Here is a 57,671-nt window from a genome sequence, read left to right as displayed (position 1 = left end):
GTATCGGAGCCGGTGCTATCCAAGCGGACCGGTAACAACATCGTAACGATGATCATACCGCTCATGAAGGACGGGAAGCAGTACGGATATATGGGCTCGACGCTTCCGATTAACGAGGTACAGAAGAAAGTATCAGACCAATCTTTCGGCGAAACCGGCTATGCTTTCTTGTTGAGTCGTACCGGAACGTTCATGTGGCATCCGTCCGAGGAGCTCGTCCTGCAAACAAAGGTTCAGGATGTCGATGCGGAGCTGACGAAAGCTTATGAAAAGGTGAGCCAAGGCCAGCCGGGAGAATTCCAATATTCACTGGACGGAACGGCTTATACGGCAGCCTATGCTCCGTCCGAATTGAATTGGGGCGTATTCGTTACGGCGCCAAGCAAGGAGCTGAACGCTCCGATCTCCAAACTGTCGGTAACGCTCGTTGCCATCTCGGCAGGGGCGCTGCTTGTATCCATCGCTGCGGCATATTGGGTGACGTCGCAGATTGTACAGCCGATCCGTAAGCTGAATGCGGCCGTGAAGGAAGTCGCCGCAGGAGATTTGACGAAGACGATTCAAGTGAAGGGCAAGGACGAGGTTGCGGTTCTCTCCGGCGATTTCAACCAGACGGTGTCCCATCTGAAGCATCTGGTCGATGGAGTGAACGATTCATCCAAGCAGGTACTGACCGTAACCGAGGTTGTCTCGGGCGGCGTCGATACGGCGATGAACAGCGTCGATCGGATTGGAACGTCCATTCGCCAAATTGCAAGCGGTGCGAACGCCCATGCTGCAAGCTCTTCCGAGATCGCCGTATCGATGAGCGATATGGCCAGCGGCATCGTGAAGATCGCGGAAACCTCATCCATGGTGTCCGAGGCTGCGCAGGAAGCGGCAACGCAAGCGGAGAGCGGCTCTGTCGTCGTTGAGCAGGCCGTGAAGCAGATCGGCAACATCGGCGAGGGGACATCCAAGGTCGGAACCGCCATCGAGCGTTTGAACGAACGGTCTTCGGAAATCGAGCAGATTTTGAGCTTTATTACGGAGGTCACTTCCCGCATCCGCCTGCTGTCGCTCAACGCTTCGATTGAAGCGGCAAGAGCAGGGGAGCATGGCCGAGGCTTTGCAGTCGTCGCAGAAGAAGTGAAGAAGCTGGCCGGGCAATCGGAAGCGTCCACCGATCAGATTGCGAAGCTGATCACCGAAATTCGGGAGGATACGCTGAATGCGGTCGAAGTGATGGACGTCAGCCGTAAGGATGTACAGGAAGGCATCGCGCTTATTGAAGAGGTTCGCGAGAAGTTCGATAACATCCTGTATGCGACCCGGAACGTGGCTGATCATATTCTCGAGGTTTCGGCGGCTTCCGAAGAGATGTCGGCAGGCTCCGAGCAGGTCAGCGCTTCCATTGAAGAGCTGAAATCGATCGCCGACCATACGTCCAGCGATGCGAAGAATGTGGCAGACGCTGTGGAAGAGCAGATCGTGACGATCAAGGAGATTTCAAACTCTGTGAAGCAGCTTGAGAGCGTAGCCGAGGAGCTCAGCAAAGAATTGGCCAAATTCAAATTGTAATCTCCCCGGGCTGCTTGAAAGGGGGGATGCCTGTAGGAAAGCGTTAAGAGAGCTGCAGCAGCAAACTGGGGTACGAGGCAAGCAGGCACGAAAGCAGAAGCAAGAATGCAGAAGCACGAAAGCAGAAAAGCACGAAAGCAGAAGCAGGAATGCAGATGCGAGAATGCAGTAAGTATGCAGATGCAAGTATGCAAGAAAGCAGAAGTAACGTAGGCAAGTAAGCAGAAGCAAGCTATGCAAGAAGGCAAGGATTACAACAAGAAGAAAACTGGAGGAATTGAAACCATGGCTAAGAATTGGAAAAAGGTATTACTGGCAGGGGTAGTCAGCTTATCCCTCGTAGCAACAGGCTTCGCGGCAAATGAGGTTCTGAGAACACCGGACGTTTCCGCAAAGTCCGCTTCATCCCAAGCACCGGGACAGCTTAAGAAGCAAGCGGAATCCCAATTGGATGAAATTATTGAAAGAGGTTATATTCGGGTAGGCATGACCGGAGACTACAAGCCGTTTACATATTTGAATCCGGAGACCAAACAGTACGAAGGCTACGACGTTGACGCGATGAAAGAGCTTGGCAAAGATCTTGGCGTAGACGTTCAGTTCGTGAATACGACTTGGTCCACGATGATGAAGGATCTTCAAGACGATAAATTCGATATCGCTGTAGGCGGTGTGACTCGTAACACAGCCAGACAAAAAACAGCATACGTTTCCCAAGGCTACATCTCCTTCGGCAAAGCGCCACTGATCCGCGCTGAAGACAAGGACAAATACTTGACGATTGAAGACATCAATAAGCCTTCCGTACGCATTGGCGTTAACCCAGGCGGCACGAACGAAGTGTTCGTGCGCGAGCATCTGAAGAATGCGAACGTAACCGTTGTTCCTAACAACCTGGACATCCCGCATCTGGTTGCGGACGGCACGTATGACGTAATGATCACCGATACGATCGAAGCGATCACTTATGCCAAAGCTGACTCCAGATTGTACGCTGCACTGACAGATAAGCCTTTCACCAACAGCGAGAAGGGCTATATGATTCCTCGCGGCGACTTCGAGTACGCAAGCTACCTGGAAATGTGGATCGATGAAATGAAGCTGCAAGGCAAATTCGACGAGATCCACAAAAAATGGCTGGAGTAGGATCTAACCTCACCAATGTATAACATGCACCAATATCTGCCGGCAGAACAGGACGAAACTCCTGATCTGCCGGTATTTTTTTGCGTTCGTCCGCTCGATCCGCATGACCAGTCGCCCCCCTTGCGCCGTTTAGCAACCAAGCGATAAGGGTAGTAAATAGACATGGGGTACAAAGCAAGCGTACCTGCATACAGCATCAGGATTTGAAATGGAGGGCGGACGATGAAGTTTGGAAAAGGGTTGGCGGCAAGCGTAAGCATCCTGTTGATATGCATGCTCACGGCTTGCGGCGGCAATGACACATCCGGGCGCGTGCAGATTGAATTTTTCCAGAACAAGCCTGAAGCCAAGGGCTCCTTTGATGCATTGATCCAGAAGTTTAACGAATCCCAATCCGACATTACGGTCGTTCAAGTCAATCCGCCGGATGCGGAGACCGTCTTGAAGACGCGGGTCGTCAAGGACGATATTCCCGACATCGTCGGCATGGGGGCAACCGATACATATTCGCTGCTCGCCCAGAGCGGCATTTTCATGGATATGACCGGCAGTCCGCTGCTGAGCCGGATAGACGAAACCTACGTGCAAATGCTGAAGGATGTTTCCGGCATGGAGGAAGTCATCGGCATTCCATATTCCACGAACGCCAACGGCGTGATGTACAACAAGGAGATTTTCAGCAAGCTGGGCCTTTCCGTTCCGCGCACCTGGGACGAGCTGTTGGCCACCGCGAAGAAGGCAAAGGACGGGGGAACGATCCCGTTCTACTTCACATACAAGGACGATTGGCAGACGGTGCTTCCGTTCAACGCCTTGGCCTCCAATCTGGAAGGCATCGAGTTTTATTTGGACCGCAGGGAAGGGAAGGTCACGTTCGCGGACCGATACCGTGAGATTGCGGAGAAGCAGCTGGAGCTGATGGAGTATGGGCATGGGGACAACTTCGGCAAAAACTACGCCGACGGCAACCGCGCCTTCGCCAGAGGCGAGTCGGCCATGTACATTCAGGGGACTTGGGCGATCTCCGAAATCCGGAAGGCCAATCCCGAGGCGCCGATCGGCTTCTTTCCGCTGCCAACCGGCGACGATCCGGAATCGAACAAACTGATCTCGGGTGTGGATACCTTGCTGGCGGTCGCCGAAGACTCCAAGCATAAGGAGGAGGCATTGCGGTTCATCGAATTTTTGCTTGAGCCGGAGAACAGCAAGCAGTACATCTCGGAGCAGACGCTGTTCTCAACCGTGCAGGGCGTTACGCAGGACGATCCGGCCGTGTCTGAGCTCTTGCCTTATCTGAAGCGCGGGCAAGTGGTCGATTTTGCCGACCACTACATTCCGGCTGCCGTTCAATTGAACTCCATTATCCAGTCCTTTCTTCAAAATCGGGATATCGACGCCTATCTGAAGAAGCTGGATACGGAATGGGACAAGGTTGCGGACAGGCGCTAGACGTCGAGGAACAGGCAGCCCTGACCAACGCCATCCCAATGAACAATGAGGAGGATTTCAAGCATGAACAAGCGGCTTATGCCTTACTATTTGATGACCGTACCGGCAGTTGTGCTGTTCTTCATATTTCTGACCCTGCCTGCGCTGCAGGGCGTGTATTATTCCTTCACGAACTGGAACGGATTCGGCGACCATTACGATTTCATCGGACTCAAAAACTACGTGAACCTGTTCAAAGACGGCAATGTCGGCAATGCTTATTGGTTCACGTTCAAGTTCGCGGTCGTGGTCACGATTCTGATCAATATTCTCAGTCTCTTGATCGCCATGGGACTGAACGCAAAGATCAAGGCGAGGAATTTTTTCCGGGGCATCTACTTTCTGCCGAACATTCTCAGCGTCCTGATCGTCGGCTATATCTTCAACTATTTATTCTCGAACGTCTTTACGATATGGGGGCAGAACCTCGGCATTGGCTGGCTCTCGACCAACCTATTGGGGAGCGAGCAGCACGCCTGGATCGGCATCGTCATCGTAGCGGTGTGGCAGGGCGTCGCCTATAATACGATTTTGTATCTAGCCGGGCTGCAGACGATTCCAGGCACGTTGTATGAAGCCTCGAACCTGGACGGCGCGAGCCGCTGGCAGGAATTCTGGAAGATCACCTTCCCGCTGATCGCCCCCTTCTTCACGATCAACATGGTGCTGGCGATGAAGAACTCCTTGATGGTGTTCGACCAGATCGTGGCGCTGACGAACGGCGGCCCCGGACGTGCAACGCAGTCCATCTCGCACCTTATCTATACGGGAGGCTTCGAGGGCGGCGAGTTCGCGTATCAATCGGCCAATTCGGTCATTTACTTTATTCTGATCGCGGCCGTATCTATTGCGCAAATCCGGTTTTTACAGCGAAGGGAGGCGGAGATGTAATGCGGACCAGAACCAATTGGCCGGTCATGATCCTCATCGCCTTGGGCACCGTGCTGATCCTGTTTCCGTTATACATGACGGTTACGATAGCGCTCAAATCGCCCCAGGATATGCTGGCATCGGTGTTCGGCCTGCCGAAGGAGCTTCATTTCGAGAATTTCGCCAATGCGATCGCCATGACAAACTTCTTCAACGCGCTGGGCAACAGCGCCATGGTAACGACCGCAACGGTCGTCCTGACGCTGCTTACGAATTCGCTTGTGGCCTATGCGATTGCGCGTAACATGAACCGGAGGTTTTTCAAGGGGCTCTACTTTTACTTCATCAGCGCGATGTTCATTCCGTTTCCGATTATTATGCTGCCGCTGGTGAAATTGACGGCCGGCTTGAACATGACCAATCTGGTGGGACTGACGATCCTGCATACCGTGTATGCGCTCGCGTTCAACGTGTTTGTCTATGTCGGCTACATCAAGTCCATTCCGGTTGCTCTTGAAGAAGCAGCCCGGGTTGACGGGACGTCTACGTGGGGGACCTTCTGGAGGATCATCTTCCCGATTATGGCGCCGATCAATGCAACGGTGGGCATCCTGATCTGCTTGTCCACCTACAACGACTTCCTGCTCCCGCTCATCATCATCAGCGACACGGATTCCTATACGCTGCCGCTGGTGCAGTACATTTTCCAAGGGCAGTTCAATACCGAATTCAATCTGGCCTTTGCTTCGTACCTGATGGCCATGCTGCCGATGATCATCATTTATCTGTTCGCCCAGAAATGGATCATTAACGGTATTACGCAGGGAGCGGTCAAGTAGACGGAGAGACGAGCTATAGAAAAAAATATGCTGTATGCAAAGAAGCTGTACGCCCTCGCGCTAAGTGGTTCATGCGCGGCGTACAGCTTTTGTTCGGTTAATCGATGGAAAGCTTGTTTCGAGATCCGGCTGCCGGACGATGTCCCGGTCCGGTGTTTCCCGTCAGAGATCGGCTTGAGCGGCCGCCTTGTCCGTATTCTATAACCCCAGCATGATGCGCTTGGCCGAATCCGGATCGCGCGCGACCTCGCTGCGGCTGTTGAAAATCATCGTCGACCGGTCGTTCCGGTCGTACTGTGGCCAAGGCAGTGACGGCGTGTCCGGAGATCCGGTGCGGGCGAATGCGGCCCAGGCATCCTGCATCCGCTCTGCGAGCGTCTGCGTGTCCCGGTCAACTTCAACGCCTATGTTGCGGAACAGGCGTACCGTGTTGAACACGAACGGGATTTCCAAAGCATGCATCGCTTTGCCGAGAACCGGATGCTCCGGGAGCGTCCAATCGAACCGGTACATCCAGACCGGAGCCTGCCCGCTGTGAGCTGCCGCGAATTGAACGGCAGAGCGCCAGAAATAGAGGTCGGTCATGATTTGGGCATGGCCATCAATGGTGTAAGGATATTGCTTCGTAAAGGCTCCCGCGTTTTGAATCCCGGTCATCGCTTCAACCGCATGCACCAGATGCTCCTCCTTGATCAGCGGCGAGTTAGGCCGGAAGAACAAAGCTCCCTCCTCGAGATTCGTCCCGATGAGCAGCGGCACGGATGCGGCTGACCCGGCCTGCACCGCCTGCAGCGGCTCTAGCGGCAGCGTGCCCGGCTCGACGACAGGCTGGAAGATCATGTTCACGCCGGGCCCGATCCGCTTCTTCAGTCGTTCCCCGGCCTCGAAAATCTGCTCCGCAGTCATGGCCTCCAGCTGCTCCAGCCCATCGGCGGTTACGCCAAGCTCCTGGAGCAGGCCGTCGGCAATCTGCTGCGCCTGTCCCGCAGGCAGCGCCTGCGAAGCTCCGCTCTGCATGATCGCTTGATGAAACAGCCCTTTGGCTGCCGGCATGGCGAGCAGCGCGGCAATGCTCATGCTGCCAGCCGACTCGCCGAAGACGGTAACCCGGTCAGGGTCCCCGCCGAATGCGGCGATATTGTCCTTAACCCACGTCAGCGCCGCAATTTGGTCCAGCAGACCGACATTGGAAGAGAGGGCTTCGTGAAAAGGGCTGAGATGGACAAAGCCGAACGCCCCCAGCCGGTAATTGATCGTGACCAGTATGACGTTTCCCCGCGTAGCGAAGGAATGGCCGTCATAAGTCGGCAGGCTGCCCGAGCCCGTTACAAATGCGCCGCCGTGAATCCATACCATGACCGGCAGCGGCTCCCCGGCTTGATGCCCGGGTGCCCATACATTCAGGTACAGGCAATCCTCGGACATCGTCTTCGTAACCGCACCGGTCATCATGCTGGAGGAGGATTCCACGGGCTGCGGGCACATTGGAGAGAACCGGTGTGCATCCAGAATCCCTTCCCAGGCTGCCGGCGGTACGGGAGGGCGGAAGCGAAGTTTGCCGATCGGCGGCTGTGCATAGGGGATGCCTCTCCATATGCGTACACCGTTCTCCAAACGGCCCTCAATTCGTCCATACTTGGTTGATACAATGGGATTCGTCATATTTTTCTCTACACCCTTTCTCTCTTTCTTGTATCGGTAATTGTGTCTAAACAGGAAGGATCCGGCAAGCGGCGCTTGAATCCGGAAAGCAGGAACGAGAAAAGCACGACGTGCATGGTTACGTCCCGCCTCTTGCCCTGGATCGCAAATTATGTGTTTATGAAAGCTTCTATATACACTTTACCAAGTTAACGAACCGGTTTCAAAAAATGACATAATCCGTCCCTATAGAGCAGGAATGCGAAGAACGTTGAAGAATGTTATGTAGGGCAGCAACATTTTTCGAAAGAGGGGCCACCTTTCCGGACCGGCAATTGCGGTGCAGGGAGATCATATTCAAGGACAATGGAGGTAATTTAACGTGAACATAGCGATCATAGGCTGTGGAACGATGGGAATGGCTTACGCGGGCAATCTGGCAGCGATGCCTGGAGTCAAGGTTACGGGTGTCGTAGACATAAACGCCGGGCGGGCGGAGAAGGCTGCAGCCGTGACCGGTGCGAAGGCATATACGGATGTCGAATCGCTTCTTCAGCAGGAAGAATTGGAGACGGTTGCAATCTGCTTGCCGACCTATTTGCATAAACCATATACTCTGAAGCTGGCGGAGAAGGGGATCCATATCATCTGCGAAAAACCGGCCGCGCTTACGCTCGAGGATGCGCTTGAAATGAAGGCTGCATGCGAGAAGCACGGCGTCCGTTTATTCATCGGGCATGTCGTGCGCTTCTTCCCGAATTATGCAGATGCTTACCGTCAGGCGCATTCGGGCGTGATCGGAACGGCGAAGATGGCCCACTTCAAGCGATACGGCTCCTATCCGAAGGGGATGGACGGCTGGTACAGCAATCATGATCAAAGCGGCGGCGTCATCCTGGATTTAATGATCCATGACATTGATTTTGCCTGCTGGCTGTTCGGGGAAGTGGAGTCCGTCTTCGCTTCCGTAATCAAACGGGAAGAGCCTGAGATGGAATACGCCCAGATTACGCTTCGATTCAAAAACAGCGCAATTGCGAACCTAACCGGATATTGGGGCTATCCCGGACCGTTTACAACCCAGTTTGAAATCGCGGGAGACCAGGGGATCATCCGGTTTGACAGCAATCAGGTGCAGTCGCTGGATATCAAGCTTGCCGCCGGGCCGTCGGGAGAATCGGCAGCCGTCCAGGTTCCTTCAAGCCCCAGCCTCCATGATCCGTATTATGATGAAGTGCAGCATTTCATCAAGTGCATTCAAGACGGCAGCGAGCCAAGGGTCAGCGCGGCGGATGCCTGCTATGCGGTAGAAGTCGCTTTGGCGGCGGAACGTTCGGCCCAGACCGGACAGCCTGTGATTATGGGAGGGAATGCATCATGAACAAGATTAAAGTCGGATTTATCAGCTTTGCCCATATGCATGCGGTCAGCTATTTGAATTCCATGCAGAAACGGGAGGATGTCGAGGTGGTCGGCATTGCCGATGAGAATGCGGAGCGGGTGCGCCCTTACTCGGTAGAGCGGGGCATTCCGTATTATGCGAATTACGATGAGCTTTTGGCGCAGGATTTGGATGCCGTCGTCATCTGTTCGGAGAATGCCCGTCATGCGGAGATCACGAAGCGGGCGGCTGCTGCGGGCAAGCATGTCCTCTGCGAGAAGCCGCTGGGGCTGTCCGAATCCGAAATGCTGGATATGATTCAGACCTGCAAGGACAACGGCGTGCAGCTGATGACGGCTTTCCCGTGCCGGTTCATTACGTCGGTCCGGCAGGCGAAGGAAGCGATCGACGCCGGTCAGATCGGCGAGATCCTGGCGATGAAGGGAACCAACCGGGGCACCATGCCGGGAGGATGGTTTATCGAGCGCGAGCATTCCGGCGGCGGAGCGGTGCTGGACCATACCGTCCACGTGATGGATTTGATGCACTGGTTTACCGGCAGCGTCGCGGAGGAAGTGTACGCCCACGCCGAAACGCTGTTTCATGAAACCGATATTGACGATGCCGGCATGGTCCATGTCAAATTTGCAAACGGCGTTGTGGCTGTTCTTGATCCAAGCTGGTCCCGAAACCGGACCTTCCCGACCTGGGGGGATGTCACGCTGGAGATCATCGGTACCAAGGGCGTGATTAACATCGATTCGTTCGCCCAGAAGAACGATGTGTACAGCGATATTACAGGCAAAGCCGCCTGGAGCTTCTGGGGGGACGATATGGATGAAGGGCTGGTTAACAGCTTCGTGGACAGCATTCGGGACGGCAAGCCGGTTGCGATTTCCGGTGAAGACGGATATTATTCGGCGCGGGTGGCGCTGGCGGCGTATGCATCGGCAAGCTCGAAACAAAAGGTCCGCCTGAAGTAAGGGGATTTCCCTGCATCTTCCGGTACATTAATCTGAAGGTCCAGCAAGATCTGTTCCAGGACTGCCTCGGTGGCAAATAGGCGAGTCAACTGGCTGGTTTTAGCTGCATACCGCACCGCATACCCTAAAAGTTCGAAGAAAGGCCTCTTTGATTGAAGAGGTCTTTCTTTTTTGGCAAAAAAGATCAAAAATGACGTCGCCCGTTTTGTTATCCTTAGGGGCAAAGGAGGGCCCGCCTTGAACACGAAACAGATCATCCAAAAAAGCATTGCGTATATGGAGCAGCATCTGGAGCAGCCGCTGACGCTGACGGATATCGCCTCGTATGCCGGATTTTCGCCGCACCATTTTCACAGATTGTTCCGGCGAGAGGTCGGCTTGAACATTGCGGACTATTTGAGAAGACGCCGGCTGGCTTTGGCAGGGCAGCTATTGCTCCATACCGAAACGCCGATCATCGATATTTCGCTGCACTGCCACTTTGAAAGCCAGGAGTCTTTTACGAGAGCGTTTAAAAAAATGTACGGCATCCCGCCCGGACGCTACCGGAAAATCTTCTCGCTCCACGCGCAAAGCTCAATCCAAGCCAAGGGAGATGTTAGCATGAATCAACAAGCAAGCAATCCATCCGCTCTGAAGGGCTGGTTCCTGAGCGGAAGCCACCCGCAGGATTATGAAATGGGAGTCGATCGGACCGTCGTGCATCAAGGAAGCGCATCCGGCTATTTACGCGCCCTGACGCCGATGGATCCCGGCGCTTTCGCCACGATGATGCAGCAGTTCAAAGCCGACAAATACAGGGGGAAGCGGATGAGATTCTCCGGCTTCGTCAAAACCGACAACGTCGCCGAGTATTGCGGCTTGTGGATGCGTATCGACAACCACGCCGAGGACGTGCTCCAGTTCGATAACATGCACGACCGCCGCATCGCCGGGAGCACGAATTGGAACCATTACGCCATCGTGCTGGACGTGCCGGAGGAGAGCGCCACGATCTCGATTGGCGTGCTCTTGATGGGAGCGGGCAAGGTGTGGGTGGACAGCTTCCGATTCGAAGAAGTGGACCTGAGTGTTCCAACCACCCATTTAGACGTACATTATGAGCTGTTGGACGAACCGTCCAACCTGTCATTTGAAGAGTAGGGAGATCGCGCCCATTGGCGCCAGCGAACCGGATCATGGGCACCGCGAAAATCGGGGGACTGACAAAATGCCCTTAATCACCGTTGAGGAAAAGGAGAGCAGCCATGAAAGTCATTACATTATGCGGGTCGACCAGGTTCAAGCCTCAATTCCGGGAGGCTGAGGCGGCCCTGACGTTGGGCGGGCATATCGTGCTCAGCGTCGGTTTTTTCGAGCAGAGCGACGGCATCGACATCACGCCGGAGCAGGAGGCAAGGCTTAAGGAGCTGCACTTCCGCAAAATCGACATGTCGGACGAGATCTACGTCATCGATGTGAACGGTTATATCGGGGAGAGCACCCGGGGCGAGATCGCATACGCAAGCTCGCGTGGGAAAGCGGTGCGCTACTATTCCAAAGAGCCGCTGGCTGGGCCGGAGGGCTGACGATAGTGATAGTTGAAGCCGTTAAGGGTACCCCGGAGGGCGAAGGAGTGCAGTCGGGACGGTAAGCGGAGCTTGAGAGAGGAAGCGGACCTGGGTGAGGATCATATCTGCTATAGGCGGAACGATCCTCACTATACCCCTGAGACAATAAAAAGGAGGACAAGACACGAGATCTTGCCTCCTTTTTTATTTCGACCCGCCTATTGCCTATTGCCTATTGCCTATTGCCTGCACTTGGAGTTGTAACTTCCCTGCAGCAGCATGCATGCTTTAACGCTGCGGCTTTATTGCTTGTCTTGCAGCATGCGGACCAGGATCACGACGGCTTCTGCCCGCGTGGCGGTGCTGGACGGCTCAAACCGGTTATTGGAGCGGCCTTCGATGACTCCTAGCTGCTCCGCATATCTAACATAACCTTTGGCCCAAGCCGGGATTTCAGCATCGTCCTTGAACGAAGTCGCTGCATTGGCAGCAGATAGACCCTGGCCTCGAATCAGCATGGTGATCAATTCCGCCCGGCTGATCTTTTTGTTCGGGCGCAGCATATCATCGTTGTAGCCTTCGATGATCCCCGCTTGGATCGCAGCGGACAATTCCTCCGATGCCCAGGCAGGGATGTCTTCCCGATCCTGATAGGCTTCCAGGACACCGGTATGGTCCACAGGCTGCAGCTTCATCGCCCGAGCTACCATTAGCGCGAACTGCAGTCTGGTCACCTCTTCATCCGGCAAAAGCTTATCGCTCGAAACGCCTTTAATTATGCAGAGTTGCGAAGCGGTATCGATATAGGGTCTCGCCCAATGACTCCGGGTGTCCGTCCATGTGAGCTGCGGGCAAGCTGCTCCATTCGACCCTTCCGAAGGGGTTTCCGTATCTTTAGGCTCGTCGGTTTTATCCTCTGAAGGGTTCACCGGGCTAACCGGTGGCCCTGACGATGATCCGCCATTATAGGAACCCGAGTGCCCGCCATTATCAGGTGCTGGCGAGCTTGCGTTCAATCGGGTAACCACGATCGTGTATGTTTTCGTCGTTATTCCATCCTGCGCAGTTACCGTCACGACGATTTTGTTGTCACCGACGTTCAGTTCGATGGCTTCCGACGGAGTGCCGCTCTTGACCGGCTGCCCGTTCACCGTCACGGTCGAATTTGCATCGAGCGTTGTCGCCGTAATCGTCAGCTTATATACATCGTTAGTCACAGCAGCCGCATAGGCGGTCGTCCCGCTGGCGAATGCCGGCGTTAGTGTGCCTTTCGACAGCTCCACATTCGTTAAGTCCGCGCTGTTGCTCGCCGCACGGGTTACCTTCACCATATAGGTATTCGTCGTACCATCCTGTGCTGTTACCGTCACGGTGATTTCATTGTCACCGACGTTCAGCTGAATCGCCTCCGATGGCGTACCGCTCTTGACCAAATGCCCGTTCACGGTCATGGTTGCATGCGCATCCACCGTGATCGGTGTAACCGTCAGGCTATACACATCGTTCGTCACGGCAGCTGTATAATGGGTCGTTCCGGCTTCGAACGCCGGCGACAGGGTGCCTTTCGACAGCGTCAATTGGCTTAGATCGGTCGGCTCCGATACCGTCACCGTGCTTGTGTCCGTGAAGCTTCCATCCTCCGTCGTCACCGTAATGGTAGCCGTGCCCCGTCCGACCGGCGTAACGACGCCGCTTGCGTCTACCGTCGCAATAGCGGGATCCGACGACGACCATGTCACATTTTTATTCATGGCCGTATCCGGCAGGACCGTTGCTATCAATTGTTCCGTGCTCCCGCCGCGAATCAGCGAAAGGGTGGAGGGTGTTACGTCAACGCCGGTTGCAGCAACGGTGTAGGTAATTGTCAGCTTAGGGCGGAGGGATACTACATAAAATGTTTCCGGGTGAAATCCTCTGGACCAATTCACGGATGGTATTTCGTCCGCAACCTTCAGCATAAAACCATAATTCTCCGAGGTGCCCTCAACCCATTGCTGCACGAGGCCGGTCAGATCGAAACTGCATATTGCACTATTTCCAGCGCAGCCGATCGGTTTGGTTGAGTAAGGGATCGAATCATAAATGGGATTCGTAATGGAGGTATTCCATGTGATGCTGCTTTCATTCCAATCCTGAGCGACTCTATAGACGTCAACCGATACGGTCCCATTGCCCGAGTTCCCGAACGGAAGCGCGCTCAGTTCAAACTTAGCGTCCGTAATGGTCGCGTTTTGCGGTATGGAGGGGAGATCGATCTTAAAAAATGGCCGAGAATCACCATAGTCTCCATAGTCCCGTCTTGTAAGGACTGAGATGCCGGGGGATGGCGTATCAGGCTTTAGGCTGCTGACGGTAGCCGAACTCATACCCGTATACCCGTCGACGCCTTCTTGTAATACTTTAGTTACCGTCGCGGGAGCCGCGGAAGCCGTCGTTGGGAAGGATACGACCACCCATGACGATAATAACAGGGTTACACAAAGAATGAATGAAACCGATTGCTGAAACGGCCGCCGAGGGCTTGTTTGCATTTGTATTCCTCCTGCCAGAGATGAGTTGAGGTGATTGGATAGTTTAAAGCAACATTCGTATAATCGGTCGTCTCCCAACATTTAAGTGTCTCTCCTGTGAGACCATCTTAATAGCACCGCAAGGATGCTGCCGCTCTTAAGACGGGCTCTCTCATCATCGAACCTCCTTCACGTGGATAATTCGACCTTTGGAAGATGATTTTTTGAACGCCAAAAAACCTTCATCTGCCCACAAACAGACGAAGGTTCATCTGCCGTTTCGGGCAACTGGCTGGCATAGCGGATGCACTTTAATCCGCCTTAGCCCCTGTAGCTTTGCGTCCCCGCTTTTCAACGGGTTTGCCATGATCCAACGGTTCGATTTTTTGTTACATTTGTTGACAATTGAACTATACAAACGGGCGGAAATTTTTGGTATAGGCCTGAAGGTTTATATCTCTTCTTCTGTTCAGAGACTCTGATAGAGGAAATGATATCGAAGTTCTGTGGTGGGGTGGCCTATTCAGCTTATAGTCTCAGAAAAACAGTGGTACTAATAGTATCGCAGACCAGTAAACCGCTAAAAGAATGTCTCTTGTCATAAAAAGTCGAATTCTGTAATTTGCGCGAGGCTGTTTCTCTGGGCACATATTGAAATCTTAAAAACAGGAGTATAGATCTACCAATAAGAGGTGTCAGCGGAGGGGGAGAGGGAAGAGTTGCGTACTCGGACTGAACCGAAAAGCTCGCCAACAACAAGAAGGAGGGCAAGAAATGAAATCTTGCCCTCCTTTATTTCTCCCCACACATAGGCAGCGGGAAATTGCGGATCCCTTGCGCCCAGCGGAGCGGACGAATCGATTCCGAAGAAACGGAGTGTTCGCCTTTGTCGCCGGATTTCCCCCTTGCTGGAGACAATTCGAGAAATCCGGCGACAACAGCGATCGTAGAAACGATACGTACGCGAAGCGTCCTCTGAGCGCTACCCGCACGCCCTTAAAATTACAGATACAGCACCAGCGCAATAACCGCTGCCAACACAATACGGTAAATCGCAAACGGCACCAGCTTGATCCGGTTAATCAGCTTCAGGAAGAAGCGGATCGAGATCAGCGCGAACACGAAGGCTGCCAAGAACCCGGCGATGAAGAACGGCAGCGCCTCCAGCGTGAAATACTCCCAGTTTTTCAGCAAGGACAGCAAGCTTGCCCCGAACATGATCGGCACCGCCATGATGAATGTGAAGTCTGCGGCTGCACGGTGGCTCATGCCGAGCATGACGCCTCCAGAGATGGTGGAGCCTGAACGGGAGAAGCCCGGCCATAGCGACAGGCATTGAATCAGGCCGACACTGAAAGCCTGCTTGTACGTAATCTGATCGACCGATACGATTTTCGCTTCCTTGTTCGAGCTCATCTTGTCCGCGACGATCATAAAGATCGCCCCAAGGACAAGACCGATCAGCACCGTTTCCGTCGAGAACAGATGCTCGTCGATAAAGTCCTCAAACAATACGCCCAGCACGCCCGCCGGAATCAAGCCGACGATCACTTGGCTCAGCTTCAGGCGCCCGGTACCGGCGGGAACGCCGGCTTCGGGCTTTTTGCGCTTCAGGCCGAGAAGATCAAGAAAGCGATCTTTAAACACGACAACGACCGCGAGGATCGAGCCGAGCTGAATGACGACCTTAAAGGTGTTGGCTACGTATTTCGTAAGAAACTCTTCGGATTTCAGCCACATGTCATCCACGATGATCATATGGCCGGTAGAGGAAACGGGAGCGAACTCGGTCAGTCCCTCGACGATTCCTAGAATGATTGCTTTGAGGATAGTTAAAAAATCCATGACCTAAAGTCTCTCCCTTACTTAAAAAAATGAAAAATGTAAAAATGCAGCGTCGTTAATGATTCATGGCATGAAGAAGCCGAAAGGTCAACCGGTCATGCCAACCTCACGTACCATAGGCATGTGCCTGGTACCGTTAAGCGGATTTTCTGCGCTTGCGGAAAAAGATGATCAGGAATGCGATAACGGCCACAGCTATTACAGCATAAGCGATATTGGAGTATACGTCCATGAAGGCGACGATATCTTCCCAGGATTCGCCAAGCGCGGCGCCGACCGAGACCAGAATGACGTTCCAGATCAAGGTGCCGATCGTGGTGAAGAGGAGGAACATGCCGAATTTCATGTTGGACATGCCCGCCGGGATGGAAATCAGGCTCCGGATCAGCGGAATCATGCGGCAGAAGAGCACCGTCCAGTAGCCGTATTTATCGAACCAGGCATCCGCTTTGCGGATATCTTCTTTTTTCACACGGAGAATATGTCCCCAGCGATCCACGATCTTCTCCAGCCGCTCCACGTCCAGCAGGCGGCCGATACCGTACAGGATGACGGCTCCGACGACGGAGCCGAGGGTTGCGGCAAGAATAACGCCGGGTACGCTGAGCTTGGTATAGGTGGTCATAAACCCTCCGAAGGTGAGAATTACCTCGGACGGAATCGGAGGAAACACGTTTTCCAGGGCGATCATCAGGAAGATCCCGACATAGCCGAATTGCTCCATAATATCCGTAATCCAGTTTTCCAAAAGTTACACCTCTTTCACATAGTTAAAGGCCTGGGAGCGTCGATCGCTGATCCCCTTAGATCAGGGTCTGCTTCAGCTTGCGCAAATACTGGCTTCGAATAAAGTAGAAGTACAGGATCTGCATCATCAGGAAGCTCAGCAGCACGATACCCATCTCAGCCGCGATGGATAGATAGAAGTAGCTTTGCAGCGCAATGAACGCAAAGATGCTGTGCGTGATCGCAAGCCCGATCGGAACGAAAAAGAGCAGCGCCAGCTGTCCGGTGACGATTCGCCGAAACTCCCTGTCCGTCATGCCGAGCCGCGAGATGGTGGCATAATGCCTGCGGTCATAGTCAAGATCGGCATACAGGCGGAAATACAGGAAGCTGCCGGCGGCGATAAAAAATACGGTTCCGACGAGCAAAGCGGCAAAAAGCAGCATATTATACAGGCTGTCGCGCAGGGCGAAGAGGGTCCCGCTTACGGTAAGCGCGTAAGGACGGTTCATTTCATAACGGACGGCCCCTCTGGGCGCAAGCTGGGATGCGACGCCCTCCGTCTGCCGGAAATCCTCGGTGTAAAAGCCGGTGTACCGCTCCGTCCGGGAAGGAGGGATGCGCTCAAACATGTCATCGCTGATGACCAGACCGCCGAAGCGGTCGTCGCCATCCATCTTCGGAAGCAAATATTCCGGGATGCCGGCATGCTCCGAATACCCGACCTCGCGCAGCCGGATATCGGTATCCGGAATTTGATACGATACATGGTGCCGCGTCCGGATATAGGCCCGGTCGTTCTGCGATGCGACAAGGACAAGGGCAGCGTCAGCCTCCAGCGGAGGCTCGTTAAACGGCAGGCCGGCCATCCGGACAGCCTCCTTGTAGTCGGAGAAGGACAGCAGGGTGAGCGGGACCTCGGGCCGGGCGGAATCAGTCTTGGCTTCGGTATATTTAACGTGAAACGACAGCGTTTCAAACGGTATTTTTCGTTCATCCAGCTCTTGGCGGATGGTCTGAAGATGCTCGCGCTCGGAGGTGTTTCCTTCCTTGGCGATGTAGCCGATGGCGGCAGGGAAATCCTCGTTAAATTGCTTCGTAAGCACCGGGATGGAGGCGAACACGCCCACCGAGCAGAACGAGACGGCCAGCACGATGGTGACCATGGCAAACATCTGTGCATTGTCCTTCAGCCTGTAGTGCAGGCTGGACAGCAGGATTAGCTTGGTCCGTTTCCAGGTGAAACGGCGGCTGTTCTTCATTCGCCGCACCAAGGCTACGCCAAGCTGCGAATAGAGCAGGTAGGTGCCGAGCATCGTCATCAAGGTTACCGGGAACATCCGCAGGGCAAGCGTAGACGCCGTGGTCGTGGCCGCCAGCGTGTAGCTGACGATCAGCAGGACGGCTGCGAGAACGGACAGCCAGGGCGACGTCTTCGGAGCTGTCTTCGGACGCTGACCGGATTGAAACAAGTCGATGAGCGCCTTGGGCCGCATGAGCCTGGAGGTGAACAGCGAAATCACGATGAACAGCAGCACATAGCTGGCGACGGTCAGACCCAGCGCCCGCAGCGACAGGCGAAACGGCAGGGGAGGCACCCCGAGAAAAGCCGAGCCGGCCATGAGGAACAGCTTGCCGGTGATGATGCCGGACAAGATCCCGGTCGTAATGGCGCTGATGCCGATGATCATATTTTCCAGGAACACCATCTGGTTGAACTGGCGGTCGGTCATGCCATGCATGAACAAAATGCCGAACTCGCGCTTGCGCGTCTTCAAAAAGGCTCCGACCGAATACAGCACGAAGAAGAACGAGAACACGTACATAATCAGCTCGGCGCCGACCATGGCCTGAATAACAACCGGATAGAACATTTGCTCAGAAAGCTCCGGGTGAAACAAGAACAGGGAGCATACAAAGAAAATCATGACGGAAAACGCACTGCTCAGGAAGTAGGCTGCATACGTTCTTTTATTCCTCAAGACATTTCTAAAAGCGAATTGTCGAAAGGTCATGGCTTCCTCCTCCCAGCAGGGCGAGCATATCGATAATTTTCTGGAAAAAAGCCTGGCGGTTGTCGCCGCAATACATTTCATTATATAATTGCCCGTCCTTGATGAACAAGACGCGGTCGCAATAGCTGGCGGCAACCGGATCGTGCGTGACCATCAGCACGGTGGCGGAGGCCTCCCGGCTGGCTGCGGACAAGGTCTGCATGACGTCCTTGGATGCCTTGGAATCCAGATTCCCTGTCGGCTCGTCGGCCAGGATGAGGGACGGAGCTTGAATGAGCGCGCGGGCAATGGCGGTCCGCTGCATCTGTCCCCCGGAGATTTCATACGTGCGCTTGTGCAGAATGGGCTCGAGGGCGAGCTGCCCGCAAATTCGTTTCAGTTTCGCTTCCATTTCATGTAAAGGCATCCCCTCCATGGTTAGCGGCAGCACGATATTTTCCTCGATTGTCAACGTATCGAGCAGGTTGAAATGCTGGAACACGAAGCCCAGCTCCCGCCGCCGGAACAGGGCCATCTCGGTCCGGTTAAGGAGGTGGGGATTGCGTCCTCCGATGATGACCTCGCCCGCTGTCGGCTGGTCGATGGTAGCGATCAGGTTCAGCAGCGTCGTTTTGCCGCTGCCGGATGGGCCCATGATCCCGACGAACTCTCCTTTTTCAACCGCGAAGTGAATGTTGTTCAGCGCTTGGAACGCCACCTTGCCTTCATAGATTTTGGATAGATGCTTGACGCTAAGGATCGGCATAACTTCACTCCTTGTGTACGTTGCTATCATTGTAAAATACCTGCATCCGGCTCCGCCATGTCCGTAACTTACAGTTTCCTTACAACCTTGTAAGGTTTATTAGCGATCAGAACGTTCAAAAATGATGCGGACCGTGGTGCCTTCGCCCACCTTGGATTCAATCTCCAAGGCATGACCGAGCTTGTCCAGGATCTGCTTCACGAGATAGAGCCCCATGCCGGTCGACTCCTGGAACCGGCGGCCGTTCTCTCCGGTGAAGTAAGGGTCATAGACGCGCGGCAAGTCGCTTGCGGGAATGCCTATGCCTTCATCCCGGATTTCCAGCACGGCCTGCTCGCCCCGCGCATAGCCGGTCAGATGGATCGTGCCTTGCTCCTTCAGCGTATATCGGACGGCGTTCGTCAAAATCTGCGTCAGCACGAAGGAAAGCCACTTCTCGTCCGAGGCGGCCGTCAAACCGCTCTCGATCCTGACGGCCGGATAAATGCGGCGCCGGATGAACAGCCGTTTCTGTTCGGAGGTTACCCCGCGGACGACCTGCTCCAGCTGCAGCTGCTCAACATAGAAATCATGCTCGAAGGTATCGAGCCTAGCGGTGTATAAGACAAGGTCGAGGCCTTTTTTGAGCCGGTCCAGCTCGTCGCCGATCGCGGCGAAGCGCGGATCGTCATCATCCTGAAGGATCAGGTGGATGACCGAGATCGGTGTTTTCATCTGATGTGCCCACTGGTTGATAAAGTGGAGATGTCCCTCGATTTTATGCTTATAGTTATGCAGTTCGGTCGAGTACTGGCGGAATTGGCTGCGCAGAAGCTGCTGCAGGGCTTCGGCAAGCGGCGTATGGGAGGATTCGGCAGAGGATTCGCCGGTAACGGCTTCGCCCGTGATCGGCTGGGCAAGCCGGCGGTAGAAGGAACGGTTGGCGATATAGCGGAATGCCAAATAGCCCAGCAGCAATATGAGACTGATCATGCAGGCGTACAGGACGACCTTGCCGTTGCGGTAGCCGTCGAGCCGGTAGATAAGCGATACGAGCAGCAGCTGGGCGATGTAGACGACGATCAATGGACGCTGCTCTTGCAGGAACAGTCTCATGCGTCATCCCTCCAGCTCGGCATGAGGCGGTAGCCGCGTCCGCGTACGGTTTGGAGTCCTTCTTGGATGCCAAGCGCCGCCAGTTTTTTGCGGACCCGGGTAATGTACACATTTAGCGTATTATCATCAACGAAGGCCTGGTCATCCCAGATCTTCTCTAGCAGGCGGTCGCGGCTGACAACCTGCTCGGGCTTCTTCATCAGCTCGTCCAAAATTTTCGCCTCCGTATGGCTGAGCTCGGTATGAGCCTGATCCAGCGATAGGGAGAGGCGCTCGACATCCAGCGTAAGGCCGGATACCGACAGCGTCCGTTCGTTCTGCCCGGCAGCGTAGGAGCCATAAGCGCGGCGAAGCTGGCTCTTGATCTTGGCCATGGCGATCTCGTAATCGAACGGCTTGGTAATGTAATCGTCCGCACCGTTTTCAAGCGCCATCACCTGGTCCATCTTCCCGTCGCGGGCCGAAATGAAAATAATCGGGCAGGTGGAGAGGCTCCGGAACTGACGGCACCAGTAATAGCCGTCGTACTTGGGCAGATTGATATCCAGCAGCACGAGATGGGGATCGAATTCCTCGAATTGATCGCGGACCATTTCGAAATCATCAACGGACTGGGTCGTATATCCGAATTTATGAAGATGCTCTTTCAGCAGGCTGACGAGGCGGGTGTCGTCCTCAACAATCAAGATTTTGAACATATCGATAAAATTCCCTTCAATTGACATTGTTCTAACGTTTGTTATTGTACCAAATTGTCAGGTTGCAGGGAAAAACAAAGAGACTGTCCAACAGGATTTTTAAAAATGAAAACCCTGGAGACAGCCCTATGCAGGTTTGCTGTATGGCCACAAGGCCTCACGAGCGCTAATGGGAAGAACGATGGAGTCTCTCTCGCTTAGGCCCCTATTCCGACGGCCATTCCGCGCAAAATGCAGTTCCCTCACCGAGGGTGCTGGCGACGGACAAGCTGCCGTCGTGCGCAGCCATGATGGAATGGGCAATGGCCAGTCCGAGTCCGGCCCCGCCCTGGATGCGGGCTCTTGAACGATCAATGCGGTAAAAGCGCTCGAACAGATGGGGAAGATGCTCCTCCGGAATGCCGGGCCCGTTGTCGCTTACGGTGAGCACGGCGCGATCCCCTTGCTGCTTCAAGGACACGGTAATGACGCCATCGCTTGGATCGGTGTGCTGAACCGCGTTTTGGAACAGGTTGTAGACGACCTGCTTCAGCTTGTCGGGATCGCAGCGCCCTTGGACAGGAAGAGTCTGGAACGCTGCGGTTCTGTTCCGGGCGAGCATTCGTAAATGCGGTTCCATCTCGCGGAGCAGCTGATCCAGTCTTGCCTGCTGAACCTGAAGCTTCGGCCTCTGGTCAAGCTTGGCCAGCAGCAGCAGATCCTCGACCAGCTTCTTCATCCTCCTGGATTCCCCGTGCATGCTGGACAGCGCCGCATGCAGCTGTTCCGGGTGATCGGCTGCCCCGCGCAGCAACACTTCCAGGAAGCCGTGTATGGAGGTAAGCGGCGTTCGCAGCTCATGCGAAGCATCGGCAACAAACCGCCGCATGTGCTCTTTCGCCTCCCGTTCGGCTTCGAAAGCATGCTCCAGCCGTTCGAGCATGCCGTTGAACGACTCGGCCAGACGGTCGATTTCCTGCTGGCCTTGGGATGCCGGAAACCGTTCCGCCAGATTCCCGGCATCGGTGCTCTTGACCGTATCCACGATCCGGTTCAGAGGCAGGAGCGTCCGGCGAAGCAGAGGCAGATACAACGCCGCGCCGCCCGCCATCGCGAGAAGGGCAAGCAGGGCGAAGATGATGAGCTGCCGCATCAGCACGGCATGCAGCGCGTCCGTGTCGATCCCGAGCTGAAGCAGGCCGGTAAGGGATTCGGGGCCTCCAAGCGGCCGGAACACGATCAGCTGCTCGTTGCCATCGGCATCGTCGACAACCTTGTATTTCACGGGCCGGTGCTCCTGGAACTCCTGAAGGATTTGACTGTAGGTATCGGACGATAGCTTGGGAGCGGTCCGTCCGCTGCTGTCCGAGGACAGATCGGTATGGCTGCCGTTCGTTTCGATCCGGGCAAGGGACATGTTCGGCAGAAACATCAGAGGTCTTTCCGAACGCGGGGGAGTTGTCCATCCCTTGCCTGCATTCCCCGCCGAACCGTTCGATTCGTCCGTCGTTTCGTCCGCCGTATTGTCCGTGCCGGGGCGGGGCATCGCATGCCGCGCGGCGTTATCGGGATCCGGATCCCAGATCTCCCTTGGGATCGCGCGAAGCTGCAGGGTCAGCGCTTCCGCCTGGTTCTGCAGCATGGCGTTCTTCATCCAGACATATTGCAGCGTGCCGATCAGAATCAGCAGCACGGCGAGGACGAGGAGGGATCTGGACAGCAGCTGCATACGCAGCGAACCCGGCCCTCTGAGCCGCAGCCGCCGCTTGACCTGCTGTTGCCGGCTCATGGCAAGTCCACCCGGTATCCGGCTCCGCGCAGGGTCCGGATGATGCGATGCTCCTTGTCCCCCAGCTTCTCCCGCAGCGATCGGATATACACTTCGACGATATTATCCTCTCCGCCGAAATCATAGTTCCATACGATATTCAAAATATTCGCCTTGCTGAGCACGGTGCCGTGCTTGGTTACAAGCAGCTTCAGCAGCTTATACTCCGTAGGCGACAACCCAAGCGCCTCTCCGCGAAAGGCGATCTCCTTCTTGCGATCGTCAATGACAAACGGCCCCAGCCGAATTTCTCCGAGCAGGCCGGGGAACTGATTGCGAAGCCGTGCCTGGATGCGGGCAAGCAGCTCCTCGAAGCTGAACGGTTTGGCCATATAATCATCGGCCCCGATTAAGAGTCCTTTGACGCGGTCATCGATTTCATCCTTCGCCGTCAGCATGATGATCGCAATATCCGCTTCTTCCTCTTTCAACCGTCGGCACACCGTTAAGCCGTCGGTACCGGGCATCATGATATCGAGAATGATGACATGCGGCCGGTAGCCGTAAGCGGCAGCCATTGCGCTCTCCCCGTCAAATGCCGTCTTTACATCAAAGCCCTCATTAAGTAATCCCAGCTCCAAAAATTGCAGGATATGCGGCTCGTCATCGACGAGCAATATACGAATACCGTTGAATGTTTCCATCGCTTGCAGCGCTCCCCTATCAATTAGCTAAGCCTATCATAAGCAGTCTAACTGAAGACCAGCTGAACCTAACCTGAAAAAAAACTAAAAAATAGACTGCTGCATTAAAACGGATACAGGGAAAAATAGGATGTTGATATATAATCTGTTATCAGCGATGCTATCTTGAAGCCGAATTAATCTGGGAAAGTCACCTGTTCATAGGGAATTTGGGGAATAGGTAAAGGGGGAGACTGAACATGATAGGCAAAGTATATATGCCGGAGAACTATGGGAAAGGCTCTTTAGACGGAGGAAGAATTGCGGAGCTGAAGCCGATCGGCCTCACAGGGGAAGGATCGGCCGTGAATCGTGTAGGGCCGATATTCTATTGGTCTTGGTTTCGTTCGCCTATCGAAGGCACTGTTGAAGAACATCCTCATCAAGGATTTGAAATCGTAACTTATATGATACAGGGCACTGCAGTCCATCAGGATTCGCAGGGACTGCGCGGCGAAACGGGAGCCGGCGGCCTGCAGCTGATGAGAGCGGGCTCGGGGCTTACACATGAGGAGCATTATACCGGACCCGATGCGGAAGGCTTTCAAATTTGGCTTGAGCCTTATCTGCGCGATTCGCTGAAGCAGAACCCGGCCAGCCGACAGTATCGGCAGGACGCGTTTCCGGTGAATCGTATTCAAGGGGGCTCGGTGACGACGTTAATTGGCAGCGGTTCCCCGGTCGACGTTTCGGTGGATGCAAGGATGCTGGATATTCAGATTTTAGCCGGACATGAAGCCAAGTATGAATTGAAGCCCGGTAGGTATGCCGCCGCACTGACAGTTCGGGGAAAGGGCAAATTCAATTCAGCGGAGGACGAGCTGGTCTTCCATCATCGGGACTTTGTCGTCTTGAAATCAGAGGATGGGGAATGGCTAACCCTAAAGGCTCAGGACAATCTGCGGATGATTCTCATCGATGTGCCGGAAGATCCTGGGTATCGGCTGTACGCCAAAAGGCCATAAAGCCCTAAAGATTACAAAATTGTAGTGGAATAAGATATAAGTCGTGCGATAAACTAGAGTTTGTCTGATAGGAAAGCGATCGGACAAGCTCTAATTTTATCCCTTCCGCATTCAAATACACCGTAAGAATAAAGACCCAGCATACCGTAGAGCCGTCAAGGACACTGCGGAGGCATGGGTTATTTTGGTATTTATTTCTTCAAATATGTGTAATTTATTCAAAATACAGGTCTAAAAAGCGACTAAAGTCCCCCTTCTTACCAATACTTGGCATGCCCTTTTATGAAATTAGTTGCATGCGTCCCGAGACATAGCCTGTCTATAATGATTGCGGGATCACGAAATATGACAATTTCGTCATTCCTAAAATCAAACGAGACGGGGGAGATTCATATTTTCTCGAAAACAAGTGTTAAACGATTGATGGCCGGAGCACTACTCTCAGCAGCTGTTCTTGGTTCTTACGGATATGGGTCTGTGAATGAGGTTGCTGCTGCAAGCGTGCAGTCTGGAGCAAGCGGTGTAGCAAGCGGGAATGTATATATGCGCAGCCAGCCTTCGACGTCGGGCAAGGTGGTTGACCGTGTCTATAAAGGCGACAGCGTTCAAATTCTGGGCAGCAGCTCGGGATGGTATAAGATTAAAAACTCGGAAGGCAAGCAAGGATACGCTTCTTCCAAATACATTACCCAGAAAAGCGGCTCTTCAAACTCCAATTCCGGAAGCGGATCGGAAAGCGCTGCCAAGCCGTCCACCAATGCCACCGTTGAAAAAGTCATCAGCGCAGGCATGAAGTACCTGGGCACACCATACGAATTCGGCTCCAACCGCAGCTCGACCAAGACCTTTGACTGCTCGGCATTCGTACGCCGCGCATATATGGACGGGGCAGGCATCACGCTCCCTGGCAACTCCCGGACGCAAGGTCAATGGATCAAGGATAAGGGAACCGATGTATACAACATCAGCCAACTGAAGCGCGGCGACCTTGTGTTCTTTATGAGCTACAGAGGATCCTCGGCATCTGCGTATGCCGGTGTGAATAAAGCAACTCAGCGAATCACGCACGTAGCGATCTACTTGGGCGATAACAAGCTGCTGCACACGTACTCCAAAAAGTCCGGCGGTGTCCTGGTAGGCGATTTCAGCAGTTCCTGGAAGAACCGCTTCCTCTATGGCGGAAGCGTACTGTAACATCGACGTGAACCGTCATATCATCATATGTGTCTGACCATAGGGCCGTTCCTTGAATGGATGTTCGAATCCAAGAAGGGGCGGCCCTGTGTTTGTTATGGAATGAAAGGACGGTGATTTGCAATTGAAAGCCGCATTCAGTATGGTGTACATAATATTCATTACAGCAGAAGAAACACGCTAGACGAACAGGAGTGATCAGAAAATGAATGGCGGACAGCGTTCCAACATCAAGCCGGGACTTGAAGTGGATATCGTATTGAAGCAGGATCAGCGAACAGGAAAGCTTACACGCGGCGTAGTGAAGGACATATTGACCAACTCTCCCAGCCACCCGCACGGCATCAAGGTACGGCTGCAGGATGGGCAGGTCGGACGCGTAAAACATATCTACGAGCCGTAAATTCACGATTCATCAGCCGAAGAGGATTCTTTAGAGCTTCGCAGCGCGTAATACCGGTTATAGCGTTTGTGGTCCATTTTTTGGAGTGGGGACCGGCGCCATCGTTTGTGAACCCCCTCATTGAGTCACGATGGATCATTTGAAGCTTATGTAAAAGCCGTTTGGAGCCCCTTTCCTTGGGGGTTATTCCCAAAAACGGTTTTTTTTAATGGAGCATGCAACATTGTCACCGCTTCGGCCGTCTGGAGGTAGAGGTGATCAAATATGCGAAAATACCTGATAGCCGCGGCTATTGTGATGTTATTTATAACGGGATGCGCCCAGAAAGGAGAGCCTGCGCCTGCCAGTCCAGAGCCTGCCCAAGATCAAGCCGCCCGGCCGAGCCGTGCCGAGGTGAAGGATAGAGATTTCATTTACCGCCTTGTCAGCGAAAGCGAGCGCTACGGACAAGGGGAGAAGCCGAAGCTTTATGCGGAGCTTGAATATGTCGGGGAGCAGGATGAGATTACTATTGGCCATGCGGCTTCTCCATTCTATTTTCCCATGAAGGAGCTGACCCGAAATTACAACATTGACTATATGATGAATGAGCCGTATATTACAACAACCCTGAAGAAGGGGGAGCCATTGCGGAAGGAGTATACAGGCAGCGGCGGCTATAGCGAAAATGATACGAAGGATTATCAAAATTTCATTCGTTCCTTAAAGGATGGATTTCCTGAGGGACGCTATGTCGTCTATGGCTCGGCTGACTTCGTGATTCACCCGGCCGAAGGAGAGGCGAGTGAAGAGCCCGAAAAGTACAAGATTCAGGCAGAAATTGAATTTGAGGTAAGCCCGTAAGCAAAGGCGGAGGGTCTACCTGTTTAATCGTTAAGGGGCTCCCGGGTTTTGCGGGAGCCCCTAATTTGTCTTGGCACCTAAGCCTTATTCTTATTGGAAGCCTTGATGCGAATTCGGGAAGCCTTGGCCGAAGGAAGGCTGGATATGCTGGACTTGGTTAGCCCGGGCCGAAGACTCCACTTGCCTCACCAGCTGAGAGATTTGCTGGAACTGCTGAATCGCAGTCTGGTGCCCTTGCAGCGCGGACTGGATCATTTGCGTTGCTTGACGCTCGCGTTGTGCAAGCTCTTCCAGTCTGGCGGCGTTCTGCTGCTCCTGCTGCATCATCTGCTGGTACATGGCGGAAGCTTGCTGCGTTTGCTGCGTCAGCTGCTGCAGCAATTGCTCACACTGGCGGATTTGCTGCGAAATTTGCGTGTTGTTCGTTGAATACATGCGCGTATTCCTCCTCAAGAAGTTGTAGGTGTAAACCCTTGATTAGTGTGCGGAACAACACGGGGAAACATCCGGTCTACAGGGATAGAGAGCCTTCCAATATGTGGACGAATTCCTCCAGGAACTGCTGATCCTCTTGATCGAATCTTCCCTTTAGCGGACTATCGATATCCAGAACACCATAAAGCGCTCCGTCAACGATGATCGGAACAACAATTTCGCTGTTGGATGCGGCGTCGCACGCAATATGCCCAGGGAATGCATGCACGTCCTCTACCAGAACGGTGGATTGCTTGGCAGCGGCTGTTCCGCATACTCCCCGGCCCATCGGAATCCGGATGCAGGCCGGCAGCCCCTGGAAGGGACCGAGCACAAGCTCCTTGCCGTCATAGAGGTAGAAGCCGACCCAGTTGGTATCTGTTAAAAAATGCTTCAGCAAGGCCGAGGCGTTTGAAAGATTGGCAATCGCATTGGGTTCGTCATGAATCAATGCCTTCAATTGTTGAAGGACCTGGGCGTACTGCTCGCTCCGGGTACCCTCGTATGGCGTATTTTGAAACATCGTGTTCCCCGCCCTTCCTTTATCATGTTATCGTTCACTCACGATAGTATAAGTATAAGATATTCGTCAAGCATTGGCATCCGGCCAGGGCCGTATCGATCAGAATCCGCTGATTCCCCGCACCTTCCGAGGGGTAATGAATGACAGAATAGGTGCCAACCTAGAGTCAAGGAGGAGAGGATCAGAATGCGTGCAGATGTACAAAATTTGTTTATCGGTATTCACATGCTATACCACGCCCACGAACGGGATCTTACCGTCAGTGAAATGCAGCCCGAGCTCGAACGCCATGGATATAAGGTTGGCGACCGGGAGGTTAAGCAAGAGCTTGAACGCTTGACGCAGGAAAATTTCCTGACGGCCCATGGGGATGCATACAGCCTGACGGGGGCCGGAATCGAAGAGTTCAAAGAGATTCAGAGCCGGCTGAAGGAGCTCTGCAACGAGGTGCTGAAGCCGGTCAAAGTGAAGAAAGCGGACACCATGGCTTAACGGCAGCTCCCCTTCTTTTTTGAAAAAAATATGAAAGCAGCCCTGAATAGGTCAGGCTTTGGCCGGACTCGGGGCTGCTTTTTTGATTCCATGCTCCAGTATAAAAGAGGGTTATACGCTTTCGAGCGAGCGGTCCATCGGCACAGAGCTCAATTCGGCCTGCTGCAGCCGGGGCTGCGGGCTTATCTCTGGCTGGCCCATGTACTCCCGAAGAAACGAATGGACCTCTTCCCTGTAGCCTTTCGGATCAATATGATAGGCATTGGCATGAATAGCTCCTTCAATAACGAGCAGCTTCTTCGGCTCAGGCTTTGCCTCATACATTTCAAGGCTCATCCGGGTTGGGACGTAATTGTCCTTCGACCCATGGATAAACATGACGGGAAGCGTACTTTCCCGTACTGCACGGATCGGGCTGACCTGATTCAGGCTGAAGCCGGCTTTCCGGCGTATGCGGGCATTGACCCAGGAAAGGAAAGGTCTGGCCGGGATTTTATGAAGCGAGGACAGCTGGTGGCGGATGAGGTCCGTCAGATCGGAATAGGGGCAGTCTGCGATGACAAGCTTCACTTGCGGAGCCGCGATCGATAAATATTCCAGAACGGTGCCTCCGCCAAGGGATTGCCCATGCAGTCCGACAGCGATATCCTTCCCGTATTGCGAGGTAAGCCAGCGAATCCATGCCTGGACATCGTATTTTTCATAATAGCCGTACGTCGTATAGCGGCCTTCGCTAAGGCCGTGCCGGCGCTGATCGATCAGCAGCACATTGTAGCCTTCCTCGGTGTACATATCGATAAACTGGGTGGATACCGCCCGGGACCCGGTATACCCGTGAACGATGAGCATCCAGTGCTTGGAGCCGGGATTCGCTTCGATTGCTGCGCCGCACAGCCTCAACCCGTCAAAGCTGGTAATGGTCACTTCTTGCTTGCTGAGCGATTCGTACCTTTCACGCGTGTACAATCCCGCCTGCTCAAGAACGGTGAACAGCCTCAGGTCATTTTTCACTTTCATCCGCGTGATTTGGAGATATCCGATCTCCGTGATGGCTGCGGCGATAAGAGCAGCAACGATCAGAACGACTATAGTAATATACATATCGAATATCCCTCCTCTGTTCTATGCTGATGAACGGGGGATGCTGCGCATATTGACGGATGCCTCCCGAATCCATCAATATAGATAGCATCCAAGCCCGGATGAGGATATGCTTGCACATCCCGGGCCAAAGGAATCTTGATCTTAATTAGCTATACATCTTTTATACACGCAGTTAGTATCACCGAAAACGTTAATTACAAGTCAGCAATTTTTCTTAAGGGGGGTGAACGCAGTGTACGCATGTGAAGGCCATATTCCGGAGCTCGCGGGCGAACGGGTCCTGCTCCGCAGACTTACTGAGGAAGACGCTCCGGATATGCTCCGCTGCTGGTCGGATCCGGACACGAGAAGGTTTATCGAGCTGCCGCCTATGCAAGCGGATGCGGATGCGGCGGCGCTTATCGCCTGGCTCAACGGCCTGTCGGAAGAAGAGGAGACGCTCAGGTGGGGCATTGAGCTTGCCGGCTCCGGACGGGTCATTGGCAGCTGCGGACTGAACCAATGGCAGCTGGCAGGGGCGTACCGCGGCGAATTCGGCTGCGAGCTGGCGAGCGATTGTCAGGGACAAGGCTATATGTCGGAAGCGGCCGGGCTAGCGATGAGATTTGCTTTTCAAGAGATGGGCCTGAATCGGATCGAAGCCTTTGTTCAGCCGGGCAATGACAGAGCGTTACGGCTTTTTGAGCGTTTAGGCTATGCGCGGGAAGGCGTATTGCGGGAGTATCGGCATACATCCGCGGGTTATGTGGATGCCGTCGTTTTTTCCATGCTAAAAAGGGATTGGAGTTATCGCAAGGGAGAGGTTGGATAAGCATGTTGATTCAATACAGAAGGGGGAGCTCCTTTCTTCATCGATATGATCCGCTAAGCAAGCTGGTCATTCTGCTGTGTACCGCGGTGATCGCCATGATGCTGGACCAGGCCTGGCAGCAGGCGGTGTTTCTTCTACTATGCATTGGCACGGCCCGATTCGCCGGACGACTATCCTGGAGCAGCTTGCTTCTTGGCATCCGGCTGATTGCCGTCGTGGCCGTCCCGTATTTCATCTTGACCGGTCTGACGGTTAAGGGGGAAACCGTGTGGCTGCACTGGGGACCTTTGACGCTTACGACGGAGGGGCTGAATGCTGCAGGAGCGATGTCGCTTCGGATGTTTACGCTGTTTCTGTCCTCTATGGCGTATATCGTCACGACCGACCCGCGGGAGCTGGTGGCAGAGCTGAATCGCAGACTTCGCGTTCCGTACCGGTTTGCCTTCGGCATTTCCGCTGCACTCACGTTTATTCCGCTCCTGGAGCAGGAGGGAGCCCAGATTCGGGCGGCCCAGCAGGTTAGGGGACATCAGCCTCCCAAGGGGCTCATGGGACGAATCCGCTATGGGATGGCATTCGTATCGTCAGTGCTGCTAAATGCGCTGCGGCGGGTTCAGCAGACGGCCGGCGCTATGGAGGCCAAGGGCTTCGGCGCGCATCCGGACAGGACGTTTCGCCAGACGGTTAACGTTTCGCCAATGCATGTCATTTCTGCATTCGTCTATGTCTTGTTAACGGTATTGTTGGGGTGGATTGTTTAAATTGTTAACCTGTAGATGCGAAAATATGGTTGACGATAAGCGCGAATCGAGGCAAAATATGACTTAGCAAAGCGTCCGGCTTGGCCCGGATTATAAGTCCGGCAGGCATGATTCGTCGGACTGGCTGATCATTTCGATCGGCTGCGTAAGACGCTGGCTAACCAAACCAACCCGGGCTGACCGATAGGGACGGGACCTAAGGAGGATTAATTTTGAATCATTCATCAACGAATCGAAAATGGTTTGCATTCACGACGCAGGAAATTATTCTGATGGCGATGCTGGCTGCGGTCAACGCCGTCATCACCGTGTATATCGGGCCGGTCAACAAGCTGCTGAGCAGCCTTGGCGGACCGATCGCGACATCGACGACCACCGGCATCTACATGGTATACGGCCTGCTGGCTTATTACATTATCCGTAAACCCGGAACCGCGGTTGTCACCTATGCGATCGGAGGAACGATCCAGGCCATGACAGGAACGGTCTACGGCATTGCGTCATGCTTTGTCGCTGCTGCATGCTACATGGTCATCGCCGAGATTATTTTTGCAGCTATGCGTTACCGGAATTGGAGCGCGGGCGTGCTGATGCTGGCCGGCGGTGCGATGGTGCCGCTCTGGTTCGTGTTCGCTGCGAATATGTTCGGCTACACGGCGTGGCCGATCGGTGTTCTGGGGATTGCGCTGGTCGTGCGGATATTAAGCGGGATCTTCCTGTGCGGCCTGCTGACGAAAGTGCTGGGCGAAGCTCTGGCGAAGACGGGGCTGCTGCGCAGGTTTGCCGTCAGCGCGAAGGGATGATTGGCTTGATCGGAACGAAGGTGGAATGCCGGGATCTCGGTTTTATATACGACGGCGAGGAGCAGCCGGTCCTGCATCAGCTCAGCTTCACGGTGCAGCCGGGCGAGCGGATGGCCGTGATCGGGGCAAGCGGATGCGGCAAATCCACGCTGTGCCAGCTGCTGAGCGGCCTTCTTCCGCGAAGCGGGGGCGGAACCCGGGAAGGCGTTCTGCTGCTGGACGGGATGGATCCCGCCTCAGCCCCGCTTGCCGATGTTACGGAGGCGATGGGGGTGCTGTTCCAGGATCCCGATGCGCAGCTTGTCCAGGGCATCGTCGAGGATGAAGCGGCGTTCGGGCCCGAGAACCTGCGGGCTGCGCCGGAAGAGATCGAGCGGCGCATCGCGGCCTCTTTGACCGCGGTCGATCTGCTGGACCGGCGGTCCGACCCGGTGCGCAGCCTGTCCGGCGGACAGCGGCAGCGCACCGCCATTGCCGCGGTGCTGGCGCTACAGCCGCGGCTGTACGTCTTCGACGACGCCTGCGCGAGCCTTGATGCGGCTGCGCAGGCGAGATTCCTGCAGCTGTGCGTTGCGCTGCAGGGCGAGGGCCGGACGCTCATTACGGCGTCCGGCCGCTTTGACGATGCCGCGCGCGCCGCGCAGCGCGTCATCGTCCTGGACGGCGGCACCGTCGTGCTCGACGGGCCGCCGGAGGAGCTGCTGCGCCGCTGCGGGGAGCAGCTGGCGCAGCTGGGGCTGCTGCCTCGTCCCGCAGGGGAGGCAGCAGGCGGCGCGGCCGCGCGGGGTGCCGTGGCCCCGCCAACCGCCGCGCGATCCAGGGCGCCAGCGGATGGCACCGCAGGTATGCAAGGCGCCGCATCACAATCGGCGTCGGCTGCACCCGTCACTGCGGCCGCGCCAAATGCGCCCGCCGCCAGGGCCCCGGTGCCGCTGCTTGAGCTGCGCTCGCTCCGTTACAGCTATCCCGGCGGGCGGGAAGCGCTCAGCTCTGTGGACTCTGTCCTGGAGCCTGGCAGCTGGACGCTGCTGACGGGGGAGAACGGCTCGGGCAAAACGACGCTGAGCCGTTTGATTATGGGCCTTCTGCCCGCGCCGAAAGGGAGCATCCTGTGGCAAGGGGAAGATTTGACCGGGATTCCGGTGCATCGCCGGGCCGAGCGAATCGGCTATGTATTCCAACAGCCCGAATATATGTTTACGGCTCCGAATGTCTGGGAGGAGCTGGTCTACAGCCTGCATGGCGGTCTGCCCGCAGCCAAACGCCCGCCGCTGACTGACGCCCAGCAGAGCAGGGCGAACTACCTGCTTCACACAGCAGGCTTGTCCAAGCGTCTTCATATGTCTCCTTATCTGCTCAGCCAAGGAGAGAAACGGCTGCTCAGCCTGATCAGCCAAATGATCCTTGCCAGGCCGCTTTATATTTTGGACGAGCCGACCTCCGGCATGGACTATGCCGCTATGGACCGCATCGTCCAGCTCTGCCGGTTTGTCACGGACGAGGGTGCGGCGATTCTGATGATTACGCACGATCCGGCCATCATGCGGCCGTACGCCGATTCGGTAATCCATCTTCGGGGCAGAAACCCAGAAGAGTCTGTGCATATGCCCCAGCAGCCTTTATAATAGAAATATTACATGTGCGAAAAGCGCTCCTGCATAATTGGGAGGCGCTTTTTATACTGTTGTCAGCTCTTTTTCGCATATATTTAATCGCCGGGGGATGGGTGCTCGGCAGCGAGCGGTGAAGAAGCTGTTCAAAGCAAAGGGGACGAAGGACACGTGAATGCACTGAAACAAAATAAGCGGGGCTATATTCTGGTCGGTATTTTGCTGTCGACCTTTATGGCCGCGATCGAAGGAACGGTTGTCGGACCTGCAGGACCGGCCATCATTAGCAGCTTCGGCAGCGTTAGCCTGATGAGCTGGATTTTTACCGCGTTCCTGCTTACGATGGCCGTCACGACGCCGATTTTCGGCAAAGTTAGCGATCTGTACGGGCGAAAGCCGGTATTCCTGTACGGCTCCCTCATATTCCTGGCGGGGTCGCTGCTGTGCGGCCTCTCGCAGAGCATGACGCAGCTCATTATTTTCAGGGCGATCCAGGGGATCGGGGCCGGGGCGGTAATCCCCGTGACCTTTACGATCATCGGGGACATCTACAACCTGGAGGAGAGAGGGAAGGTTCAGGGAATGATCAGCTCCGTATGGGGCATTTCGTCCCTGATCGGTCCATTGATCGGAGGATACTTTGTAGACTTTCTATCCTGGCACTGGATCTTTGTCTTCCATATGCCGTTCGGTGTCGTTTCCATCTGGTTGATTCTCCGCTATTTCCGGGAAGAGCGAACCGCCCGCAAGGTTTCGATCGATTATACCGGGGCGGCATTGTTTGCGGTCGGTATGACCGCGCTTCTCTTTGCGCTGGCTGTTGGAGGTGGAGAGGGCTATTCCTGGACTTCCCCGATGATGATCGGCCTTATCGGAGGTTCGGTGGTGCTTCTCATTGCCTTCCTGATCGTGGAGAGCCGCGTAAAGGAGCCGATGCTGCCGCTGAATTTATTCAGGATCCGCGATATTTCCGTATCTACGCTCGCGAATATTCTCGTCAGCGCGCTGATCATCGGATTAACCACGTATTTGCCGCTGTGGATTCAAGGCGTCAGGGGAGGCAATGCCACCCTGTCGGGCCTGTCGCTGGCTCCGATGTCCATCGGCTGGCTGATCGGATCAGTGATCGGGGGACGGCTGATCGTGAAGACGGGATCCCGCAAAACCGCTTTGATCGGCGTCGTATTTCTCATCATCGGGGCCGTCGGGCTGGCATTTATGTATAAGGAGACGGCACTTGCCCTGCTGCTGACATTTACGTTCATTTATGGGCTGGGCTTCGGTTATATTTCGACATTATTTCAGATTATTGCCCAGTCATCGGTCGGTTATCAGGTGCGGGGAGCCTCGACGGCGCTGAATTCCTTTATCCGGACCTTTGGACAGACGGTCGGCGTGGCGGTGTTCGGATTATGGGTGAACGCCGGGATAGCCAGCCGACTAGCAGCTGAACCGGATGCGGGCGGCATCTCCAGCGACGATATCAACAAGCTGCTGACTCCGCACGGGACGGCTGAGCTTCCGGAGGGAGCAGGCGGAATGCTGAGCGGCATATTGGAGGGAAGCTTGAATTCTTTGTTCGTCGGGATGGCCGTCATGGCTGTCGTATGTATGCTGATTGTAGCGGCTTTCCGCAATGCGCCTCCGCAGCCCGAGGATGAGACCGACGGAGAGGCGTCACCGGGGAACTGATCACGCGGCTCTTTCAATCATAAGAGAGGCTGAATCAGCATAAGCAGAATGACGAAGGCTGAAAGAATATCATGTTTTTAAAAAGTTTTTTCACGTTGATATGGCAATATCCGTATTGAAAATAGACAAAGAACCTTGCCTCACTTACGAGACAGGGTTCTTTCCTGCAATAATCGCTTTTTTCAGGACGTTACCGACCTGCCGAAGAATGGGCTTGCTTCGCATAATCCCCCATTTTTCGAAGAAGCCGGATGAGCTGAAGCTTTTCCTCTTCATTCAATCCTTCCAGTGCGTATAAGATCTGGCGCTCGTGCTCCGGATAAAGCCGCTGCATCAGAGCTTCGCCTTCCGGAGTCAGCTCGGCATAGATCACTCGACGATCCTCGGGGCATGGACTGCGGCGCACGAGCCCCTTCTCTTCGAGCCGATCGACGACATACGTCACATTGCCGCTCTGCAAGAGCAGCTGGGATCCGATCTGCTGAATAGGCAGACGGCCTGTATTATGCAAAATTTCCATGACGGCAAAAGACGTCGGGTTCAAGCCTTCGGTTTTACCGCCGTTTATGACATGCTCGTTCACGCTTTTGAACGAATTGGTAAACACTTTATACAGGCTCATCGCCAGCTGAGTTTTTCGATCCATGGTTACCTTCATCAATGCTCCCCGCCTTTTAATTGGAAATGACATGTCCATCCAAATTCCTTCAAATCTAAGATTACTCGAATCACAGGCCCCCGAAACATGCGATTTGTCACAATGGACAAAAAATATTTCATTCTCCGGCTTGGTGCCCCGCTCGCGCGTCTGGTGCCCGATCCGTCCTTTGGAGACCGAACGATGTGACCGGGCTGGGAACCGCTGCACATCGGTGCGAGGGGGAGAATCAATCCTCCTGCAACGGAATCCATCCCTATTGCGTATTACCTGAAATAGGAATCCAAATGGGATGGAGGATATACACGATATGGAAATGATGCGGGATAATCATGAATCGCAACCAGAGCCCGTTCTCGCCGTGAACATTCAGGAAGCCGGGTATGAGCCCGGGCGTCCGCGGATACGCGATATTTCATTTCGGGTCGCTCCCGGCGAGCTGCTCGGGCTGATCGGTCCCAACGGCGCAGGGAAGAGCACGACAATCAAAGCGGTTCTCGGTTTGCTGAAAGATTGCAGGGCCGAAGTCAGGATTGCCGGCGATCCGCCAAGATACGCCTACGTTCCGGAGCAGCCTGTATTTTACGAGGATTTGACGTTATGGGAGCACCTGGATCTGGCTGCGGCTGCTTACGGGATCGAGGACGGGCGGTTCAAGGAGCAGGCCGAGACGCTTCTTCGGCAGTTCGGCATGGAGGCGGTCCGGCATGAGCTTCCGGGAGGCTTCTCTAAAGGGATGAAGCAGAAGATGATGCTCATGATCGGCTTCCTCTCCAAGCCTGACGTATATATTGTGGACGAGCCGTTTATCGGCCTTGATCCAAGGGCGACGCGGGATTTTCTGAACCTGCTTCTGGAGGAAAGGCAGCGCGGGGCGGGCGTGCTGATGTCCACGCACGTGCTTGATACCGCTGAAAGAATCTGCGACAGCTTTGTCCTCATTTCACAAGGTCAAGTAGCGTCACAGGGAACACTGGACGACATCCGCATCGCGGCGGACCTTCCAGGTGCATCTTTGTTTGACTGCTTCGATGCGCTGACATGAACGGGGAGGGGGACATGATGTTACGATCACGGCAGGTGAAGAATCCGGGCTCCCTGTTCTGGACCAGAGTACGCTCCCACTGGAACCATCAGCGTGCAAGTCTCGCTACCGTGGCGGATTGGACGGTGATGCTGTACATCATTGTACCGGGCCTGCTGCTTGGCGGAGGGATTTATCGCGAGCTGTGGACAAGACCGCTTCCCGTCTGGGTTGACTATATCCCGGTACAGGGAGCTGCCTCGCTTCTGCTGCTGATGTTCTTCGGCAGGGTGCTGCTGTTTCTCGAGGAGGCCGATGTGTTGTTCCTCCGCCAGCATCCGCATTGGATCAAGGGCTTGATGCTCCGCGGGATGGGATACAGCATATGTGTTTCCACGGTCAAAGGGCTGCTGTTCACGGGGCTTGCCCTCCCGTTTCTTGTACGGGGCTATGGATTCAGCGGGACGGCATTAATCTCGCTGCTGCTGGCAGCCGCAGCCTGCGCCTGGTGCGCAAATCTGGCGGGGAGGATGATCCGTTCCCGCTATAAGGGATGGACAAGGCGGCTTGCGGGCTACTTCAGCCGCTGGCTTTTCTTCGGCACGTTCATGTTATGCGTGACTTTCGGGCTTAAAACGCCGCTAGTATTATGGTTAGGGGCTGTAATTTTTCTCGTGCTGCTGCCCCTGCTCGGCAGGTACCGATTGCGCATGAAGGGAACCTTCATGTCCGATGTGCGGGAAGATGCGAGTACGCGCATCCAATTAACCGAGAAGATTATGATTCAAGCTGTCGGCAAGCCCCCAAGCATCCGAAGCAAGACCTGGTTGTTCCGCAAATCAGGGCGCATCTTTAAAGGGGCCGCGGAAAAGCGGCTGGCGGATGCCGGCTTGAAGGCGATCCTGCGTAAATCGGAAAATCTGGCCGTGTACCTCCAGATTACATTGCTCGGAATTCCGGCAATCTGGATGCCGCCGCATGTAGTCAAGGTAATCGTCTACATTGCGATGGTCATTCTCATATCCTATTGGCTTCATACCCGGTGGGCCCAGTTTGCCAAAGCGGAATTCATGCACGTCCTTCCGTTCAACAACCGTCATTACCGGTCTGCTGGCGTGATCGTTGTTCGGACGCTGCTGATTTTGCCAGCGTTTCTGTATTCGATGGTCGCGGGCCTGACGCTCTTTCAGGGAGCGGTCGGGTGGCTGGCAGGGCTTGCATTCACGGCTGTGGCCGTCCTAGCGGCACCGTCCCTGACGTCCTGGCCGGTATACAAGGAAGAGCGCTCATTAAGAGTGAACGGGGAGGAAGCCGGCGACGAATCAGCATGAGCGGATAAATTAATATTTTGAATGCAGCTTCTTATATTATAGTAAGATTTTGCATTCGGGAAATGAAAATAAGCGCTGGTCAGCCCTCAAAAATAGGAACTGATCAGCGCTTTTGCATGTTGCTGGAGCAGTCTGGGTATCGGCTTTTGGGATACGCTCGGTAGGAGCAATACCTATCCGGAAGCAGCCTCTGCGGCGTGCTTGCCGGCCGTGTATCCGGTGGAGAAGGCGGCCGTGATATTGTATCCCCCGGTATAGCCGTGGATGTCTAATATTTCGCCGCAGAAAAAGAGGCCCGGCATCAGCTTGGACTCCATGGTTTTCGGTTGGATCTCCTTAAGGCTTACCCCGCCTCCCGTTACGAACGCCTCCTTCAGCGATCTCGTTCCGGAAGCCCGGAACATGAATTTCTTAAGGGTGGCGGCCAGTCCGGATACAGCGGTTTTGGAGATGCCGCTGCACACCGTATCGCTGTCGATCCCGGCCCTGGACAGCAGCAGGGGAATCATGCGTTCAGGCAGATATCCTTTGAGGGCATTCTTAATGCTTTTCCGCGGCTCCTCCTCAAGGTATGTCCTAATTTCACGTTCCATTTCCGGCACGGATCGGTCCGGGAACATATCGATGGCCATGTCCACATTCACGATATCGAATTTCCGCTGAACCTGGCGGATAAACTGACTGCATCGGAGCGCGATCGGGCCGGATACGCCGAAGTGGGTGAACAGCATGTCGCCGCGGTGGGCAATGATCCGCTTACCCTTCGGGTTCCAGACCGACAGCTCTACATCCCTCAGCGAGAGCCCTTGCAGCTCCTTGGAGGCAATCCATGGCTCCGTCGACACGATCGGCACCTCCGTCGGGTACAGCTCGGTGATGGTATGGCCGGCTGCCTCGGCCCATGGATAGCCGTCGCCGGTGGAGCCTGTTTGCGGCACCGACTGGCCGCCGGTCGCAACGATGACGCAAGAGGACGTAATCGTCCTACCGGATTTTAATTCTATGCCTGCCGCATGATGGTTTTCGAATAGAACTCGGTGCACCGGGCTGTTCGTCAGGATATCGGTGCCCAGCTCGCGGACCTTGCCGATCAAGGCGTTGACAACGCTTGAGGCCTTGTCCGTTACCGGGAACATCCGCCCGTTGTCTTCCTCCTTGAGCGGAATGCCGAGCCCCTCGAAGAAGGTCATAATATCCCGGTTATTCCAATGCTGAAAAGCGCTGTACAAAAACCGGCCGTTTCCCGGAATGTTGGCGATCAGTTCATCCTGCTCCTTCGCGTTGGTCACATTGCATCTGCCGCCGCCCGATATGCCGAGCTTGCGGCCAAGCTTGTCTCCTTTATCCACGAGTAGAACGGAGGCTCCTCTTTCTCCGGCTGCCACGCAGGCCATCAGCCCGGACGGTCCGCCCCCGATCACAATTACATCATAATCCGGCATGTTTGCTCTTAGCTCCTTTAAGGGTATATCACTAGTAGATCATTCTTATTATATACGGTATCCATGAATTATCCTAAGTCCTTCAGCATAGGACGGAAGCCTTTGTTCTCCTTCGTTTCAACATGAACTTACAAGATATTGTAATCTGATGTCGCCTGTGATTTAATCAAAAATATTAGAGGCGTTGTCCAATTGAGGTGATTGAGCATTGTGCTGAGCCTATGGAAAGATATTCTGCTGCAAGTTCTGCTGTCTAGTACGCTCATCTTTCATCTGCCGCTTCTCCTCGACAGACATGTAAAATGCCTGTACAAGAAGAAACCGGATGTTTTGCTGAGATTCCGCGACCAGATCGCCATCGCATGCGGAATCAGCATTATTCTATGTATCCTGCTCTCGGCGATGAGCGATTATTATGTACCGATTCATCTTGGTGTCGTTCCCTTGTATTTTGGCATTTTATACGGGAGCCGGTTTTCGGGGTTATGTCTTGCAGTCGTATATATAACAAGCCATGGGCTGATTTACGGGTGGCCGCTGGCCTGCCTCCTGTTAAATATGCTGATCATATGCTACTCACTGCTGCCTCGGATATCGACTCATTTCAAGAAGGGCTCGGTCCTTGAAAAGCTTTGCTGGCTGTGGAGCGCCCTGGTTCCATCCATGCTTCTTATTGTGGGCCACCAGGCCGTTGACGGAAAAGTCCATAATCAACACCTGAATCCCGATATGATTCTTGTTGCGGTTCTCTATATGCTGATTGGCATGCTCCACTCGGGTTTCATTGTGTACTGGATTGAATTTACCGCGGAGCGGCTGGTTGCCAATCGACATAACGGCCCTTCGATGAATAAGGAATCCGTGAGTCCGTTTCTGGATCTCATCCCGCTGGGCATTATAGCTGTTGACCTGAAGGGCCATATTATAGCTGCCAATCACCATCTGATCACGGACCTGCGCAAGGCGGCTTATCCGCAGCTGACAAGGAGCGATCTCATCGGGAAATCGTTTTATGAAGCTTTTGACGGTATGTTTCAGAAGGAGCATTTGCGTACGAGGATCGAAAAGGCCCTTCAAGGTATCGAAACGCCGGGAGAAATTGTCCGTAACGGCTCCCGGGTCTACTCGACAGGAATCTACCCCCTTATACATAATCAAACGGGCAAAATTTCGGGGGCGGTTGGAATTATTGAAGACATAACGGAGCTTGATAAACTGCGTTCCGAATTTATCAATGTGGAGCGTCTCAGCTTAGTTGGCCAGATGGCGGCCGGTATTACGCATGAAATTCGGAATCCGATGGCGGTTGTGCGCGGATTTTTGCAGCTGATGCAGGAGAAGAGCCCGGATACGCTGGATCATTATTATCGGATTGTGATGGAAGAGCTGGACCGTGCGAACAGCATCATTAACGATTTTCTGTCCTTGGCCCAGAATCGTACGGCCGAGAAGGAAGAGTGCCATCTTCACGATATCATTCACGAGCTGAGTCCGCTGTTATGGGCGGACGCCAATTTGCGCGGGCAGTCCATCGAGCTTAAGCTGGGATCGATGCTGCCAAGGCTTCTTTTGAATCCGAAAGAGATGAAGCAGCTGATCCTGAATTTATGCCGCAACGGGATGGAAGCGATGGGGGAAAAGGGAACGCTGACAATTGAGACCCGTCATGAAGGCGAGCAGGTCAAGCTATTCGTCAAGGATACCGGGATTGGAATACCGGACGATGTACTGCAGCGGTTGTTCGAGCCCTTTTTCACGACGAAGAATAAAGGCACCGGGCTTGGGCTGGCACTATGCATGAGCGTGGTGCAGCGTCACAACGGAACAATCGATGTGGAATCCAGCGAAGGCCAAGGCACCGTCTTTATCATTTCGCTGCCCGTCCGCTCCTCTCAACAGACGATGATCGAATCCCAAAGTGCCGCTGCCTTCGAATAATCGGCTGGGCGAGTTGGCATCATAAGACAGAGCCAACGGTAAAGGAGGGATTCGGATGAGCAAAAACAATTCCAAGGAGCAAGAGCAGCAAAAGCGTGGAAATAAAGAGCGCCGCGGTGAGCCCATCGTGGACAAAAAGCAGGACGGGATTAATTTCCCGGCCACCTAGGCTTGTATCACCACTTTATCGGCGGGCGGTATCCCACTTTGGATGCTGCTCGTTTTGTATTTTCTTGCTTTCACTCTTCGTGATTGTATAATATAGATAGCGATGAGTTGTTATCAATCGAATAATCTTGTTTATATAAGGAGTGAAGCAGTTATGGGTATGTCTTTTGACCGATATATGCGCGATATGGTTCAGCCGATGCGCGATGAGCTCACGGTTCTGGGGATCCGCGAGCTGACGACGCCGGAGGAAGTGGAAGAGCAGTTCGAGGCAGCGAAGGGCACGGCGCTCGTTGTTGTCAATTCCGTGTGCGGCTGTGCGGCAGGTCAAGCGCGTCCAGGCGTTGCGCTGGCATTGCAAAACGAGGTGAAGCCGGATCATTTGTTCACGGTATTTGCCGGACAGGATAAGGAAGCAACGGCGAAGGCACGTGAATATTTTGCGCCATATCCGCCTTCCTCGCCTTCGATTGCCCTTTTGAAGGATGGGGAGCTGGTACACTTTATTGAGCGTCATCAAGTTGAGAACCGCTCCGCCGAGGAGATCGCAGCTGATTTGACAGACGCATTCAATCGCTACTGCCAGTAAGGATGGCAGAAACAAAGCCCCCGAAGCGTTCGGCCTATTCCGAAGCCGCGGGGCTTTTGTTGTAGGTGCCGTCATAGGAGAAGAGAGAAGCCATTCTGAAAGGAGTCTTACGATGAGTCTACAGGAACAGATTATTGCCGAACTGGGCGTCAAGCCATCGATCAATGTGGAAGAAGAAGTCCGCAAGCGGGTGGATTTTCTCAAGAGCTATGTCACCAATTCCGGCACGTCGGGTCTGCTTATCGCGATTAGCGGCGGCATCGACAGCGCGGTTGCCGCAGGCCTGTGCAAGAGGGCAACCGATGAGCTTACGGAGGAGACCGGCAAGGAATATAAAACGCTGGGTGTATTTCAGCCCTACGGCGAGCAGGTGGACATCGCTGACAGCTATGCGACGGCGAAAGCTTTTAATCTGAAATATACGGTCGAGACCAACATCGAGGAGGCCGTCAACGAGATTGCGCTGGAAGTGGAGCATGGCTTGAAAAATATCGGAGTCAACAAGCATATCAGCATCCCGGGCAAAGGCAACGTAAAGGCCCGGGTGCGGATGGTCGTCCAGTACGCGCTTGCGTTCGAACAGAACCTGCTCGTCGTGGGCACGGATCACGCATCCGAAGCGATTACCGGCTTCTACACCAAATGGGGCGACGGCGCGGTGGACATAACGCCGCTTAGCTCCCTGAACAAGCGCCAGGTGCGCCAGCTGGCTTCTTACTTGGGCGTGCCGCAATCGATTCTGGACAAGGCGCCTACGGCAGGGCTGTGGGAAGGACAGACGGACGAGAAGGAGCTCGGCATCAGCTACGAGGATAACAGCGACTATCTGGAGGGCAAGCAGGTGGCTCCGGAGGTCCAGGAGAAGCTGGAGAGCTACTATCGCCGAACGGCGCATAAACGGAATACGATTCCGGGGATTTAATAGCCCCGGAGAGCGTGAGCAAGTCCCTTTTGGGGACTTGCAGCGGGCCTGAGGGCCCGAAAAGCGTGAACAAGCCCCTTTTAGGGACTTGCAGCGCGGCCGGGGCCTTGTAGCGCCCAGGGCACCAACTCTCTTTTACACTCTCACATTCTATGGGCTGACCCCATCAGTAGATGTACTGCTGGGTCAGCCCTGTTTTGTTTACTATCGATCCTAATTTGTGCAGACCGGGCTTAAGTGCTCATACGGTAATTTTTTCATGAAATTATATTGTGCAACGAAAATCTCGCTTTTCGGGTACAAGCACTGATACAATAGTCTGAGGCAGAGTAATGGTCGGACTAGAAATCAGAAAAGGGGCGCGAGCGATTGTGATTTACGGTATCGGACATGATGTGCTTGATATGCGGAGAGTGGAAATTTTGATGACCGGCCCGCATAGCGAAAAGTTTGTTGAACGGGTATTGACCGAAGCAGAGCGGGAGATCGCGCTCCAGAAGGGCGCCAAGCGCACCGAGTTCGTTGCCGGCCGCTTCGCGGCGAAGGAAGCGATATCGAAATCCTTCGGCTGCGGGATCGGAAGCCTCATCGGCTTCTGGGATATTGAAGTGCTCCCGCATCCGGGCGGGCGGCCGATCGCCAGCTTGTCCCCTGAAGCGTGGAGCCGCCTGTCGATCGGCGATCCAGCCGATTACGTGATCCATTTGACCATTTCGCACCAGCCGGAGCTGGCCTCTGCGTTCGCAGTCGTGGAAAGGATCAGGCAAGGATAACAGAAGGAGATAGACTAGCATGCACACAGAGCGCAATCACGATAGATATTTCAGCAGCGAGCTGCTGAATTGGTATGACGTTAATAAAAGGGATCTGCCATGGCGAAGATCACGCGACCCCTATCATATATGGGTATCCGAAATAATGCTGCAGCAGACAAGGGTGGACACGGTAATTCCTTATTTCCACCGCTTCATTGAGCGCTTCCCGACCATCGAGGCACTCGCGGACGCGCCGGAAGACGACGTGTTGAAGTGCTGGGAAGGTCTTGGGTATTATTCCCGGGCCCGCAACCTGCAGAGTGCTGCACGGCAGATTACGGAGCAGTACGGCGGGGTGATGCCGAGCGGCAAAGAGGAAGTCGCCGGTCTAAAAGGCGTCGGTCCCTATACGGCCGGCGCCATCCGCAGCATTGCGTTCAACATCCCCGCCGCAGCAGTGGACGGGAACGTGATGCGGGTGCTGTCCAGATATTTTTTAATCGAAGATGACATTATGAAGATCAAAACACGTACCCGGATGGAGGAGCTGGTGCTAACGCTCGTTCCGGAGGGGAGGGCTTCGGATTTCACCCAGGCGTTAATGGAGCTAGGGGCGTTGATCTGTACGCCTAAATCCCCAAAATGCCTTGTATGTCCGGTCATGGAGCACTGCGCGGGCAGGCTGGAAGGGAAGGAGGAATCGCTTCCCGTTAAGACGAAGGCGAAGCCTCCGCGTCCCGAGCATCGGCTGGCAGCCATCGTGGAAGGAACCGGCGTGCATGAAGGGAAGATCCTGATCCGCAAACGGCCGGCGGCAGGGCTGCTGGCCGGGATGTGGGAGCTTCCGCATATTGAAGTGCCTTCCAGTCTGAGCGCGGTATCGACCAAGGGAGTCACCGAGCCGCCGGATGCGAGCACGGTATCGACCAAGAGGAGCGCGGCAGCGTCCGATACGGCCTCCGTTCATTCCGGGGCGGTCGTTGTGCCACCCGAGAGGGCCGCTGCCGCCGCCGTCATCGGGCTTACGGATGGCTTGCTTGCGGAAGGAATTCCGGCAAGGCCGATCGGTCATTACATGGATGCCGAGCACACGTTCAGCCATATCCAGTGGAAGATGTCCGTCTACCGCTGTGTATGGCAGGAGGAGCCGGAATCCCTTAGCGGGCTGCAGGCCGCTGAGATCGCTGCTGCCTACGAGGCAGGGGAGACGAATGATTATCGCTGGATCGATGCCGGCGATATGGAGCGGTACGCCTTTCCGAACGTGTTCATCCGCATCCTTACCTCCTATTTCTCCAAGAGGGATGCTGCCGGTTCGCGATAGAGGATAAGACGAAGGAGCTGTGATGCTGCTTGCATAGCTGGAAACATGGGCTGCTGTATATCGCCGGAATCGGCGTTTCGAACTTGGGGAACTGGATTTATCTCGTTGCTATCAATTTGCTTGTGTTGAACATGACGGGATCGCCGGCCGCAGTGGCCGGCTTGTTTATCATCCGTCCGCTCGCTACGCTGCTCACCAACTCATGGGCCGGCAGCATCATCGACCGGGCCAACAAGCGCACGCTGATGATCATGACGGACGTGATCCGTGGCGCGCTTATCGCCCTGATCCCGTTTATGACGTCGGTGTGGGGGATTTATGCGATCATGTTTTTGATCAGCGTAGCGGGGGCATTCTTCGGGCCGACGTCGATTACGTACGTCACGAAGCTGGTGCCGGCGGAACAGCGCAAGACCTTTAACGCCTGGTCCAGCTTTGCCTCCTCCGGCGCGGCTCTGTTGGGTCCGGCTATCTCGGGCGTCTTGATCGCATACACGGATATCCGCATCAGCATTATCATCAACGCCGTTTCCTTCTTCCTGTGCGCGCTGGCGATTTATTTCCTGCCGGATGTGGATGCGCCGGGAAGCGAAGACGGCAAACGCGCCGGCATGACCTTGAAGATGCTGGTCAAGGATTGGATCGCCGTGCTTGACTTCGGGAAGGCGGCAGCTTATTTTGTGCTCATCTATATTTTGTTCCAAGCGGCAATGCTGCTGGGCTTCGCGCTGGACTCGCAGGAGGCGACCTTTATCAAGCAGGTGCTTCAGCTGGGGGATGAGGATTACGGCTTGCTTGTGAGCGTAGCGGGGGCAGGGTACCTTGCAGGCTCCGCCGCGGCATCGTTCACCGTGAAATGGCTGTCGGTCCGCATGCTGATCGGGGCCGGAACGCTGCTGTCGAGTGTCGGATATTTCGTTTTCTATGCATCGAACGGATATGCGGTGGCGGCAGCGGGATTTGTTATTTTCGGCTTCTTCTCATCGTTTGCGAATGCCGGTTATATGACGTTTTTTCAAAACCAGGTTCCGATCGACCTCATGGGACGTTTCAGCAGCGTGACGCGCTTACTGGAAGGAATCGTGCAGATCATGCTGACGCTGCTGCTTGGCGTAGCCGCAGATCTGTGGTCTCTGCAGACGGTATGTCTCATCGGTGCCGGCGCGGCGTGCGCGGTCTCGCTGATCCTGCTCATCGCGGCTTATGCCCCGTCCAAGGCTCGCTGTTACGAGTCCGGGCCGTCCGCCGGAGCCTAATCGCCTGAATGACCAGGGAGGCAGGGGTTCTGTCAATCGGCTTGAACGCACCTCGTCAAAAAACTCAACAAGTGGAGAACAGCTGCTCTTTCGTGAGCCGCCCTGTACTCCACTTTTTTATATTCAACACATAAAAAAGAGCCGTCCCGCCGCAGCATGATCTGCTTGCGAGACAGCTCCTTATTATAATCGGCTTCGCTCAGAGCGAGAACGCTGGATTACTTCGAGCTTTCGTAGCGTTTGCCGACTTCTTCCCAGTTTACAACGTTCCAGAATGCGGAGATGTAATCAGGGCGTTTGTTTTGATATTTCAGGTAGTAAGCATGCTCCCAAACGTCAAGGCCGAGAAGAGGCGTTTGACCTTCCATGAGCGGGCTGTCTTGGTTCGGTGTGCTAGTTACGGCCAATTTGCCGTCTTTCACAACGAGCCATGCCCAACCGCTGCCGAAACGGGTAGTAGCTGCCTTCGTGAAATCTTCCTTGAATTTATCGAAGCCGCCAAGCTCGTTGTTGATTGCGTCAGCCAGAGCGCCGGTAGGTTGTCCGCCGCCGTTTGGTCCGATAACTTCCCAGAACAGGGAGTGGTTGGCATGGCCGCCGCCGTTGTTGCGAACTGCCGTGCGGATGCTTTCAGGAACGGCGTCCAGATTCGAAATCAGCTCTTCAAGGGATTTGTCTTGAAGCTCCGGAGCGCTCTCCAGGGCAGCGTTCAGGTTGGTTACGTACGTGTTATGATGGCGATCGTGATGGATCTCCATCGTTTGTGCGTCGATGTGAGGCTCGAGCGCGTCGTTTGCGTAAGGAAGAGGTGGTAATTGGAATGCCATAAATGAAAACCTCCTGTAAATTAGTTTTTTGGTTATGATCAAGGCCGTCCTTGTTCAGGAAGTCCTTATCATCCGGGCAATGCAGTATGTAACATCAGCTACACTACATATATTAAACCGTTTGGGGGGATTAAATCAACTTTTATGTTTGAAAAGTCTGAAAGATCGTTGGAACGGGAATCCAAACTTTCTCCGCGAATCTATCGTTATTCTAGTATAGCCATCACATTCCGTCGATTGGAATCGATCGGGGGTGCTTGGGCGGAAAGGAGCAGTTTCATAATATGAAGAAAAAAAGGTACAAAGCGGCAGCCGTTCTGTTGGCTGCAACGTTGGCGGCCGCTCCGCATGCCGATGCGGCTGCGTCTAAGACGGCGTCACCGCAGGTTTCCGGATCTGCCGCAGCCCAAATTCCGGCTCTGGACTGGCGCGTGAAGCTCGGCGGCGGCGTCACGGCTACGCTTGTGCAAGCCGATGTGTGGCAGCAGAACGGAGACAGCGTGGCCGTATTTACCCTCCAATACAAGAATGGAGGAAAAGCCGCGGCCCGGCTCGTCACTTACTTCCCCAAAGCGGTGCTTCCCGGCGGTTCAGTCAAGGCTGCCAATCCGATCTCCAAGGACCTTGCGAAGAAGAAGGTCGAGCCGGGTCAAAGCATGACCGTAACCTATTACGTCAAGACGGACAGTCCCTCATTGTCCGGCATGAAGCTTGCTATGGATGTATGGAATCCGAAGGTCAAAGGCTATTTGGAGCGTGTCGGGTCTTACAAGCTGCCATCCAATTATTCGGCCGCGATTGACTCAGGCGTCCATGCAAAGCTGAGCCTGAGCGGAACTCCGGTTACCGTCAAGTCGGAATCGCTGGAGATCATCAAATATGACGGTAAAGTCATCGCCAGGGTTGGCATGTCGATCACAAATAACGGCGGCAGCGTATGGACGGACCGCGGTTATGACCCGTTCTTGGTCACGAAGAGCGGCAGCTCCTTCCGGCTTCAGCGCGAGGCAGGGCCCGAGGGAACGCCGATTCAGCCGAAAGAACGAAAGCTGGTTTATTACATAACAGAAGTTCCATCGTATCTCAAACCGTCCGGCCTGCGTTTTTTATGGACGGAAACGGACGAAGCCTTGAAGCTGAGCCTGCCTGCAGGCTCGTTCCGCCTGCCTGCCGCAACCGCTCCTAAATGGGACGTGCCTGCTGGCGCGGCCAAGTCCCTGACGATTGGCGGCCAGCCGGTCGAGGCGAGAATCCGTCAAGCCACGCTGCGCTCTTCCGGGGACCAGGGGATATGGAATATCGAGATGGCTTTCAAGAACAAAGGGAAGAAGACCGCCAAGGTTCCGGCATATGACTATGCGATCAAGGCGTCGGAGGGCTCTTACCATCCTTATGCGCCGGGAGATCAGAGCAGCCTGATGCTGACGCTTCGGCCGGGGCAAGAGAAAACCTTAACGCTGGAAATCTCCCTGCCGATGGAGCTCAAGCAGGACCGGTTGAAGCTGCAGATGATCGAAGCATTGGGCGATGAGCGCACACCTTCACCGCCTGCGGTTCAGGAGGGATCGGGTGGAAGCACAGGACCGGAGGATCCAAGCAAAGTGAGTCTGCCTTTGGCCTACTTCAGCATACCTTATCAGACGGAACGCCAGTCCTCCATCGGGGTTGAGTATGCGCCTCAGAGCGCCGGCGGGTTTGCTTACACGCTGGAATCCATTCAGCGTCTGCCATGGCAGGATACGGATCTTATTGTTGCCAAGCTGCGATTGCGCAATACCCATGAGACGAACGCCCTGCAGCTGCCTGAGCTGAAGGCGGATGTCACCGCGGACGAAAAGACCGTGCTCGCAAGCCCCGAGGTCATTGCCGGGGAGCAGGGCTCCATGATCGCCCCGGGAGCATCCACCGAGGTGTCCGTCCTGGCCAAAATTCCGTACACGAAGGATATCCGCACGCTTCGCTTCAAGCTGTTTGCCCAGCAGGAAAGCGTGAAGACGCCTTTCCTTACCCTGACCACGCCTGGACATACGCAGTCGATCGAGCTGCTGGAGAAAGGGAAGCCGTATACCGTCACGACGGCCGGGAAACGGGCAGAAGCGCAAGAGAGAAGGACGCTGATTTACGAAGGAGCGGATTCGGACATCATTTATACCGAACTGACGCTGACCAGCGGGGAAGCGCGCCGGGTACAAGCTGCCTTGCTGAAAGGATATTTCCAGGGAACGGACGGGAAAATTTACGAAGCCGATACCGTGCAGCCGGAAACGCCGATTCAGCCGGGAGGCAAACAATCGGTCGTATTCTGGGCCAGAGTGCCGAAGGGGACGGCCGGAGGCTTGGGGCTTGCCTTGGGCACGGCGATGTCCGGAGGCAAGCTTGCCGAGCCGGGTAAAGACGTGAGCGGCGTCCTGGGCGTGAAGAAGATGCAGCTGAATCCGGTTCGTCCGGCCGCAAGCTCCAATCTGACTGCGCTTGACTGGTATCCTTACAGCATTTCCGTGACGAAAGCGACGGGGCATTTACAGGAGGGCAGCTCCAGCATCTCCATGAATATCACGGTGGACGTGAAGCGAAGCGACAGCATCACCGCTGCCGATGCCGGCCACAAGCTGATTTTGACGATCAAGGACACCCTGGGCCAGACGCAGGAGCGCATCCTTACGCCGGGGACCGACATCCAGGTTCCGGGCACGAGGACGCTATCGTTTGAAATGACGGATGAGCAGTACAAAAAATTGAAAGGCGGATGGTTTACCCTGACGCTCGCGGACGAATTCCAGAATGAACGGATCACCCTCGGCACTCAAAGCTACAATGTTACGTTCTATCCGAATGTTGTGGAGCCGCCGGAAGAGTAAGTAGGGAAACCAAGGACCAGGGAGAGGAAAAGGCGAACATGTTGCGTTTGGAAAATGTATCGCACAGCTTCAAAAACGGCAGCGAGGTATTAAAGGTGCTTCATAATATCGAGTTCGAGGTCAAGGCAGGCGAGATGATCGCCCTCCTTGGCAGCTCGGGCTCGGGCAAATCCACGCTGCTAAACCTGATGGCCGGGCTTATGAAGCCGACGGAGGGCCATATTTATATCGCCGGCCAGGATATTGTCAAATATAACGAGAACAAGCTTGCCGTCTTTCGGCGGAAGCATATCGGATTTATTTTTCAAGCATATGAATTGATTCCTACGCTGACGGTGCAGGAGAATGTAGAGCTTCCGCTCGTCTTCCAATCCGTACCAAGATCTAAGCGCCGAAAGAAAGCGATGGAGCTTCTGGAGATTACGGGCATCGGCGATAAGGCCGAGATGTATCCTTCCCAGCTCTCGGGAGGGCAGCAGCAGCGGGTCAGTATCGCGCGGTCGCTAATTACGGAGCCCTCCGTCATTTTTGCGGATGAGCCGACCGGCAACCTCGACACCAGGACGGAAGAGGAGATTCTCCGCATCATGATGACGCTCAACCAATCGATGAACACGACGTTCGTTATCGTCACGCATGAAATGGAAGTTGCGGCCCAAATGAAGAAAACGATCATGCTTCGCGACGGCTACCTCGTCACCCCGGGGGAAGAATCGGGACCGGAAGCACAGCGTCGGCCTGAAGCCATCGCACCCGTAGCTCCCAAAGAGCCAGCAGCACATCAGCTGGAAGTCGTCGCACCCACAGCTAGCGAGGAGCCAGCCATGCATGAGCCGGAAGTCGTCGCACCCACGGCTAGCGAGGAACCAGCTGAGCCGGAAGTCATCGCACCCACAGCTAGCAAGGAGCAGGACGTGCATCAGCCAAATGTCGCCGCATCTGCGGTTATCGAGGAGCCCGCGGCGCGTCAGCCTGAAGTCGTCGTGCCTGCAGTTCCCGAGGAGCCCGCAGCTCCTGACACGGCAGACGCTGCCCAGGAGCTGCAGGCCGTCCCGTCCGGGCCGGAGAAGGCAGGTGACGAAAGCTGAAATTTGTAGACAGCATGCGGCTTGCATGGGGCCAGATCAAGCGCCGCAAAGTGGTGACGGCCCTGTGCATGACCGGGATATCGATCGGATGTGCGGCGATCATTGTAGCGATCAGCATCGGAAACGGCGCACAAAGCTACTTGGAGAAGGAGATCATAGGCGGCCTGAAGCTGGATGAAATCATGGTAACCCCGCAAGGCACCAGCAGCCCCGGGGAGGGAGGCGGCGGGCCCGGCGCGGAGCGGGGGCTGTTGACCGATGACAAGGTCCGGGTGATTGAAGGCTTTCGTCATGTGAAGTCGGTCATTGCCGCGAAGCAGATGGGCTACTTCCGGTTTGTCTCGTCCGACAATTTGGTTCATGACGGCATCAATATCATGGCCGTTGACTTGATGAAGCTTAAGGAGCAGGGGAACCGGTTCGCGCAGGGCGGGCCTCTGGATCAGATGGGCGCGGTGGTGCTCAACTATGGGGCAACGTCAGGCTGGAAGGATGCCGAGACCAGCGAAAGATTGATGAACATGATGAACAGCGATCCCAACAATCCGAAGGTATGGGAAGAGTTTAGCATGTATGACAGCTCCATAACGGATATGATGGGCAAGAGCATTCAGCCGGAACGGATGGATGGCGAACAGAAATCGCTCGGCCCGCGCCTTTATATCGGGGGAGTGCTCGATGTTCCGAAGGGGCAGAATGCCGAGTTTGCCATCTACGACCGCCAGGCCTATGTATCGTTCGAAACGGCCGATTGGCTGAATGACACCTTGAATTCCAATAATGGAGCCGCCATGAAGCAGCGGACGTACGATACGCTTACGGTCAAGGTGGATGATCTTGAGCATATCCAGCAGCTGGAGGAGCTTATTTCGAAGCTGGCCTTGAACGCCAGCGACAACTTGGCCGCGCGCGATCAGATCGCCTCCCAGCTGAATACCTTCAAAGCGATTGCGCTGGGCGTCGGCGTATTCATTCTGCTGCTGGCGTCCATCTCGATTATCGTGGCCATGACCATGTCGACGCATCAGCGCCGCCGGCAAATTGGCATCATGAAGGTTCTCGGGGCGAATTCGGGGCAGATCCGCGTCATGTTTATCGTCGAAGCGAGCCTGCTCGGTTTCCTTGGCGGCTTGCTCGGCATCGTATTCGCTTATTTTATCGTGAACGGGCTGAACTCGTTCATTACGGCTTCCGCGGGCATGGCGGGACTGCAGATTGAAGTGACCCCCAATACGCTGCCGATCGGCATCGCATTCGCCGTGACGACGGGCATTTTTTCAGGAATTTATCCGGCGATCAGCGCCGCCAGGACCAATGCGCTGCTCGCGATCAAGCGGGATTAGGAAACTACCGGATCGGAAAGGACGCTAATATACGGTATGAAAAAAATAATAAAATGGTTGGTTATTGCAGCGGTAATCGGCTTGGTCGGCTATTGGGGATACGGACAGGTAAAGCCGAAGGAAGAGCCGATCCCCATGATGGAAGAGCCGCAGGTGATTTCATTCCCTGTCACCGAGGAGACGATCGTGATGACAGTTCAGGTCAAGGGCACCTCGGAGTATGGAAAGGAAACGAATGTATACGCCCCTTTCGAAGCGAAGGTGGAATCCTGGAACGTTGCGAACGGGCAGCAGATCAAGAAAGGCGACACGCTGTTCAATCTGGAGCAGAAGACCATTCACCAGCAGCTTCAGCAGAAGGAGGCCGAACGGAAGAAGCGGAAGCTGGAGCAGGAGCTGAAGGAGTTTACGCTCAATCAGGATTTGGACAATGCCCCGGTCGGAGCGACGGAAGCCGAGCGCTTGAAGCTGCTGGCCGATCAGGAGGCCGCCAAGCTGAGCAGTGAGCTGGACGGGGTCAACGAGCTGATCGAGGCTCAGACGATCGCGGAATTGAATGAGCGACTGAAGCAATCGACGTACCGGGCGCCCTCGGCGGGCATCTTTCTATTCGACAACTCACAGAAGCAGCCCCAGTCGGTGACGGCGAACCAGTACATCGGCAAAATCGTCGATCTGAACTCCCTTCGGTTCGCTGCCTATGTCGGGGAGAGCGAGGTATTCAGCATTAAGCCGGGGATGGAGGTTGAAGTGAAAATGCCTTCCATTAAAGACATGAAGCTGAAAGGAAAAGTGGAAGAGGTGGCCAAATTCGCGGAGACCACTTCCCAGGAAAAGCAGACGTCCCAAACGCCGCAATTCAAAGTGATCATCTCCCTGCCGAAAAACGACCGACTGATCGGCGGACTGACCTTGACCGGAGACATCGTCACCGAACGCAAGGAGAAGGCGGTTGTCGTGCCGAAGCTGGCTGTTATGACCGAAGGCGACATCTCTTACGTGATGGTCGATAAGGGCGGCGGCCAAATGGAGCGGCAGGATATCGAGACAGGCATGCAGACGCTGGATAAAATCGAAGTGCTGTCCGGACTGAAGCCGGGGGATACCGTGGTTCTTCAATAGGAGGAAAGAAATCATCACAGCAGGAAAAGCGGCAAGCCAGCGGAGAAATGATACGCGTGCGCAGCTTCTTCCACACATGCCAAGAGGCTGTTCCGGGTCTACCGACCTTTGGGACAGCCTCTTGTGTCTGTTTCTATATTAATGACTATCCATGTTTGATCACGGTGTCGTAAATATGCTCCAAATAAGAAATGGAAATGTGCTCGGCTTCTGATCTAGCGATGAAGGTATCCGAGGCTGGACGCAATCGGCGGTACATACCGATGGCGGTTTTCAGCGCATGGTAGCAGCTGTTGGCGTCATGAACAGGAAGGGTCCGTTTAAGCTCCTCCAATTCGCTCTTCGCATGCTCCTCCAGTTTTCGAACACCTCTGGGCAAATGGCCTGCTTGCATCAGGATCAACGGGCCTAATACCGTGCTGCGAATAAAGGTGATCAGGTCGATGGCCTCAAAAATCTCTCCTCTTCCGAGCTTTGCAGCGCCGTAATGGATCCATACCCAGAAGCGATCCTCCATCCATTGCGGATCTGCCGTTGGATACGAGGGGGAGGTCGCTTGAAGGATCGAGCGGATCTCTCCGGTTCGCTCCCATAGGATAAGCGGATTTTCAATCCGCGTTGTTAGCTCTGCCGGGGTGATGAATTTGAGATCGACATGAAGAGGCTGCGGTCCATATAAGCAGATAACCAGGCGAGGTTCGCCGACATGCTCTCCCGTGAAGGCCGACAGCAGATAGCCGAGCCCTTCTGCAATTCGGATCCGTTCCTCCATGATTGAACTACGGTAAGCTGCGTCATACACGATAACGAGGTCCAAATCGCTGTATTCATCCATCGTTCCCGTCATCATGGAGCCGCCGGCAAGCAGTCCCAGCATTCGATGGTCTTGGCTGAGCTTCGCTTTGGCTTGTTCCAAGAATTGTTCGTGTAAAGGCAATAGCATTGAAACCACTCCTTAAAATAAGACCCATTCCTTAAAATGGGTATTACGCCAATCTACCACCTCCCAGGATGGACTGTCAATTCTATCCTTCGATAAAAAGGGAGTTCATTTCCCTATCCGCTGCGTAAATCTTAATATCAAGCTAATCCTTTCCCTTGAATTTTTAACATGCTTTTAACAATAACAAGAAATTTTATCCAATCCACAAAATGTAAACGCTTCAAATAAAGCGCTTTCAGAAGAAAACTCGTGAATTTACGAGAAAGATGTGGTTTAATGGACAAGGAAACAGGATTTTCGGGTTTTTTGTAGTAAACATTAATGTCAGGTTTGCGTTAACGGAATACTTGTTCTTTGTAAACCGGGTAAACCGCATCATGCTAACGAAAAGGGAGATTTTGAAATGCATGTTCGTTCCTTTCAGTTGAGTGACTGTAACCCCGTAACCGAGCTATTACAGATTGCTTTATCGGAAGAATGCTACGAAAACACGATGGAGCCCTTCTCCAGGCAGCTTGCTTGGGACTCCGACCTGATCATGGTGGCGGAGGAAGACGGCGAGATTGTCGGTGTCCTAATCGGGACCATCGAGCGCAATCATGGCTGCTATTATCGCATTGCCATTCATCCTGATTACCGTAGAAGAGGGATTGGCAAAGCCCTGGTATCGGCTATGGAGCAGCGTTTCCAATCACGCAAAGTCAGCCGGATCCTGGTAGCCGGAGACGAGCATAACGCTGCAGCGATGCCTTTTTATGAAGCGATGGGCTACGGAGCCAGCAAGATTTTGCAATCGTTTCAGAAGCTCAGCATTGTGATGGGGCCCCGGTAAGAGCCTCTGGCGTCCTATGCGGGCACACGGCAGCCTAAGACCTCTACAGAGATAAATCATTAAATTTTTCCATAGTGTGAGATTTCAAAAAGCCAACTTTTCAGCGCGAATGAAGGCGAAGGGCCGTCAGAAGCTCAGCAGCGGCCATTGCAGAAACGGCTGGAGCAACAGCGATTTGCGAGCATGCATGCCGGATGCGCATAAGAATCCGCCGCCTGAACTTCTTCGTGATCAAAAGGGGACTTTTTGAATGACCTCTATATCAAGCATATCTTTCAGCCGTTGCAAATGGAGGGGAGATATGCTTTTCTATTAATGTACCCATTTTGAAGGTGCCGCCTGTCGAGGTTCGTAGGTGAAATCGAAGTAAAGTAGGTGTAGTATGGGACAAGTGATTCCTCCGGATTCAGCCGAGAACGGACAAAGCAGCGAGCCGCGCCAGCAGACTGGCGGTAAGAACGGCTGGGCCGCCGAACTGTGGGATTGGGTCAAGACGATCGCAATTGCCTTTGTTATTATGGTGCTTCTTAATATGTTTGTGTTTAACTTGTCGATGGTTAAGGGCGAATCCATGCAGCCGACGCTGACCGCATCGGAGCGGCTGTTTATCAATAAAGTGGTGTACCGCTTTGCAGAGCCTAAGCATGGTGACGTCATCGTGCTGAAGGACCCGAGCGACGGTCCGGATAAGAAAGAGTTTCTTGTAAAACGTATTGTCGGCGTGCCCGGGGATACCATTGAAGTAAAGAATCAGAAGCTGTATGTCAACGGCGTCCCGCAGGACGAGAAATATACGGACGTCCCGATCGAGGATCCGGGCTTTAAACCGGTGAAGCTGGAAGAGGGGCGGTATTTCGTGATGGGCGACAACCGCCACCTCGGAAAGAGCAAGGACAGCCGCATGTTCGGAAGCGTTAAGGAATCGGATATCGTGGGCAGAGCCGAATTCATATTCTGGCCGCTGTCGGAAATTAAAAAGCTGTAGCCAAAACTAAAAGCTTCAACCTGACGAAAGGAGGCGATGGAGATGACCTACACACTTGGCTCGTATGCTCCTCCGTCTTCGGTATGGGAGGAGCTTAAGCAGGAGCTGAAATCTGCTGCGCCGGAGCTGGGCATCGATGACATCGGGTTCGCTTCGGCGGAGCCGTTTGCATCGTTGCGGGGAATATTGCAGAACCATCGCGACAAGGGCTATGAATCGGGATTCGAGGAGCCGGATTTGGACAAGCGGGTCACGCCTGCCTTGCCGGGAACAGAACCCGCTTCGCTGATCGCCATCGCGGTGGCGTATCCCTCGAAGATGGAGAATCCGCCGAAATCCGAACCCGGCAAGTACCGGGGGATTATGGCCCGCTCAGCTTGGGGAAGAGACTACCACCATGTGCTTCGGGAGGCGATGAGCCGGCTGGAAGCTTTTATTCGGGAGCGGGTACCGGATGCGGTGCTGGAAAGCATGGTCGACACGGGAGCGCTTGTCGACAGGGCGGTTGCGGAGCGGGCCGGAATCGGCTTTAGCGCCAAGAACTGCGCCATCATCTCTCCCAAGTTCGGGTCGTGGATCTATCTTGGGGAGATGGTCACCAATATTCCGTTTCCGCCGGATCAGCCGGTTACGGAGGGCTGCGGCGAATGCACCAAATGCATCGATGCCTGTCCAACGGGCGCGCTGGTCGGGCCCGGACAGCTGAATGCCCAGCGCTGTGTCTCTTTCTTGACGCAGACCAAAGGGTTCCTTAGCGAAGAGGTGATGCGCAAGATTGGCAACCGTCTGTACGGCTGCGATACTTGTCAAATCGTTTGTCCGAAGAATCGGGGGAAGAACTGGACGCATCATGAGGAGCTTCAGCCTGATCCCGAAAAAGCCAAGCCGCTGCTCCTGCCGATTCTGGATATGAGCAACCGCGAATTCAAGGAAACATTCGGCGATACGGCTGCCGCGTGGAGAGGTCGAAAGCCGATCCAGCGCAATGCCGTCATTGCCCTTGGCAATT

Annotated in this window: 50 protein-coding genes, 1 pseudogene and 1 riboswitch (2 of these 52 running past the window's edge); of the genes and pseudogenes, 34 read left to right on the top strand and 17 right to left on the bottom strand. The window is 54.5% G+C overall.

Annotated features, from left to right (window positions below):
• From BBD41_RS10935 to BBD41_RS10915, 5 genes are all read left to right on the top strand, one after another.
• Nucleotides 1-1,560, top strand: the 3' portion of a protein-coding gene (locus BBD41_RS10935; protein WP_077569852.1) for a methyl-accepting chemotaxis protein. Its footprint begins 405 nt before the window's first position; the window shows 1,560 of its 1,965 coding nt (coding positions 406-1,965); the start codon falls outside the window, past its left edge; it ends in the stop codon at nt 1,558-1,560.
• Between the two features lie 285 nt (nt 1,561-1,845).
• On the top strand, nt 1,846-2,706 hold the full coding sequence (locus tag BBD41_RS10930; protein WP_077570684.1) for a transporter substrate-binding domain-containing protein: 861 nt from the start codon (nt 1,846-1,848) through the stop codon (nt 2,704-2,706).
• A gap of 222 nt (nt 2,707-2,928) precedes the next feature.
• On the top strand, nt 2,929-4,155 hold the full coding sequence (locus tag BBD41_RS10925; protein ID WP_099477601.1) for an ABC transporter substrate-binding protein: 1,227 nt from the start codon (nt 2,929-2,931) through the stop codon (nt 4,153-4,155).
• Nucleotides 4,156-4,218: 63 nt separating this feature from the next.
• Nucleotides 4,219-5,085: a carbohydrate ABC transporter permease gene (locus BBD41_RS10920; RefSeq protein ID WP_099477600.1), complete on the top strand. Its 867-nt coding sequence runs from the start codon at nt 4,219-4,221 to the stop codon at nt 5,083-5,085.
• On the top strand, nt 5,085-5,903 hold the full coding sequence (locus BBD41_RS10915; protein ID WP_077569849.1) for a carbohydrate ABC transporter permease: 819 nt from the start codon (nt 5,085-5,087) through the stop codon (nt 5,901-5,903). Before BBD41_RS10920 ends, BBD41_RS10915 begins: the two co-directional genes overlap by 1 nt.
• A gap of 198 nt (nt 5,904-6,101) precedes the next feature.
• Here the strand turns inward: BBD41_RS10915 and BBD41_RS10910 are convergent, their stop codons facing one another.
• Entirely contained in the window at nt 6,102-7,565 is a 1,464-nt protein-coding gene (locus BBD41_RS10910; RefSeq protein ID WP_099477599.1) for a carboxylesterase/lipase family protein, read from the bottom strand.
• Between the two features lie 361 nt (nt 7,566-7,926).
• Here BBD41_RS10910 and BBD41_RS10905 point away from each other — a divergent pair, with 361 nt between their 5' ends.
• From BBD41_RS10905 to BBD41_RS10890, 4 genes are all read left to right on the top strand, one after another.
• The gene (locus tag BBD41_RS10905; RefSeq protein ID WP_099477598.1) at nt 7,927-8,925 is read left to right on the top strand and encodes a Gfo/Idh/MocA family protein; all 999 of its coding nucleotides are present in this window, start codon (nt 7,927-7,929) and stop codon (nt 8,923-8,925) included.
• Nucleotides 8,922-9,908 (top strand): Gfo/Idh/MocA family protein, encoded by a 987-nt coding sequence (locus tag BBD41_RS10900; RefSeq protein WP_099477597.1) that lies wholly within the window; start codon nt 8,922-8,924, stop codon nt 9,906-9,908. Before BBD41_RS10905 ends, BBD41_RS10900 begins: the two co-directional genes overlap by 4 nt.
• A 237-nt stretch (nt 9,909-10,145) precedes the next feature.
• A complete protein-coding gene (locus tag BBD41_RS10895; RefSeq protein WP_099477596.1) occupies nt 10,146-11,051 on the top strand; it encodes a helix-turn-helix domain-containing protein in 906 nt (301 codons plus the stop codon).
• Nucleotides 11,052-11,155: 104 nt separating this feature from the next.
• Nucleotides 11,156-11,476 (top strand): TIR domain-containing protein, encoded by a 321-nt coding sequence (locus BBD41_RS10890; protein ID WP_099477595.1) that lies wholly within the window; start codon nt 11,156-11,158, stop codon nt 11,474-11,476.
• A 284-nt stretch (nt 11,477-11,760) separates the two neighbouring features.
• Here BBD41_RS10890 and BBD41_RS10885 read toward each other — a convergent pair whose 3' ends face one another.
• The 9 genes from BBD41_RS10885 to BBD41_RS10845 all read right to left on the bottom strand — a co-directional run bounded on the left by BBD41_RS10885 (nt 11,761) and on the right by BBD41_RS10845 (nt 23,543).
• The gene (locus BBD41_RS10885) at nt 11,761-13,989 is read right to left on the bottom strand and encodes a cadherin-like beta sandwich domain-containing protein (protein WP_162292785.1); all 2,229 of its coding nucleotides are present in this window, start codon (nt 13,987-13,989) and stop codon (nt 11,761-11,763) included.
• Nucleotides 13,990-14,248: 259 nt separating this feature from the next.
• Nucleotides 14,249-14,343: riboswitch (cyclic di-GMP riboswitch) on the bottom strand.
• A 627-nt stretch (nt 14,344-14,970) separates the two neighbouring features.
• Nucleotides 14,971-15,813, bottom strand: a complete 843-nt coding sequence (locus BBD41_RS10880; protein ID WP_099477593.1) for an undecaprenyl-diphosphate phosphatase — start codon at nt 15,811-15,813, stop codon at nt 14,971-14,973.
• Nucleotides 15,814-15,949: 136 nt separating this feature from the next.
• Nucleotides 15,950-16,561 carry a DedA family protein gene (locus BBD41_RS10875; protein ID WP_007132452.1) on the bottom strand — a complete coding sequence of 204 codons (612 nt, stop codon included), beginning with the start codon at nt 16,559-16,561 and terminating at the stop codon, nt 15,950-15,952.
• Nucleotides 16,562-16,616: 55 nt separating this feature from the next.
• On the bottom strand, nt 16,617-18,554 hold the full coding sequence (locus BBD41_RS10870) for an ABC transporter permease (RefSeq protein ID WP_099477592.1): 1,938 nt from the start codon (nt 18,552-18,554) through the stop codon (nt 16,617-16,619).
• A complete protein-coding gene (locus BBD41_RS10865) occupies nt 18,529-19,299 on the bottom strand; it encodes an ABC transporter ATP-binding protein (protein ID WP_099477591.1) in 771 nt (256 codons plus the stop codon). Before BBD41_RS10865 ends, BBD41_RS10870 begins: the two co-directional genes overlap by 26 nt.
• A gap of 99 nt (nt 19,300-19,398) precedes the next feature.
• Nucleotides 19,399-20,394 (bottom strand): sensor histidine kinase, encoded by a 996-nt coding sequence (locus BBD41_RS10860; protein WP_099477590.1) that lies wholly within the window; start codon nt 20,392-20,394, stop codon nt 19,399-19,401.
• Nucleotides 20,391-21,092 (bottom strand): response regulator transcription factor, encoded by a 702-nt coding sequence (locus BBD41_RS10855; RefSeq protein ID WP_077569838.1) that lies wholly within the window; start codon nt 21,090-21,092, stop codon nt 20,391-20,393. Before BBD41_RS10855 ends, BBD41_RS10860 begins: the two co-directional genes overlap by 4 nt.
• Before the next feature lie 205 nt (nt 21,093-21,297).
• On the bottom strand, nt 21,298-22,860 hold the full coding sequence (locus tag BBD41_RS10850) for a sensor histidine kinase (RefSeq protein WP_099477589.1): 1,563 nt from the start codon (nt 22,858-22,860) through the stop codon (nt 21,298-21,300).
• Nucleotides 22,857-23,543 carry a response regulator transcription factor gene (locus tag BBD41_RS10845; protein ID WP_099477588.1) on the bottom strand — a complete coding sequence of 229 codons (687 nt, stop codon included), beginning with the start codon at nt 23,541-23,543 and terminating at the stop codon, nt 22,857-22,859. Before BBD41_RS10845 ends, BBD41_RS10850 begins: the two co-directional genes overlap by 4 nt.
• A gap of 239 nt (nt 23,544-23,782) precedes the next feature.
• On the opposite strand from BBD41_RS10845, the gene BBD41_RS10840 reads away from it, so the two are divergent.
• The 4 genes from BBD41_RS10840 to BBD41_RS10825 all read left to right on the top strand — a co-directional run bounded on the left by BBD41_RS10840 (nt 23,783) and on the right by BBD41_RS10825 (nt 26,987).
• On the top strand, nt 23,783-24,547 hold the full coding sequence (locus BBD41_RS10840) for a pirin family protein (RefSeq protein ID WP_077569835.1): 765 nt from the start codon (nt 23,783-23,785) through the stop codon (nt 24,545-24,547).
• 423 nt (nt 24,548-24,970) lie between these two features.
• Nucleotides 24,971-25,741, top strand: coding sequence for a C40 family peptidase (locus BBD41_RS10835; RefSeq protein WP_418304251.1), 771 nt, complete (start codon nt 24,971-24,973; stop codon nt 25,739-25,741).
• Between the two features lie 205 nt (nt 25,742-25,946).
• Nucleotides 25,947-26,144, top strand: coding sequence for a YwbE family protein (locus BBD41_RS10830; RefSeq protein ID WP_007132443.1), 198 nt, complete (start codon nt 25,947-25,949; stop codon nt 26,142-26,144).
• Nucleotides 26,145-26,408: 264 nt separating this feature from the next.
• The gene (locus BBD41_RS10825; protein WP_099477586.1) at nt 26,409-26,987 is read left to right on the top strand and encodes a hypothetical protein; all 579 of its coding nucleotides are present in this window, start codon (nt 26,409-26,411) and stop codon (nt 26,985-26,987) included.
• 90 nt (nt 26,988-27,077) lie between these two features.
• On the opposite strand, the gene BBD41_RS10820 is transcribed toward BBD41_RS10825, so the two are convergent.
• Nucleotides 27,078-27,422, bottom strand: coding sequence for an AMP-dependent synthetase and ligase (locus BBD41_RS10820; protein WP_077569832.1), 345 nt, complete (start codon nt 27,420-27,422; stop codon nt 27,078-27,080).
• Nucleotides 27,423-27,498: 76 nt separating this feature from the next.
• A complete protein-coding gene (locus tag BBD41_RS10815; protein ID WP_077569831.1) occupies nt 27,499-27,984 on the bottom strand; it encodes a GAF domain-containing protein in 486 nt (161 codons plus the stop codon).
• Nucleotides 27,985-28,170: 186 nt separating this feature from the next.
• Between BBD41_RS10815 and BBD41_RS10810 the strand changes: the two genes are divergently transcribed.
• A complete protein-coding gene (locus BBD41_RS10810; RefSeq protein ID WP_077569830.1) occupies nt 28,171-28,476 on the top strand; it encodes a hypothetical protein in 306 nt (101 codons plus the stop codon).
• A 111-nt stretch (nt 28,477-28,587) separates the two neighbouring features.
• On the opposite strand, the gene BBD41_RS10805 is transcribed toward BBD41_RS10810, so the two are convergent.
• Nucleotides 28,588-29,577 (bottom strand): alpha/beta hydrolase, encoded by a 990-nt coding sequence (locus BBD41_RS10805; protein WP_099477585.1) that lies wholly within the window; start codon nt 29,575-29,577, stop codon nt 28,588-28,590.
• Between the two features lie 235 nt (nt 29,578-29,812).
• On the opposite strand from BBD41_RS10805, the gene BBD41_RS10800 reads away from it, so the two are divergent.
• The 5 genes from BBD41_RS10800 to BBD41_RS10780 all read left to right on the top strand — a co-directional run bounded on the left by BBD41_RS10800 (nt 29,813) and on the right by BBD41_RS10780 (nt 35,257).
• Entirely contained in the window at nt 29,813-30,391 is a 579-nt protein-coding gene (locus BBD41_RS10800; RefSeq protein WP_099477584.1) for a GNAT family N-acetyltransferase, read from the top strand.
• Between the two features lie 2 nt (nt 30,392-30,393).
• The gene (locus BBD41_RS10795; protein ID WP_099477583.1) at nt 30,394-31,152 is read left to right on the top strand and encodes an energy-coupling factor transporter transmembrane component T family protein; all 759 of its coding nucleotides are present in this window, start codon (nt 30,394-30,396) and stop codon (nt 31,150-31,152) included.
• A 272-nt stretch (nt 31,153-31,424) separates the two neighbouring features.
• On the top strand, nt 31,425-31,955 hold the full coding sequence (locus tag BBD41_RS10790; protein WP_099480563.1) for an ECF transporter S component: 531 nt from the start codon (nt 31,425-31,427) through the stop codon (nt 31,953-31,955).
• Nucleotides 31,952-33,580, top strand: a complete 1,629-nt coding sequence (locus BBD41_RS10785; protein ID WP_099477582.1) for an ABC transporter ATP-binding protein — start codon at nt 31,952-31,954, stop codon at nt 33,578-33,580. Before BBD41_RS10790 ends, BBD41_RS10785 begins: the two co-directional genes overlap by 4 nt.
• 156 nt (nt 33,581-33,736) lie before the next feature.
• On the top strand, nt 33,737-35,257 hold the full coding sequence (locus BBD41_RS10780) for an MDR family MFS transporter (protein ID WP_099477581.1): 1,521 nt from the start codon (nt 33,737-33,739) through the stop codon (nt 35,255-35,257).
• A 190-nt stretch (nt 35,258-35,447) separates the two neighbouring features.
• On the opposite strand, the gene BBD41_RS10775 is transcribed toward BBD41_RS10780, so the two are convergent.
• A complete protein-coding gene (locus BBD41_RS10775) occupies nt 35,448-35,915 on the bottom strand; it encodes a MarR family winged helix-turn-helix transcriptional regulator (RefSeq protein ID WP_077569824.1) in 468 nt (155 codons plus the stop codon).
• 310 nt (nt 35,916-36,225) lie between these two features.
• Here BBD41_RS10775 and BBD41_RS10770 point away from each other — a divergent pair, with 310 nt between their 5' ends.
• Together BBD41_RS10770 and BBD41_RS10765 are read left to right on the top strand one after the other, a co-directional pair.
• Nucleotides 36,226-36,960 (top strand): ABC transporter ATP-binding protein, encoded by a 735-nt coding sequence (locus BBD41_RS10770; protein ID WP_077569823.1) that lies wholly within the window; start codon nt 36,226-36,228, stop codon nt 36,958-36,960.
• A gap of 14 nt (nt 36,961-36,974) precedes the next feature.
• Nucleotides 36,975-38,270 (top strand): ABC transporter permease, encoded by a 1,296-nt coding sequence (locus BBD41_RS10765; RefSeq protein WP_237087055.1) that lies wholly within the window; start codon nt 36,975-36,977, stop codon nt 38,268-38,270.
• Between the two features lie 173 nt (nt 38,271-38,443).
• Here the strand turns inward: BBD41_RS10765 and BBD41_RS10760 are convergent, their stop codons facing one another.
• Entirely contained in the window at nt 38,444-39,712 is a 1,269-nt protein-coding gene (locus BBD41_RS10760) for a BaiN/RdsA family NAD(P)/FAD-dependent oxidoreductase (protein WP_099477579.1), read from the bottom strand.
• Between the two features lie 210 nt (nt 39,713-39,922).
• Here BBD41_RS10760 and BBD41_RS10755 point away from each other — a divergent pair, with 210 nt between their 5' ends.
• From BBD41_RS10755 to BBD41_RS10730, 6 genes are all read left to right on the top strand, one after another.
• Nucleotides 39,923-41,650, top strand: a complete 1,728-nt coding sequence (locus BBD41_RS10755) for a two-component system sensor histidine kinase NtrB (protein ID WP_099477578.1) — start codon at nt 39,923-39,925, stop codon at nt 41,648-41,650.
• A 322-nt stretch (nt 41,651-41,972) separates the two neighbouring features.
• Complete coding sequence (locus BBD41_RS10750) at nt 41,973-42,407, top strand: BrxA/BrxB family bacilliredoxin (protein ID WP_007132426.1); 435 nt, start codon at nt 41,973-41,975, stop codon at nt 42,405-42,407.
• A 112-nt stretch (nt 42,408-42,519) separates the two neighbouring features.
• Nucleotides 42,520-43,329: an ammonia-dependent NAD(+) synthetase gene (gene nadE, locus BBD41_RS10745; protein ID WP_077569819.1), complete on the top strand. Its 810-nt coding sequence runs from the start codon at nt 42,520-42,522 to the stop codon at nt 43,327-43,329.
• A 371-nt stretch (nt 43,330-43,700) separates the two neighbouring features.
• Nucleotides 43,701-44,102: a holo-ACP synthase gene (gene acpS, locus BBD41_RS10740; RefSeq protein WP_077570678.1), complete on the top strand. Its 402-nt coding sequence runs from the start codon at nt 43,701-43,703 to the stop codon at nt 44,100-44,102.
• Between the two features lie 19 nt (nt 44,103-44,121).
• Complete coding sequence (mutY, locus tag BBD41_RS10735) at nt 44,122-45,408, top strand: A/G-specific adenine glycosylase (RefSeq protein WP_099477577.1); 1,287 nt, start codon at nt 44,122-44,124, stop codon at nt 45,406-45,408.
• A 29-nt stretch (nt 45,409-45,437) separates the two neighbouring features.
• Nucleotides 45,438-46,664: an MFS transporter gene (locus BBD41_RS10730; RefSeq protein WP_099477576.1), complete on the top strand. Its 1,227-nt coding sequence runs from the start codon at nt 45,438-45,440 to the stop codon at nt 46,662-46,664.
• Between the two features lie 218 nt (nt 46,665-46,882).
• On the opposite strand, the gene BBD41_RS10725 is transcribed toward BBD41_RS10730, so the two are convergent.
• Nucleotides 46,883-47,491: a superoxide dismutase gene (locus BBD41_RS10725; RefSeq protein WP_099477575.1), complete on the bottom strand. Its 609-nt coding sequence runs from the start codon at nt 47,489-47,491 to the stop codon at nt 46,883-46,885.
• A gap of 284 nt (nt 47,492-47,775) precedes the next feature.
• On the opposite strand from BBD41_RS10725, the gene BBD41_RS10720 reads away from it, so the two are divergent.
• From BBD41_RS10720 to BBD41_RS10705, 4 genes and pseudogenes are all read left to right on the top strand, one after another.
• Nucleotides 47,776-50,349, top strand: coding sequence for a hypothetical protein (locus BBD41_RS10720; protein WP_077569815.1), 2,574 nt, complete (start codon nt 47,776-47,778; stop codon nt 50,347-50,349).
• A 38-nt stretch (nt 50,350-50,387) separates the two neighbouring features.
• Nucleotides 50,388-51,098, top strand: a pseudogene (locus BBD41_RS10715) (ABC transporter ATP-binding protein); the annotation flags it as partial.
• 353 nt (nt 51,099-51,451) lie between these two features.
• Nucleotides 51,452-52,780, top strand: coding sequence for an ABC transporter permease (locus tag BBD41_RS10710; protein ID WP_189636165.1), 1,329 nt, complete (start codon nt 51,452-51,454; stop codon nt 52,778-52,780).
• A 36-nt stretch (nt 52,781-52,816) separates the two neighbouring features.
• The gene (locus tag BBD41_RS10705; RefSeq protein ID WP_077569814.1) at nt 52,817-53,902 is read left to right on the top strand and encodes an efflux RND transporter periplasmic adaptor subunit; all 1,086 of its coding nucleotides are present in this window, start codon (nt 52,817-52,819) and stop codon (nt 53,900-53,902) included.
• A gap of 145 nt (nt 53,903-54,047) precedes the next feature.
• On the opposite strand, the gene BBD41_RS10700 is transcribed toward BBD41_RS10705, so the two are convergent.
• On the bottom strand, nt 54,048-54,845 hold the full coding sequence (locus BBD41_RS10700) for a nucleotidyltransferase domain-containing protein (RefSeq protein ID WP_099477574.1): 798 nt from the start codon (nt 54,843-54,845) through the stop codon (nt 54,048-54,050).
• Between the two features lie 403 nt (nt 54,846-55,248).
• On the opposite strand from BBD41_RS10700, the gene BBD41_RS10695 reads away from it, so the two are divergent.
• The 3 genes from BBD41_RS10695 to queG form a co-directional block, all read left to right on the top strand.
• Nucleotides 55,249-55,677 (top strand): GNAT family N-acetyltransferase, encoded by a 429-nt coding sequence (locus BBD41_RS10695; RefSeq protein WP_077569812.1) that lies wholly within the window; start codon nt 55,249-55,251, stop codon nt 55,675-55,677.
• Between the two features lie 382 nt (nt 55,678-56,059).
• Nucleotides 56,060-56,662 carry a signal peptidase I gene (gene lepB, locus BBD41_RS10690; RefSeq protein WP_077569811.1) on the top strand — a complete coding sequence of 201 codons (603 nt, stop codon included), beginning with the start codon at nt 56,060-56,062 and terminating at the stop codon, nt 56,660-56,662.
• 42 nt (nt 56,663-56,704) lie between these two features.
• Nucleotides 56,705-57,671 carry the 5' portion of a tRNA epoxyqueuosine(34) reductase QueG gene (gene queG / locus BBD41_RS10685; RefSeq protein ID WP_099477573.1) on the top strand. It continues 899 nt past the right edge of the window, so the window shows 967 of its 1,866 coding nt (coding positions 1-967); the start codon lies at nt 56,705-56,707; the stop codon falls past the right edge of the window.

Source organism: Paenibacillus ihbetae, assembly GCF_002741055.1.
In the GTDB taxonomy this organism is placed as follows: domain Bacteria; phylum Bacillota; class Bacilli; order Paenibacillales; family Paenibacillaceae; genus Paenibacillus_AQ; species Paenibacillus_AQ ihbetae.
This window is presented reverse-complemented; position numbering and strand designations above follow the sequence as displayed.

Coding starts and splice junctions, on each gene's coding strand:
- BBD41_RS10770 (WP_077569823.1), top strand. CDS start 36,226: ATGGAAATGATGCGGGATAATCATGAATCGCAACCAGAGCCCGTTCTC.
- BBD41_RS10860 (WP_099477590.1), bottom strand. CDS start 20,394: ATGAGACTGTTCCTGCAAGAGCAGCGTCCATTGATCGTCGTCTACATC.
- BBD41_RS10810 (WP_077569830.1), top strand. CDS start 28,171: ATGCGTGCAGATGTACAAAATTTGTTTATCGGTATTCACATGCTATAC.
- BBD41_RS10765 (WP_237087055.1), top strand. CDS start 36,975: ATGATGTTACGATCACGGCAGGTGAAGAATCCGGGCTCCCTGTTCTGG.
- BBD41_RS10710 (WP_189636165.1), top strand. CDS start 51,452: ATGCGGCTTGCATGGGGCCAGATCAAGCGCCGCAAAGTGGTGACGGCC.
- BBD41_RS10700 (WP_099477574.1), bottom strand. CDS start 54,845: ATGCTATTGCCTTTACACGAACAATTCTTGGAACAAGCCAAAGCGAAG.
- BBD41_RS10850 (WP_099477589.1), bottom strand. CDS start 22,860: ATGAGCCGGCAACAGCAGGTCAAGCGGCGGCTGCGGCTCAGAGGGCCG.
- BBD41_RS10795 (WP_099477583.1), top strand. CDS start 30,394: ATGTTGATTCAATACAGAAGGGGGAGCTCCTTTCTTCATCGATATGAT.
- BBD41_RS10840 (WP_077569835.1), top strand. CDS start 23,783: ATGATAGGCAAAGTATATATGCCGGAGAACTATGGGAAAGGCTCTTTA.
- BBD41_RS10865 (WP_099477591.1), bottom strand. CDS start 19,299: ATGCCGATCCTTAGCGTCAAGCATCTATCCAAAATCTATGAAGGCAAG.
- BBD41_RS10760 (WP_099477579.1), bottom strand. CDS start 39,712: ATGCCGGATTATGATGTAATTGTGATCGGGGGCGGACCGTCCGGGCTG.
- BBD41_RS10925 (WP_099477601.1), top strand. CDS start 2,929: ATGAAGTTTGGAAAAGGGTTGGCGGCAAGCGTAAGCATCCTGTTGATA.
- BBD41_RS10805 (WP_099477585.1), bottom strand. CDS start 29,577: ATGTATATTACTATAGTCGTTCTGATCGTTGCTGCTCTTATCGCCGCA.
- BBD41_RS10900 (WP_099477597.1), top strand. CDS start 8,922: ATGAACAAGATTAAAGTCGGATTTATCAGCTTTGCCCATATGCATGCG.
- BBD41_RS10750 (WP_007132426.1), top strand. CDS start 41,973: ATGGGTATGTCTTTTGACCGATATATGCGCGATATGGTTCAGCCGATG.
- BBD41_RS10820 (WP_077569832.1), bottom strand. CDS start 27,422: ATGTATTCAACGAACAACACGCAAATTTCGCAGCAAATCCGCCAGTGT.
- BBD41_RS10695 (WP_077569812.1), top strand. CDS start 55,249: ATGCATGTTCGTTCCTTTCAGTTGAGTGACTGTAACCCCGTAACCGAG.
- BBD41_RS10845 (WP_099477588.1), bottom strand. CDS start 23,543: ATGGAAACATTCAACGGTATTCGTATATTGCTCGTCGATGACGAGCCG.
- BBD41_RS10725 (WP_099477575.1), bottom strand. CDS start 47,491: ATGGCATTCCAATTACCACCTCTTCCTTACGCAAACGACGCGCTCGAG.
- lepB (WP_077569811.1), top strand. CDS start 56,060: ATGGGACAAGTGATTCCTCCGGATTCAGCCGAGAACGGACAAAGCAGC.
- BBD41_RS10785 (WP_099477582.1), top strand. CDS start 31,952: ATGATTGGCTTGATCGGAACGAAGGTGGAATGCCGGGATCTCGGTTTT.
- BBD41_RS10870 (WP_099477592.1), bottom strand. CDS start 18,554: ATGACCTTTCGACAATTCGCTTTTAGAAATGTCTTGAGGAATAAAAGA.
- mutY (WP_099477577.1), top strand. CDS start 44,122: ATGCACACAGAGCGCAATCACGATAGATATTTCAGCAGCGAGCTGCTG.
- nadE (WP_077569819.1), top strand. CDS start 42,520: ATGAGTCTACAGGAACAGATTATTGCCGAACTGGGCGTCAAGCCATCG.
- BBD41_RS10830 (WP_007132443.1), top strand. CDS start 25,947: ATGAATGGCGGACAGCGTTCCAACATCAAGCCGGGACTTGAAGTGGAT.
- BBD41_RS10855 (WP_077569838.1), bottom strand. CDS start 21,092: ATGTTCAAAATCTTGATTGTTGAGGACGACACCCGCCTCGTCAGCCTG.
- BBD41_RS10790 (WP_099480563.1), top strand. CDS start 31,425: ATGGCGATGCTGGCTGCGGTCAACGCCGTCATCACCGTGTATATCGGG.
- BBD41_RS10885 (WP_162292785.1), bottom strand. CDS start 13,989: ATGCAAACAAGCCCTCGGCGGCCGTTTCAGCAATCGGTTTCATTCATT.
- BBD41_RS10825 (WP_099477586.1), top strand. CDS start 26,409: ATGCGAAAATACCTGATAGCCGCGGCTATTGTGATGTTATTTATAACG.
- BBD41_RS10880 (WP_099477593.1), bottom strand. CDS start 15,813: ATGGATTTTTTAACTATCCTCAAAGCAATCATTCTAGGAATCGTCGAG.
- BBD41_RS10835 (WP_418304251.1), top strand. CDS start 24,971: ATGGCCGGAGCACTACTCTCAGCAGCTGTTCTTGGTTCTTACGGATAT.
- BBD41_RS10720 (WP_077569815.1), top strand. CDS start 47,776: ATGAAGAAAAAAAGGTACAAAGCGGCAGCCGTTCTGTTGGCTGCAACG.
- BBD41_RS10815 (WP_077569831.1), bottom strand. CDS start 27,984: ATGTTTCAAAATACGCCATACGAGGGTACCCGGAGCGAGCAGTACGCC.
- BBD41_RS10920 (WP_099477600.1), top strand. CDS start 4,219: ATGAACAAGCGGCTTATGCCTTACTATTTGATGACCGTACCGGCAGTT.
- BBD41_RS10910 (WP_099477599.1), bottom strand. CDS start 7,565: ATGACGAATCCCATTGTATCAACCAAGTATGGACGAATTGAGGGCCGT.
- BBD41_RS10775 (WP_077569824.1), bottom strand. CDS start 35,915: ATGAAGGTAACCATGGATCGAAAAACTCAGCTGGCGATGAGCCTGTAT.
- BBD41_RS10890 (WP_099477595.1), top strand. CDS start 11,156: ATGAAAGTCATTACATTATGCGGGTCGACCAGGTTCAAGCCTCAATTC.
- BBD41_RS10915 (WP_077569849.1), top strand. CDS start 5,085: ATGCGGACCAGAACCAATTGGCCGGTCATGATCCTCATCGCCTTGGGC.
- BBD41_RS10930 (WP_077570684.1), top strand. CDS start 1,846: ATGGCTAAGAATTGGAAAAAGGTATTACTGGCAGGGGTAGTCAGCTTA.
- BBD41_RS10705 (WP_077569814.1), top strand. CDS start 52,817: ATGAAAAAAATAATAAAATGGTTGGTTATTGCAGCGGTAATCGGCTTG.